Annotated in this window: 45 protein-coding genes and 1 pseudogene (1 of these 46 cut by a window edge); 27 read left to right on the top strand and 19 right to left on the bottom strand. The window is 70.6% G+C overall.

Going from position 1 to position 43,644, the window contains the following annotated elements; translation table 11 throughout:
* Positions 1 to 413: 413 nt before the first annotated feature.
* The 4 genes from trpS (at position 414) to ACFYOB_RS22915 (ending at position 3,734) form a co-directional block, all read left to right on the top strand.
* Positions 414 to 1,427, top strand: coding sequence for a tryptophan--tRNA ligase (gene trpS / locus ACFYOB_RS22930; protein ID WP_388562227.1), 1,014 nt, complete (start codon positions 414 to 416; stop codon positions 1,425 to 1,427).
* A 95-nt stretch (positions 1,428 to 1,522) separates the two neighbouring features.
* Positions 1,523 to 2,107 carry a 2'-5' RNA ligase family protein gene (locus tag ACFYOB_RS22925; protein ID WP_388562225.1) on the top strand — a complete coding sequence of 195 codons (585 nt, stop codon included), beginning with the start codon at positions 1,523 to 1,525 and terminating at the stop codon, positions 2,105 to 2,107.
* 166 nt (positions 2,108 to 2,273) lie between these two features.
* Positions 2,274 to 3,176, top strand: a complete 903-nt coding sequence (locus tag ACFYOB_RS22920; protein WP_388562223.1) for a YihY/virulence factor BrkB family protein — start codon at positions 2,274 to 2,276, stop codon at positions 3,174 to 3,176.
* A gap of 117 nt (positions 3,177 to 3,293) precedes the next feature.
* Positions 3,294 to 3,734, top strand: a complete 441-nt coding sequence (locus ACFYOB_RS22915) for a hypothetical protein (RefSeq protein ID WP_388562221.1) — start codon at positions 3,294 to 3,296, stop codon at positions 3,732 to 3,734.
* Positions 3,735 to 3,785: 51 nt separating this feature from the next.
* Here the strand turns inward: ACFYOB_RS22915 and ACFYOB_RS22910 are convergent, their stop codons facing one another.
* Positions 3,786 to 5,045 carry a D-alanyl-D-alanine carboxypeptidase family protein gene (locus ACFYOB_RS22910; RefSeq protein WP_388562219.1) on the bottom strand — a complete coding sequence of 420 codons (1,260 nt, stop codon included), beginning with the start codon at positions 5,043 to 5,045 and terminating at the stop codon, positions 3,786 to 3,788.
* Between the two features lie 121 nt (positions 5,046 to 5,166).
* Here ACFYOB_RS22910 and ACFYOB_RS22905 point away from each other — a divergent pair, with 121 nt between their 5' ends.
* The 3 genes from ACFYOB_RS22905 (at position 5,167) to ACFYOB_RS22895 (ending at position 8,438) form a co-directional block, all read left to right on the top strand.
* Entirely contained in the window at positions 5,167 to 5,427 is a 261-nt protein-coding gene (locus tag ACFYOB_RS22905) for an SCO4848 family membrane protein (protein ID WP_388562217.1), read from the top strand.
* Entirely contained in the window at positions 5,424 to 6,758 is a 1,335-nt protein-coding gene (locus ACFYOB_RS22900) for a metallophosphoesterase (RefSeq protein ID WP_388562215.1), read from the top strand. Before ACFYOB_RS22905 ends, ACFYOB_RS22900 begins: the two co-directional genes overlap by 4 nt.
* A gap of 123 nt (positions 6,759 to 6,881) precedes the next feature.
* Positions 6,882 to 8,438, top strand: coding sequence for an ABC transporter substrate-binding protein (locus ACFYOB_RS22895; RefSeq protein WP_388562213.1), 1,557 nt, complete (start codon positions 6,882 to 6,884; stop codon positions 8,436 to 8,438).
* Between the two features lie 45 nt (positions 8,439 to 8,483).
* Here ACFYOB_RS22895 and ACFYOB_RS22890 read toward each other — a convergent pair whose 3' ends face one another.
* The 4 genes from ACFYOB_RS22890 to ACFYOB_RS22875 all read right to left on the bottom strand — a co-directional run bounded on the left by ACFYOB_RS22890 (position 8,484) and on the right by ACFYOB_RS22875 (position 10,517).
* On the bottom strand, positions 8,484 to 9,209 hold the full coding sequence (locus ACFYOB_RS22890; RefSeq protein WP_388562211.1) for a TetR/AcrR family transcriptional regulator: 726 nt from the start codon (positions 9,207 to 9,209) through the stop codon (positions 8,484 to 8,486).
* An 11-nt stretch (positions 9,210 to 9,220) separates the two neighbouring features.
* A complete protein-coding gene (locus ACFYOB_RS22885; RefSeq protein WP_388562209.1) occupies positions 9,221 to 9,652 on the bottom strand; it encodes a thiol-disulfide oxidoreductase DCC family protein in 432 nt (143 codons plus the stop codon).
* A 3-nt stretch (positions 9,653 to 9,655) separates the two neighbouring features.
* Positions 9,656 to 10,060, bottom strand: a complete 405-nt coding sequence (locus tag ACFYOB_RS22880) for a hypothetical protein (protein WP_388562207.1) — start codon at positions 10,058 to 10,060, stop codon at positions 9,656 to 9,658.
* Positions 10,061 to 10,130: 70 nt separating this feature from the next.
* Complete coding sequence (locus tag ACFYOB_RS22875) at positions 10,131 to 10,517, bottom strand: hypothetical protein (RefSeq protein WP_388562205.1); 387 nt, start codon at positions 10,515 to 10,517, stop codon at positions 10,131 to 10,133.
* A gap of 84 nt (positions 10,518 to 10,601) precedes the next feature.
* Here ACFYOB_RS22875 and ACFYOB_RS22870 point away from each other — a divergent pair, with 84 nt between their 5' ends.
* Positions 10,602 to 11,426, top strand: a complete 825-nt coding sequence (locus tag ACFYOB_RS22870; RefSeq protein ID WP_388562203.1) for a helix-turn-helix domain-containing protein — start codon at positions 10,602 to 10,604, stop codon at positions 11,424 to 11,426.
* A complete protein-coding gene (locus ACFYOB_RS22865) occupies positions 11,426 to 11,665 on the top strand; it encodes a DUF397 domain-containing protein (RefSeq protein ID WP_388562201.1) in 240 nt (79 codons plus the stop codon). The genes ACFYOB_RS22870 and ACFYOB_RS22865 overlap by 1 nt, the downstream gene beginning before the upstream one ends.
* Here the strand turns inward: ACFYOB_RS22865 and ACFYOB_RS22860 are convergent.
* Positions 11,643 to 12,377 carry a hotdog fold domain-containing protein gene (locus ACFYOB_RS22860; RefSeq protein WP_388562199.1) on the bottom strand — a complete coding sequence of 245 codons (735 nt, stop codon included), beginning with the start codon at positions 12,375 to 12,377 and terminating at the stop codon, positions 11,643 to 11,645. The genes ACFYOB_RS22865 and ACFYOB_RS22860 overlap by 23 nt on opposite strands.
* A 76-nt stretch (positions 12,378 to 12,453) precedes the next feature.
* Between ACFYOB_RS22860 and ACFYOB_RS22855 the strand changes: the two genes are divergently transcribed.
* Positions 12,454 to 12,828: a VOC family protein gene (locus ACFYOB_RS22855; protein ID WP_388562197.1), complete on the top strand. Its 375-nt coding sequence runs from the start codon at positions 12,454 to 12,456 to the stop codon at positions 12,826 to 12,828.
* Between the two features lie 28 nt (positions 12,829 to 12,856).
* Here ACFYOB_RS22855 and ACFYOB_RS22850 read toward each other — a convergent pair whose 3' ends face one another.
* Positions 12,857 to 13,678, bottom strand: a complete 822-nt coding sequence (locus ACFYOB_RS22850; protein WP_388562461.1) for a helix-turn-helix transcriptional regulator — start codon at positions 13,676 to 13,678, stop codon at positions 12,857 to 12,859.
* A gap of 141 nt (positions 13,679 to 13,819) precedes the next feature.
* On the opposite strand from ACFYOB_RS22850, the gene ACFYOB_RS22845 reads away from it, so the two are divergent.
* The gene (locus ACFYOB_RS22845; protein ID WP_388562195.1) at positions 13,820 to 15,250 is read left to right on the top strand and encodes an MFS transporter; all 1,431 of its coding nucleotides are present in this window, start codon (positions 13,820 to 13,822) and stop codon (positions 15,248 to 15,250) included.
* Here ACFYOB_RS22845 and ACFYOB_RS22840 read toward each other — a convergent pair.
* From ACFYOB_RS22840 to ACFYOB_RS22800, 9 genes are all read right to left on the bottom strand, one after another.
* Entirely contained in the window at positions 15,247 to 15,900 is a 654-nt protein-coding gene (locus ACFYOB_RS22840; RefSeq protein ID WP_388562193.1) for a Uma2 family endonuclease, read from the bottom strand. The genes ACFYOB_RS22845 and ACFYOB_RS22840 overlap by 4 nt on opposite strands.
* 75 nt (positions 15,901 to 15,975) lie before the next feature.
* A complete protein-coding gene (locus ACFYOB_RS22835; protein ID WP_388562191.1) occupies positions 15,976 to 16,740 on the bottom strand; it encodes an alpha/beta fold hydrolase in 765 nt (254 codons plus the stop codon).
* Positions 16,741 to 16,817: 77 nt separating this feature from the next.
* A complete protein-coding gene (locus ACFYOB_RS22830) occupies positions 16,818 to 17,339 on the bottom strand; it encodes a hypothetical protein (RefSeq protein WP_388562189.1) in 522 nt (173 codons plus the stop codon).
* A 40-nt stretch (positions 17,340 to 17,379) separates the two neighbouring features.
* Complete coding sequence (locus tag ACFYOB_RS22825) at positions 17,380 to 18,489, bottom strand: serine hydrolase domain-containing protein (protein ID WP_388562187.1); 1,110 nt, start codon at positions 18,487 to 18,489, stop codon at positions 17,380 to 17,382.
* Between the two features lie 135 nt (positions 18,490 to 18,624).
* A complete protein-coding gene (locus ACFYOB_RS22820; protein WP_328927266.1) occupies positions 18,625 to 19,392 on the bottom strand; it encodes a succinate dehydrogenase iron-sulfur subunit in 768 nt (255 codons plus the stop codon).
* Complete coding sequence (sdhA, locus tag ACFYOB_RS22815; protein ID WP_388562184.1) at positions 19,392 to 21,146, bottom strand: succinate dehydrogenase flavoprotein subunit; 1,755 nt, start codon at positions 21,144 to 21,146, stop codon at positions 19,392 to 19,394. The genes ACFYOB_RS22820 and sdhA overlap by 1 nt, the downstream gene beginning before the upstream one ends.
* 23 nt (positions 21,147 to 21,169) lie before the next feature.
* Complete coding sequence (locus tag ACFYOB_RS22810; protein ID WP_388562182.1) at positions 21,170 to 21,652, bottom strand: succinate dehydrogenase hydrophobic membrane anchor subunit; 483 nt, start codon at positions 21,650 to 21,652, stop codon at positions 21,170 to 21,172.
* 5 nt (positions 21,653 to 21,657) lie between these two features.
* Positions 21,658 to 22,038 (bottom strand): succinate dehydrogenase, cytochrome b556 subunit, encoded by a 381-nt coding sequence (gene sdhC, locus ACFYOB_RS22805; protein WP_078892868.1) that lies wholly within the window; start codon positions 22,036 to 22,038, stop codon positions 21,658 to 21,660.
* A 152-nt stretch (positions 22,039 to 22,190) separates the two neighbouring features.
* Positions 22,191 to 22,850 (bottom strand): 2-oxo-4-hydroxy-4-carboxy-5-ureidoimidazoline decarboxylase, encoded by a 660-nt coding sequence (locus ACFYOB_RS22800; RefSeq protein WP_388562180.1) that lies wholly within the window; start codon positions 22,848 to 22,850, stop codon positions 22,191 to 22,193.
* A gap of 345 nt (positions 22,851 to 23,195) precedes the next feature.
* Between ACFYOB_RS22800 and ACFYOB_RS22795 the strand changes: the two genes are divergently transcribed.
* Positions 23,196 to 23,948: an RNA polymerase sigma factor gene (locus tag ACFYOB_RS22795; protein ID WP_388562459.1), complete on the top strand. Its 753-nt coding sequence runs from the start codon at positions 23,196 to 23,198 to the stop codon at positions 23,946 to 23,948.
* Positions 23,948 to 24,979 (top strand): hypothetical protein, encoded by a 1,032-nt coding sequence (locus ACFYOB_RS22790; RefSeq protein ID WP_388562178.1) that lies wholly within the window; start codon positions 23,948 to 23,950, stop codon positions 24,977 to 24,979. The genes ACFYOB_RS22795 and ACFYOB_RS22790 overlap by 1 nt, the downstream gene beginning before the upstream one ends.
* Positions 24,980 to 25,187: 208 nt before the next feature.
* Here ACFYOB_RS22790 and ACFYOB_RS22785 read toward each other — a convergent pair whose 3' ends face one another.
* Entirely contained in the window at positions 25,188 to 25,808 is a 621-nt protein-coding gene (locus ACFYOB_RS22785) for a peptidoglycan-binding protein (RefSeq protein WP_388562176.1), read from the bottom strand.
* Here ACFYOB_RS22785 and ACFYOB_RS22780 point away from each other — a divergent pair.
* From ACFYOB_RS22780 to leuE, 3 genes are all read left to right on the top strand, one after another.
* Entirely contained in the window at positions 25,807 to 26,112 is a 306-nt protein-coding gene (locus ACFYOB_RS22780; RefSeq protein ID WP_388562174.1) for a hypothetical protein, read from the top strand. The genes ACFYOB_RS22785 and ACFYOB_RS22780 overlap by 2 nt on opposite strands.
* A gap of 143 nt (positions 26,113 to 26,255) precedes the next feature.
* Positions 26,256 to 27,836, top strand: coding sequence for a methylmalonyl-CoA mutase (locus ACFYOB_RS22775; protein WP_388562172.1), 1,581 nt, complete (start codon positions 26,256 to 26,258; stop codon positions 27,834 to 27,836).
* A gap of 44 nt (positions 27,837 to 27,880) precedes the next feature.
* Complete coding sequence (gene leuE / locus ACFYOB_RS22770; RefSeq protein ID WP_388562170.1) at positions 27,881 to 28,531, top strand: leucine efflux protein LeuE; 651 nt, start codon at positions 27,881 to 27,883, stop codon at positions 28,529 to 28,531.
* Positions 28,532 to 28,551: 20 nt separating this feature from the next.
* Here leuE and ACFYOB_RS22765 read toward each other — a convergent pair whose 3' ends face one another.
* Together ACFYOB_RS22765 and ACFYOB_RS22760 are read right to left on the bottom strand one after the other, a co-directional pair.
* Complete coding sequence (locus ACFYOB_RS22765; RefSeq protein ID WP_388562168.1) at positions 28,552 to 29,886, bottom strand: polysialyltransferase family glycosyltransferase; 1,335 nt, start codon at positions 29,884 to 29,886, stop codon at positions 28,552 to 28,554.
* A complete protein-coding gene (locus ACFYOB_RS22760; protein WP_388562166.1) occupies positions 29,886 to 30,866 on the bottom strand; it encodes a glycosyltransferase family 2 protein in 981 nt (326 codons plus the stop codon). The genes ACFYOB_RS22765 and ACFYOB_RS22760 overlap by 1 nt, the downstream gene beginning before the upstream one ends.
* A gap of 176 nt (positions 30,867 to 31,042) precedes the next feature.
* On the opposite strand from ACFYOB_RS22760, the gene ACFYOB_RS22755 reads away from it, so the two are divergent.
* From ACFYOB_RS22755 to ACFYOB_RS22705, 11 genes and pseudogenes are all read left to right on the top strand, one after another.
* Positions 31,043 to 32,344 (top strand): DUF6716 putative glycosyltransferase, encoded by a 1,302-nt coding sequence (locus ACFYOB_RS22755; protein WP_388562164.1) that lies wholly within the window; start codon positions 31,043 to 31,045, stop codon positions 32,342 to 32,344.
* A pseudogene (locus ACFYOB_RS22750) lies at positions 32,341 to 32,718 on the top strand (cytidylyltransferase domain-containing protein); the annotation flags it as partial. The gene ACFYOB_RS22755 and the pseudogene ACFYOB_RS22750, both read left to right, overlap by 4 nt.
* Positions 32,719 to 33,126: 408 nt before the next feature.
* Positions 33,127 to 34,035: an N-acetylneuraminate synthase family protein gene (locus tag ACFYOB_RS22745; protein WP_388562457.1), complete on the top strand. Its 909-nt coding sequence runs from the start codon at positions 33,127 to 33,129 to the stop codon at positions 34,033 to 34,035.
* 54 nt (positions 34,036 to 34,089) lie between these two features.
* Positions 34,090 to 35,271: a hypothetical protein gene (locus tag ACFYOB_RS22740; protein ID WP_388562162.1), complete on the top strand. Its 1,182-nt coding sequence runs from the start codon at positions 34,090 to 34,092 to the stop codon at positions 35,269 to 35,271.
* A gap of 137 nt (positions 35,272 to 35,408) precedes the next feature.
* On the top strand, positions 35,409 to 36,653 hold the full coding sequence (locus ACFYOB_RS22735) for an amidohydrolase (protein ID WP_388562455.1): 1,245 nt from the start codon (positions 35,409 to 35,411) through the stop codon (positions 36,651 to 36,653).
* Positions 36,654 to 36,871: 218 nt separating this feature from the next.
* A complete protein-coding gene (locus ACFYOB_RS22730) occupies positions 36,872 to 37,930 on the top strand; it encodes a BMP family protein (RefSeq protein WP_388562160.1) in 1,059 nt (352 codons plus the stop codon).
* A 157-nt stretch (positions 37,931 to 38,087) separates the two neighbouring features.
* Entirely contained in the window at positions 38,088 to 39,830 is a 1,743-nt protein-coding gene (locus ACFYOB_RS22725; protein WP_388562158.1) for an ABC transporter ATP-binding protein, read from the top strand.
* Positions 39,827 to 40,942 (top strand): ABC transporter permease, encoded by a 1,116-nt coding sequence (locus ACFYOB_RS22720; protein WP_388562156.1) that lies wholly within the window; start codon positions 39,827 to 39,829, stop codon positions 40,940 to 40,942. The genes ACFYOB_RS22725 and ACFYOB_RS22720 overlap by 4 nt, the downstream gene beginning before the upstream one ends.
* The gene (locus ACFYOB_RS22715) at positions 40,939 to 42,204 is read left to right on the top strand and encodes an ABC transporter permease (protein ID WP_388562154.1); all 1,266 of its coding nucleotides are present in this window, start codon (positions 40,939 to 40,941) and stop codon (positions 42,202 to 42,204) included. The genes ACFYOB_RS22720 and ACFYOB_RS22715 overlap by 4 nt, the downstream gene beginning before the upstream one ends.
* Positions 42,201 to 42,599, top strand: a complete 399-nt coding sequence (locus tag ACFYOB_RS22710) for a cytidine deaminase (RefSeq protein WP_388562152.1) — start codon at positions 42,201 to 42,203, stop codon at positions 42,597 to 42,599. Before ACFYOB_RS22715 ends, ACFYOB_RS22710 begins: the two co-directional genes overlap by 4 nt.
* Before the next feature lie 88 nt (positions 42,600 to 42,687).
* Positions 42,688 to 43,644, top strand: partial view of a thymidine phosphorylase gene (locus tag ACFYOB_RS22705; RefSeq protein WP_388562150.1) — the 5' portion only. The gene runs 321 nt beyond the window's last position; the window shows 957 of its 1,278 coding nt (coding positions 1-957); it begins with the start codon at positions 42,688 to 42,690; the stop codon falls past the right edge of the window.

The following is a 43,644-nucleotide window of genomic DNA, read 5'->3' as shown; positions in this document are numbered from 1 at the left end:
CCCGGTGACGAGCGCCGTTGCCGGGGCTCGGGCCGGGACCCCGCGCCTCAAATGCCGGCGGGGCTGGACATGCCGGGCAGCGGCTTGGGATTGCTCGCAGGGCAGTTCCAGCCCGCTCGGCGTTTGAGGGCGTACCCGCGCCGGAGGCGCCGGGTCCGGGGCGGAGCCGAACCCAGCCCCGCCGGCGTTCGAGGCGCGGGTTCGGGCGGAGCCCGGAGAGCCCCGCGCAGCGGCACCGCCCGGGAGGTACGGCTGCCGGCGACGGCGGAAATCGGTCGCCCGGCCGGGGCGAGATCCGGCCGGGCCGCTACCGGCCGGTACCCGTACCCGGCACCGGCGCGACCGGTCGCGACCCGGAAGGTTCCGGCCAGCGGAGGGCCCGAGCCCGCCCCCGCACCTGAGAGAATGAAGCCATGGCTTCTGATCGTCCTCGCGCGCTCTCCGGCATCCAGCCCACCTCCGGTTCGTTCCACCTCGGGAACTACCTCGGAGCCATCCGCCAGTACGTCGCCCTGCAGGAGACGCACGACGCGTTCTACATGGTCGTCGACCTGCACGCGATCACCATGCCGCAGGATCCGAAGGACCTGCGCGCGAACACCCGCCTCTCCGCCGCGCAGCTGCTGGCCGCCGGCCTGGACCCCGAGCGCTGCACGCTCTTCATCCAGAGCCACGTGCCCGAGCACGCGCAGCTCGGCTGGGTCATGAACTGCATCACCGGCTTCGGCGAGGCCAGCCGGATGACCCAGTTCAAGGACAAGTCCGCCAAGGGCGGCGTCAACAACGCCACCGTCGGACTGTTCACGTACCCGATCCTCCAGGTCGCCGACATCCTGCTGTACCAGGCGAACGCGGTCCCCGTCGGCGAGGACCAGCGCCAGCACATCGAGCTGACCCGCGACCTGGCCGAGCGCTTCAACCAGCGCTTCGGACAGACCTTCACCCTCCCCGCCGCGCACATCGTCAAGGAGGTCGCGAAGATCTACGACCTCCAGGACCCGGCGATCAAGATGTCGAAGTCCGCGTCGTCCCCCAAGGGCCTGATCAACCTCCTCGACGAGCCCAAGGTCACCGCGAAGAAGATCAAGAGCGCGGTCACCGACACCGAGGCCGAGGTCCGCTTCGACTCCGAGAAGAAGCCCGGCGTCAGCAACCTGCTCACGATCTACTCCACCCTCACGGGCGAGACGATCGCCGCCCTGGAGGAGAAGTACGAGGGCAAGGGCTACGGCGCGCTGAAGACCGACCTGGCCGACGTGATGGTCGATTTCGTCACACCGTTCAAGCAGCGCACCCAGGAATACCTGGACGACCCGGAGACGCTGGACTCCATCCTGGCCAAGGGCGCGGAGAAGGCCCGCGCCGTCGCCGCCGAAACCCTGGCACAGGCATACGACCGCCTCGGTTTCCTGTCCGCGAAGCACTGACTCGGGATCGAACGAAAGACGGCCCTGGCGATACCGGGGGTGCTGCCCGCACACTGGGTCGGCAGCACCCATCCAGACAAGCGGAGGAGAGATACGTGGGGACCGTAACGCTCGGCGTTTCGATCGCGGTCCCGGAGCCGTACGGCAGCCAGCTCCAAGAGCTGCGCGCAGGCTTCGGGGACGTCGCCGCGCACGGCATCCCCACGCACGTCACCCTCCTCCCGCCCACCGAGGTGGAGGCGGACCGGCTGCCGGAGATCCGCGCCCACCTCTCCGAGGTGGCGGCCGCCTTCCGCGGCTTCACGATGCGGCTGGGCGGGACGGGAACCTTCCGCCCGCTCTCGCCGGTCGTCTTCGTCAAGATCGTCGAGGGCGTCGTGGGCTGCACCCGCCTCCAGGACGCGGTCCGCGCCCCCGACGGGCCGGTCAGCCGTGAGCTGGCCTTCCCGTACCACCCCCACGTCACGGTCGCCCACGGGATCTCCGAGGAGGCGATGGACCTGGCGTTCACGGCCCTCGCCGAGTACGCCGCGACCTGGGTCTGCGAGGGCTTCGCGCTCTACGAGCAGGGCTCGGACGGGGTCTGGCGCAAGCTGCGTGAATACCCTTTCGGGACGGGCCCGACCGGGGTCCCGGCGCAGCCCGGCTCGCCCACGGACGAGACCGTGCGCCGCTCTTGACGCAGCGGCCGCAGGGCCTGGCGGGTGCGGAACCTGAGCCTGCGCAGGACCAGGGTGTGGAACGGACGGTCCGCCCGGGGCACTTCGCGAAAAGTCACAATCGACGACCGTAGTGCCCAAAAGCGACAATCCCGGCTATTTCCGTCAGCTCAATTACGGTGACCTCATGGACTGGCTGACGAAACTCCCAGTGATCGGGCCGCTGGCGGCGCGTCTGATGCGGACGCACGCGTGGCGTTCGTACCAGCGCCTCGACCGCGTCCACTGGACCCGGCTCGCCGCGGCGATCACCTTCATCAGCTTCCTCGCGCTCTTCCCGCTGATCACCGTCGCCGCCGCCGTCGGCGCGTCCCTCCTCAGCCAGGAGCAGCTCGACCGGCTCCAGAAGAAGCTCGCCGAACAGGTCCCCGGGATCTCCGACCAGCTCGACATCAACGCGCTCGTCGCGAACGCGGCCACGGTCGGCCTCGTCGCCGGCATCCTGCTGCTCTTCACCGGCATCAGCTGGGTGGGCTCGATGCGGGACTGCCTGCGCGCGGTGTGGGAGAAGGACGACGAGGACGAGGGGAACCCGATCGTCCGCAAGGGCAAGGACGGGCTGGTGCTCCTCGGCCTCGGCGGCGCGGCCCTGGCCTCCGCCGCCGCCTCGATCATCGGCTCCAGCGCCGTCGGGAAATCCGCCGAGTGGCTGCACATCCCGCGCGAGGGCGCGGGCGGCGTGCTGCTGCGCGCGGGCGTCTTCCTCGTCGGCGTCGTGGCCGCGTTCCTGCTGCTGCTCTACCTCCTGACCCTGCTCCCGGGCGTCGAACCGCCGCGAGGCCGCCTGATCCAGGCGGCCCTCATCGGCGCGGCGGGCTTCGAGCTGCTGAAGCTCCTGCTCGGCGGCTACATGCGGGGGGTCGCGACGAAGAGCATGTACGGGGCCTTCGGCGTGCCGATCGCCCTGCTGCTCTGGATCAACTTCTCGGCGAAGCTGCTGCTCTTCGTGTCGTCCTGGACGGCGACCCGCGCCGACGAAGGCGACGGCGACGAGGGCGACGGCGACGCCGGCGACGAGGACGGCGTCTAGGGCGCTTCCCGTTCGAGTGAATTCCGGCCTCGGACACATGAGGGCCGGGTAGGCCTGCCGCGAGGTTCCGTGCACGATGCAACGGGATCGATCGTCCTGGCCGCCCCTGGAGGGCTCATGTCCGCTTCGCTCCGCCCGCGCAAGCTCCTCACCACGACCGCCGTCGCCCTGCTCCTGTCTCTCGCCGGGGCCGGTCTCGCCGCCCCCGCGAGCGGCGCCACCGTCACCGCCCCCAGTGCGGTGCGGGAGGTCCGGGCACCCGCGTTCAACGCAGCAGGGGTCTGGTACCTGTTCCAGACCAACGCCACCGTGCGCGTGGACCTGACACAGGACGCGAGCGGGCGCCTGTTCGGAACCGTCTCGTCCGGAAACACCGTCGGGACTCTCCGCGAGGGCTCCGTGGACGGCAACAACATCTACTTCACCGTCGGCTGGAACCACGGACCCGTCGGGCGCTACACCGGGGTCCGCGGCCCGGACGGACGGCTCTCCGGTACCACCGTCGACCTGAACAACCCCAGCAGCCAGGCGAGCTGGTTCACCGAGCGCAGGTTCTGACCGGACGGGCGGGCCGGGCCGGGCGGACAGCCGGGCCCGGCCCGCCCGGGCCTACACCCAGTCCTCGTCCCGCCCCCGGCGGCCACGCAGGGGCCACCGGCGGTTGACCACGAAGGCGCCGCCCGCCAGGACCGCCAGCGCACCGCCCGCGACACCGAGCGCGGTGCCGATGCCACCGCCCGAGCCGCCGCCGGCCGCCGCGTCGTTCTCGTGGGACTGGGCCGGCGACCCGTGCGGGCGGGTGTCCGCGCTCTTCGGCGGTACCAGCTCACCCACCGGCTTGACCTTCCCGGCCGCCGCGAACCCCCAGTCGAAGAGCGCTGCGGTCTCCTCGTACACCGAGTTGGCCCCGCCCGCGCCCGGGTTCATCACCGTGACCAGCAGCTTGCGCGACCCCTGCTGCGCGGCGCCGGTGAAGGTGGCGCCCGCCATCGTGGTGTTGCCGTTCTTCACCCCGGCGATGCCCTTGTACGGGGAGATTCCGCCGGCGCCCGTCATCAGCCGGTTGGTGTTCTGGATCTCGAAGTACTCGCGCGGCTTCCCGGCCTCCTGCTTGCCGGGGAACTTCGCCCCGACCGTGCCGCAGTACTCCCGGAAGTCCTGCTTCTGCAGCCCGGAGCGGGCGACGAGGGTGAGGTCGTACGCGCTCGACACCTGCTCCGGGGCGTCGTACCCGTCGGGGGAGACCACATGGGTGTCCAGGGCCTGCAGTTCCTCGGCGTGGGCCTGCATGTCCTTGACGGTCTTCTCGATGCCGCCGTTCATCGCCGACAGCACGTGCACGGCGTCGTTCCCCGACCTCAGGAACACCCCGAGCCACAGGTCGTGGACGGTGTACTCAAGGTCCTCCTTGACCCCGACCAGGCTGCTGCCCGGCCCGACGCCTTCCATGTCCTTGTCGGTGACCTTGTGGACCTGGTCCTTGGGCAGGCCCGGCAGCACCGTGTCCGCGAAGAGCATCTTCATGGTGGAGGCCGGGGGGAGCCGCCAGTGCGCGTTGTGCGAGGCCAGGACCTCGCCGGTCTCCGCGTCGGCCACGATCCACGACCGCCCCGTGAGGTTCGTGGGCAGGGCGGGCGCGCCGGGCAGCAGGTTCACCTGGGTCCCCGGCTGGCCGAGCAGGGCTCCGCCGACCGTGGACATCGCCGCGGGGGGCGCGGGTGCCGCCTTGGCGTCCGGGGTCGTCGGCGGCGCCTTCCCGTCGGCCGGCTGCGCGGGCGGGGTCGGCGCGGCGTGCGCGGGGGCCACGAACATCGCGGGGACCAGCAGCGCGGCGGAAAGGACCGTCAGCGCGGTCTTCTTTACAGACACGCAGGTGAAAGTACATCCCGATGGACTGGATACGGTCGCTGACCGGCCAATCCGGCGAAACGACCGCCGGGACAGCCCACCCCGGCGCGTCCGCCGCAGGGGCGAATCCGATACTGGGGGCATGAGACTCAGCCGTACCGCCTCCTGGTTCCTGCTCGCCTTCGGAGTGTGGAGCTGGTTCATCTGGGTGTCTTTCGTCCGGAACCTGTGGAAGGACAGCAGTGGCCAGGCGTTCGACGCGGCGGGTGAACCCACGCCCTTCTTCTGGGTGCACCTGACGCTCGCGGTGACGTCCTTTCTCCTGGGGACGGCCGTCGGAGTGATCGGGTTGCGTGGGGTCCGCGCCCTGCGGCGCGAATCACGTAACGGCCCGAACGCGTGAAAATCGCCCTCGTCGCGCTGGTCGTGCTCGCCGTCCTCGCGCTGCTCGTACTCGTCCACCGGTGGCTCTGGATCCGTCTGGTCCGCGACACCACCGCCCCCGGCGCCCTGTCCCGCCGCATCGGCACGGTCCTCGCCTTCACCCTGCCCCTCCTCTCCGTGGCCGCGCTGACCGCGGGCCGCGCCGGAGCTCCCTTCCGCCTCCAGCAGGCCGTGGCCTGGCCGGGGTTCCTCTGGCTCGCGGTGCTCCTGTACCTGACGTTGACGATGCTGGTCGCCGAGCCGGTCCGCGCGCTGCTGCTCCGCCGTCTGGCCCACCGGATCCCCTCTGGGGAGGACCGGGGCTCCGCCCCGAACCCCGCGCCTCGATCTCCGGCGGGGCTTCAGCCCGCCGGTCGTTCGACGGCGGCGCAGGGCCCCGGCCCCGGCCCCGACCCCGGGCCCGGCGACCCGGCACCCGCTGCGCAGGGCGCCGGCTCCGGACCGGCCGATTCCGGCGGACTCCTGCTGGACCGCCGCAGGTTCGTCGCACGGGCGATCGGCGGGGCGGCCGCCGCCGTGGCCGTCGGGACCGTGGCGAACGGCGCCCACGGAGTGCTGCGCGGCCCTCGCGTCAAGCGGGTCCAGGTGCCCCTGGCCAAGCTGCCGCGCGCCGCGCACGGCTTCCGGATCGCCGTCGTCAGCGACATCCACCTCGGCCCGGTCCTCGGCCGCGCCCACACCCAGCGCATCGTCGACACCGTCAACCGCACCCAGCCCGACCTCATCGCCATCGTCGGCGACCTCGTCGACGGCAACGTCCACGATCTCGGGCCCGCCGCCGAGCCGCTGCGCCGGCTCAGTGCCCGCCACGGCACGTACTTCGTGACCGGGAACCACGAGTACTTCTCGGGCGCCGCGCAGTGGGTGGACCACGTGCGCGAACTCGGCCTGATTCCGCTGGAGAACGCCCGCCGCCCGCTCCCGTACTTCGACCTCGCCGGTGTGAACGACATCGCGGGGGAGAGCGAGGGGCACGGCCCCGACTTCCGGGCGGCCCTCGGCGACCGCGACCGGAGCCGCAGCGCCGTGCTCCTCGCCCACCAGCCCGTCGTCATCCACGACGCGGTCCGGCACGGCGTCGACCTCCAGCTCTCCGGCCACACCCACGGCGGCCAGCTCTGGCCGGGCAACTACCTCGCCGAGCTCGCCAACCCCACCGTCGCCGGTCTGGAGCGCTACGGCGACACCCAGCTCTACGTGTCCCGGGGAGCGGGCGCCTGGGGGCCTCCGGTCAGGGTGGGCGCGCCGTCCGACATCACCGTCGTGGAACTCGCCTCATACCAGGCCTGACCGCCCCGAACCGGCAACGAACCGCAAAGAATCAGCCTTCCGGAGGCTGAAATTCCGTGATGGGATGTCCGGTAACCGGACAGTGCATCGCTGTCAGCGGTACAGGGGTGGGGTTCAGGGGCAATGCGGTCTGTCCGTTCGAAGATCATCGTGGTCGGGCTGGTCCTCGGCGTGGCCGGTGTGGGGACCTGGCAACTGCTGCCCGACTCCGGTGGCGGCGGCAAGGCCATCCGGGTCGGGACGAGCGACGTCGTCTCCGCCCTCGATCCCGCGGGGGCGTACGACGCGGGCTCCTGGGCCCTGTTCAGCAACGTCTACCAGTCGCTGCTGACCATCAAGTCCGGCTCCGACACCCCCGTGGCGGACGCCGCGTCCTCCTGCGGCTTCATCGGTCAGAAGCTCACCACGTACCAGTGCGAGCTCCGCCCCGACGCGAAGTTCGCGGGCGGCCGCGCGATCACCGCCGAGGACGTCAAGCACTCCTTCGACCGCATCAAGGCCATCAACTCCGACCAGGGCCCGGCCCCCCTCTTCAACACCCTGGAGTCGGTCAAGGCGGAGGGCCGCACCGTCACCTTCAACCTCTCCGCCGGCGACTCCACCTTCCCCTTCAAGATCGCGACGGGTGCCGCCTCGATCGTCGACAAGGACAAGTACCCGGCCAAGGCGCTGCGCGCGGACGGCAAGGTCGACGGCTCCGGCCCGTACACGCTCGGCGCCTACAAGGCCGGTACGAGCATCGACCTGAAGCCCAACGCCTCGTACAAGGGCCGGGCCAAGCCCGCCCTCGCGCCCGTCACCATCAGGTACTTCAAGGACTCCGCGGAGCTCGACAAGGCCTGGAACGACCGCCAGATCGACGTCGCCCACCGGGAGATGCCGCCGGCCGTGCTCGCCGCCCTCAACCCGGGCATGAAGGACACCCGCTACCAGGCCTCCGGCGGCTCCGAGATCCGCTCCGTGGTCTTCAACGTGCGCCCCGGCTCCACCGCCGCCCCGCTCGCCGTCCGCCAGGCCGTGGCCGCCGTACTCGACCGCGCCAAGGTGGCGACCGAGATCTACTCGGGGACCGTCACCCCGCTGTACTCCCTGGTCCCGGCGGGCATCGCAGCCCACAGCACGCCGTTCTTCGACACCTACCCGACGCCCAACGGCGCCGCGGCGAAGAAGCTGTTCAAGGACGCCGGGATCACCGCCCCCGTCTCCCTCACCGTCGGGGTCAACGCGCGCGGCGCGAACCTCGCGGAGGCCGACGAGATCAAGCGGCAGCTGGAGTCGACCGGCCTCTTCCAGCTGAAGATCAAGCCGGTGGAGAAGTGGACCGACTTCCAGAAGGGATACGCGGCAGGCGAGTTCGACGCCTACACCATCGGCTGGATCGCCGACTTCCCGGACGCGGACAACTTCCTCGCCCCGCTCGTCGGCGCGGACTCGTCGATGAACAACGGCTTCTCCGACAAGACCGTCGACGACCTGATCACCCGCACCCAGTCCCACTCGGAGCGGGGCGAGGCGGCCGCCGACTTCCGCGAGCTCCAGAAGCTGGTCTCCCAGAAGGTCCCCATGGTGCCGATCTGGCAGAAGAAGGACTACGTGATGTCCCGCGAGGCCGTCACAGGCGCCCAGTACCTGTCCGACGGGACGGGCGTCTGGCGCCTGTGGGAACTCAACTGGCTGTAGCCCCGGCCCCGGTAGCCCCGGCCCCGGCCACGGCCTCGGATCCGGCTACGACTTCGGGTCCGAGGCCTTCTTGCGGGCGCCCGCCGTGGCCGTCTGCGCCATGCCGGGCAGGAAGTCCGCGAACAGCTCGTGCACCTCGCGCACCAGCGGCCGCAGCACCTTGAACCGGGCCAGCACGATGCCCCGCGTCGTCAGCTGCGCGCCGCGCTCCGCGAGCCGCCGCGTCTTCTCGCTGTTCGGCGAACGGTCGAAGACCCAGTACAGCACCAGGCCCATCTGCGAGAGCCACATCAGCTCCGGCAGTACGTCGACCAGTTCGGCCGGCACCTTGGTCTTCGCGCCCGCCAGTACCTCGCGGTGGATGTCGATGGCCGCCTGCCGCGCGTCCTCCGACTCCGGCGAGAAGGGGCTGAGCGGACTTTCGGGGTCCGCCGCGTTCTTGAAGAACTGGGAGGCGAACTCGTGATACGGGGCCGCGATGTCCATCCAGCTCGTCAGCACGCCGGCGAGCCGCTTCTGCAGATCGGTCTCGCTGTCCAGGATGGGCCGGACCGCCGCCTGGTGGGCGGCGCCGATCCGGTCGTAGAACCCCTGGACCAGGTGTTCCTTCGATTCGAAGTAGTAATAGGCGTTGCCGACCGAGACACCGGCCTCCTTCGCGATACCCCGCATCGTCGTCTTGTCGAAGCCGCGCTCCTGGAAGAGACGGAGCGCGGTTTCGAGGATGAGCGTGCGGGTCTGCTCGCTCTTGGGAGCCTTCTGATCAGTCACGGTGTACGAGCCTATCGGGGTACGGAGCACTGGTCGTCACAGGCCGGTTCCTCCAGCCCCTGCGGATCCCCCTCGGTCCGCACCGCCTGCCGCCACTTGGAGGCCGTGTACATGGCGGCCCGGGCGAAGGGCCGTCCGGCGGGCGTGGCGAGCCAGTTGGCCTTCGGCCGGTGCTCTACCAGCGCCCACAGGCACACGATGAAGGCGTCCGTACCGGTCCACACCTGCCCGGAGTCTCCGACGACGGTGATCTCCTTCAGCGTCGACGCGTGGTCGAGCTGAGGGAACCGCCGCCGCGCCTCGTACGACGCGGCCGGGACCAGCGCGAGCCGGACCAGCCAGCGCTGCGCGAGCAGCCAGTGCCGGATGTGTACGCAGAGCGGGCAGTTCGCGTCGTACAGGACGGTCAGGTGGCGGACTGCCCCCGGGCTTGAGGCGGCCATGGTTCAGACCCCTGCCGGAGCGGTCCACCCCTGCGGGGCGACGGGCGGGGTCTGCTGGCGCTCCATGATCCCCCGGCGGCGCATCTTGTTGAGGACCCAGACGTTGCCGAGGTGCATGACGCCGAGGACCAGCAGCACGACGCCGAGCTTGACCGAGAGCGCCTCGAAGAGGTCGCGGGCCCGGACTATGTCCTCGGCCGACCGCAGGTAGAGGGTCACGAAGCCGATGTTCACGAGGTAGAACCCGACCACGAGGAGCTGGTTGACGGCGTCGGCCAGCTTCTCGTTCCCCTGGAGGACGTCGCCGATGAAGACGCGGCCGTTGCGGCTGAGCGTACGGGCGACCCAGACGGTGAGCCCGATGCTGATGAGCAGGTAGATGACGTACGCGACCACGGTGAGGTCCATTGCCCTCAGCCCCCTTGAACGTGTTCAATACTGCTGACGGGGATGACTGTAGGGCTTTTTTTGAACAGGTTCAAGCGAATGTCTTCTCCAGGATCCCCGGATCCACGAAGGGTGCCGTCCGCGTCGGCACCGACCGCCACGCGAGGGGCCAGGTGGTCCCGTACAGCGCGGGTACGCCGACGTAGGCGGTGGCGTAGCGGGTGCGCGAGGTGTACCGCTGCGTGTGCGAGGGCCAGCTGTGCTCCCGCGCGGTGCCGGGCGGGAGCAGGAAGTACATCCAGCGGTAGCCGTTGAGCTCGTAGACGATCGGCCCGGCGTCGTGGTCGGTGAGCCGGCACAGCTCCTTGGCGGTCTCCTCGCCGAGCTGGCCCTGGATGCGCAGCGCGTCGAAGTGCACGCCCGCGAGGCGGAGCTGGAAACCGGCGTCGGGGACCCAGTCGGGGATTTCGTCGTTCATGGGGCACAGGGTGGCGGCTCGGCCCTAGCCTGGAACAGTAGTCGCGCCGTCACGGACGGCGATCCGTGAAGGGCTGTGACGCCGGTGTCCGAGGCCGTGAACCCCAGTGAACCCCTCCCGTCACCGCTGCGGCGGGGACTCGGCGCGCAGATGCGGACGCTGCGCGAGAAGCGCGGGGTCTCGCGGCAGGAGCTGGGCGGCCGGACGAACTTCTCGTCGTCGGCGATCGGGGCGTTCGAGCGCGGCGACCGGGCGATGGAACCGGGGATGATCGAGCGGGTCGACGAACTGCTCGCCGGGGACGGGCTGCTGAAGGCGGTGCTGCCGTACCTGGAGGAGGAGCGGTACGCACCGCAGTTCCGGAACTTTGCACCGGTCGAGGCCAAGGCGGTGAGCCTGTGGGTCTATGACACCCACACCGTGAACGGCCTGCTCCAGACCGAGAAGTACGCACGAGCTGTCATCGGCTCGCACTGGCCTCCCGTATCGGAGGCCGAGTCTGAACGCCGAGTGGCGGGACGGATGGGACGGCAGGCCGTGCTGCTGCGAGATCCGCCGCCCGCGCTGTGCTTCGTGTTCGAGGCGTCGGTCCTCAGTCGGCGTGTCGGCGGGGAGGCCGTTTGGCGGGAGCAGCTTCACCACCTGCTGGAGATGGCTCGGCTGCCGCATGTGACCATCCAGGTTGTCCCGCCGGATTGCACGGTGCCGCTCAACTCGCTGGGTCCTATGAAGGTTGCGGAGACGCCAGAGCGGCGGATGCTCGGGTATGTCGAGGCGCAGGGGCACAGTTGGGTGATCTCGCAGCGAGAAGCCGTGAGTGAGATGATCCAACGCCATGCGAATATCCGGGGGTGGGCGTTGAGTCCGCAGGACTCGGCACGTTGGATCGAACAGCTTGCGGGAGAGTGATGAGCACCGGACTGGCGTGGTTCAAGAGCAGCTACAGCGGTAGCGACGGGGGCGACTGCGTCGAGGTCGCCCTGGCCTGGCACAAGAGCAGCTACAGCGGTGGTGACGGCGGCGACTGCGTCGAAGTCGCCGCCTGCCCCGCCGCCGTCCACGTCCGGGACTCCAAGGACACCACCCGCCCCGCGCTCACCATCACCCCCGCGGCCTGGGCCGCCTTCACGGCGCAGGCGTCGGCCTAGGTTCCACCCACAGGGCTTCGGCGAAGGCGCAGAGGTCGCCCGTCGCCGTGGCCAGGGCCGTACCCGCCCGGTACTTGCGGCCCTCGGACCCGAGCATCCAGGAGTACGAGACCAGGCCCGAGCCGACGGGTACCGGTCGCAGCAGCCGCGCGGACAGCGAGGCCGTGACGGCGCCGGCCGGGCGGCCGCCGAGGAAGCGTCCGGCCGCGTTCCCCGGGCAGTCCAGCGCGCCCCACACCAGCTCCGGCGGCAACAGGCCGTCCGGGCCGCCGAGTCCGGCGGCCGGGGTCCAGGCGGTGGCGACCATCGCGCCGCCCGGCACCGGGCCGCAGTGCAGGCGCAGACCGGTGGACGGCGTGCGGTGCAGGCCGCAGCCGAAGCAGTCCGTCGATCCGTCCGGCGGGACCGCTCGGTAGGCGTCCGCGGCCGCCGAGGCCACCGTCCAGGAAGGCGCGTCCGGTACGTCCGTGTCCAGCTCTGCGGGGGTCGCGGCGGCCAGCAGGAGCTCACCGGCGGTCAGTTCGGCGCCCCCGCCCGCCGTCTCGGTGAGCCGTACCGGCTCACCGGTCGGCACGGGCCGCCTGAAGTCCACCCGTACGGTCTTCGCGGTCGCCCGCCCGGCCAGCACGCCCGCCACGTAGCCGCCGAAAGCCACTCCCGGATAACCGCACAGGTGGTCCGGAACCGTGATCGTCTCGAAGTCGTCGGTCATGCCCCCACTCCATCACAGAGAGCCCCCGGTCCAAATCGTTGGACAGGTGTCGGGGGCCTGGCAGATAGTGCCGCCCATGGCCTCTCTCGTACGACACATCACCTTCGACTGCTCCGACGCCTACGCCCTGGGTCAGTTCTGGGCCGCCGTCCTGGACGGCAAGCTCTCCGACGAGGACTTCCCGGGTGACCCCGAGGCGCTCGTCACGGCGCCCGGCTCGGCCCTGCTGTTCGTCACGGTGCCCGACGCCAAGACCGTCAAGAACCGCGTCCACATGGACCTGCAGCCGCAGGACCGGACGCGCGACGAGGAGGTGGAACGCGTCCTCGCCCTCGGCGCCACCGTCGTCGGCGATCACCGCAACGCCGACGGCACCGGCTGGGTGACCATGGCGGACCCCGAGGGCAACGAGTTCTGCGTCGAGCGCAGCGCCGGCGAACGCACCAAGTGACCTCGGACTGACCGGCGTTCGGAGGGACTCAGCCGGCGATCGGGTACATCGACCCGCGCCGGCCCTCCGGCGACGTCAGCCATTCCAGCTTCTCCGCCGTCTCGGTGCCCGGCAGCGGGGTGTGGAGCACGATCGCCAGGTCGGGGCGGGCCGGCACGCGCAGCTGGGTCGACTCCACGTACAGCGTGCCGACGACCGGATGCTCCAGATGCTTCTGCAGCTGGCCGCCGGGCTCGACGTCGCGGCGCTCCCACAGCTCGACGAACTCCGGGCTGAGCTCCCGGGCCTCCTCGACCACCGCCCGGAACCCCTCGTCGTTCGGACGCTCCGAGCAGGCCGCCCGGAACTGGGCCACCACGTTGCGGGCGACCTCTTCCCAGCGCGGGGAGCGGGCCCGGTAGATGGGGTCGGTGAAGAAGGCGATCAGGCAGTTCTGCACGATCTCCGGACGCATCCCGAGGACCAGCGCGGCCGCGTCGTTGTACATCACCGTGTTCCAGTACGCGTCCATGATGTGCGCGGGGAACGGCATCCAGGCGTCGATCAGCCGCTTCAGCCCTTGGCACATGTCCCGGTCGGCCGGGGCGACCTCCAGGGCGGGCGGATTGAGCCCGGCGAGGACGTACAGGTGCCGGCGTTCGGCGCTGCTGAGCTTCAGTACGCGACCCACCGAGTCCAGGACCTGCGAGGACACCGTGATGTCGCGGCCCTGCTCCAGCCATTGGTACCAGGAGACCCCGACCCCGGCGAGCACGGCGACCTCCTCCCGGCGCAGGCCCGGCGTACGGCGGCGGGCCCCGCCGTCCGGCAGGCCGGCCTCGGTCGGAGTGATCCGGGCCCGTCTGCTCATGAGGAACTCGCGCAGTTCGGTCCGCCGGTGCTCTTCGATCCGCGTCGCCACGAAGTCCCCCTGTCAGGCTGCCTGGTGGTGCCGCCAACAGGATAAGTTCCCACTCTGCACCGGCATTCCCGGGCCGCGAGGGTAGTGGCCATGGCGATCGACACACAGACGACAACCACCGGGCCGCGCACGGCGGCCCCCGAGAAAGACCGGAACGACCGGCTCTCCGGCAGGGCCAAGCTGGTCCTCTTCGTGCTCTGCGCCGCCCAGTTCATGGTGGCGCTCGACTTCTCCGTACTGAACGTGGCCCTGCCGGTGCTCGGCAAGGACCTCGGGCTGAGCCAGTCCGCCCTCCAGTGGGCGGTCACCGCGTTCGCCCTGCCGTCCGGCGGCTTCCTGCTCCTCTTCGGCCGGATCGCCGACCTGTACGGCCGCAAGAAGCTGTTCCTGACCGGCCTCGTGCTGTTCGGCGCGGCCTCGCTGCTCGCGACCCTCGCCTGGGACCCGGCGTCCTTCCTGGCCGGGCGCGCCCTGCAAGGCCTGGGCGCGGCGGTCATCGTGCCGACCGGCATGTCCCTGCTGACCACGACCTTCCCCGAGGGGCCGCTGCGCGACAAGGCGCTCGGCATCTCCGGCACCCTGCTGTCCCTCGGCTTCACCATCGGCATGGTGCTCGGCGGAGTCATGACCGACACCCTGGGCTGGCGCTCCACGATGGGCCTGCTCGCGGTCGCCGCGGTGGTCGTACTGGTCCTCGCGCCCGGGCTGCTGCCGGAGTCCCGTACCCCCGAGCGGCCGCGGCTGGACGTGCCCGGGGCCGTCACCGTGACCGGCGGTCTGCTCGCGCTGATCTACGCCCTGTCGACGGCGGCCCAGCGCGGCTTCGGTGACGTGGACGTCTGGGGCACGCTGGTCGTCGGGGTCGGCCTGCTCGCCGCGTTCGTGGTGGTGGAGTCGAAGGCGGCGGCGCCGCTGGTGTCGCTGCCGATGCTGAAGCGGCGTACGGTCGCGTGGGGCAACATCGCCGGGCTGGTGACGTTCTCGATGATGTCGACGGTCATCTTCGTGCTGACCCTCTACCTCCAGGAAACGCTGGAGCTGTCGTCCTTCCGGACCGGCCTGGTGTTCGGCGTCCAGGGCGTCGCGTCCGTCTTCGCCGGCTCCTACGCCCCCCGGGTCATCGGCCGCTTCGGCGCGCGCCGCGTCCTGGTCGGAACGCTGCTGGGGCAGGGGGCGTTCGGCGCCGCGCTGCTGGCCGTGGGCACGGACTCCGGCGCACTGGTGGCGACCGTCGCGGTCTCGTTGGCCAGCATGTGCCACCTCGGCGCGATCATCTCGTACGGGCTGGTCGTGACGAGCGGCGTGCCCGACGAGGAGCAGGGTCTGGCGACCGGCCTGGTCACCACAACCCAGCAGGTCGGTCTCACGATCGGCATCCCGCTGCTCGGCGTCCTGGCCACCACCCAGGCCTCGCTCTTCGACGGGGTCCGCACGGTCCTGGCGGCCGACGCGGCGATCGTCCTCGCGGCGGCCCTCCTGGTGGCGGCGGGCCTGGGCCTGAGCCGCCGCAAGAAGTCCTAGGCTTCAGGGGCCGGCGGCGCGGCCTTCTTCCGGGGCTGCGGCCGGCCCGCCGCCAACAGCTCGTCCACGTCGAGGGTGACCTTGGCGCCGAGGGAGTCGGGGAGGGTGGCGAGCTCGCCGGGTGCGTAGACCCGGTGGGTGCCGTAATCGCCGTTCTCGGGATCGGTCAGCACGTGGAGCCGCTGGTGCTGGCGGTTCACGATGACGTAGACCGCGACCCCGGCGCTCGCGTAGGCCCCGACCTTGGAGCGCAGGTCGGTGTTGTAGTTGCTCGACGTCACTTCGAGGACGAGGCGGAACACGACCGGGTCGTAGCAGTTGTTCCTGACGAGGTGCTCATCGCTGTCCGCGTCGACCACGACGAGGTCTGGGATGGCGTAGTCCTCCGGTCCACCCGGCAGCCACAGCCCGATGCCCTGGTGCACCTCGGTTTCACCATCATCCAGGCCTGCGGCGACGAACGGACGGGTGATCTTGTTGAGCACCCTGGAATGGGGCAGATCCGCAGGCGGCGTCACGGTGAGCTGACCTCCGATGATCTCGACGCGGTAGCCAGGGGCCTGCTCCATGAGCCTGTTGGCCGCTTCGAGCAGGGGCAGCGGCCGGTCCTCGTTCGGGTAAGCGGAGTGCTCGACGGGTGCTGCGGACATCTCGGGCCTCCCGTGGGCTGGGTCGAGAGCATCATCGTAGGACGGCGTCGCGCCCGCGTCAGGGAGGCGCCCGCGTCACCGGATCGGGTGGAGGAACTCCAGGAGCAGGTCGGTGATCTCCGCGGGGCGCTCCAGCGAGGGCAGGTGGCCCGCCCACGGGAGCTCCAGGTGGCGGGCGCCCGGGACGAGGGACGGGAGCTCGGCGGCGATAGCACGGAAGTCGGGCAGGTCGTGGGCACCACCGACGGCGAGGACCGGGGCGGTGACGGAGGCGAAGTCGACGTCCGGCTCGGGGAGTTCGTGGTCCTCGGTGAGGTGCGCGGAACCCTGGAAGTTCCGCAGCTGCATGGCCCGTACGAGGGCGTGCGCGGCCTCGTCGGCGTCCGGGCCGAGCCAGGTACGGGCGTTCAGCGCGGCCGCCCCCTCCAGGTCGCCGGCCTCCAGCAGCTCGTCCTCGGCGGCGCCGAACTCCCGCACCTCCGGCGAGCCGGGCCGGTGCCCCGGGCGGCCCGCGCAGAGCAGGGCCAGGCGGGTCACGCGCTCCGAGTGCAGGGCGGCGATCCGCAGGGCGACCCGGCCGCCGTACGAGGAGCCGACGAGCGCGGCGCGCTCGATGCCGAGCCGGTCCAGCAGTGCCACGACGTCGCCGTCGTCGCTGTACGGGGTCCGGGCGGCGGGGGAGTCCCCGCAGGTCCGGAAGTCGGGCCGGACCACCCGGTACCCCGCTTCGGCCAGCGCCCCGTACTGGGCGTCCCACATGCGCCGGTCGCAGACGGAGGAGTGGAGCAGGACGGCGGCGGGGGCGGCGACGGGCCCGGCCACGTCAAAGGAAATGATCACGCGCTGATCCTGGTGGGTGGGGGCGGGGTCCGCCACCGCGTTTCACCCACGGTGTTCCGCCCCGCCCGGACGCCCCCTCAGAGGCTCAGCGACCGCGCGAAGTTGAGCTGCGACATCACCCACGGGTAGGTGTTCTGGTCCTGGGCCGGGATCATCGTGGAATGGTGGCGGCCGCCACTGGTCACCGAGATCTGGATGTAGCCCGTGGTCTTCTTCTCCTTCATCAGGAGGAACAGCAGGCCCAGCAGGCAGAACAGGAAGAAGATGACGGCGAGGATGATCGCGTGGGTCGGGATCTTCTCCTCGGTGCGCGAGAAGTCCGTCGCGTTCCAGACCGCGCCCCGCAGCGGCATGTTGCCCGACGGCGTGATGATCTGGTCCCCCACGACCGTGATGTCGCCGAGGGACACGCCGGCGCCGTTCATGGGGGCGGGAGCGGGGACGGGGGCCGGGAAGCCCGCGGCCATGGTCGGCTGGTAGGGCGGGGGCCCGGCCGCCGGGTAGGGCTGCGGGTAGCCGTAACTCGGCTCGCCCGGGCCCCACTTGTAGTCACCCTGGCCGGGGTTGCTCGAGTACGGATTCGGCTGCTGCTCGCTCATGCCACCGATCCTTCCACAGCGACCCTCCGGGCTGTACCCGTCAGAGCGCCGCAGTGATGAGGCGGCCGAGGTGAACGCGCATCTGCGTACGGTCCTTGGTGACGGGGACGAGCGAGTAGACGACGGTGCGGGCGCCCCGGTCGGTCGCGAACACCCCACTGGTGGAAGGGCCCATGGAGCCGGTCTTGCCCCAGACGACGGCGCCGTCGGCCTCGGCACGCATCATGCCGCTCATGCTGTACCGGTCCACGTTGCCCTCCGAGAGCGCCGGCATGGTGAACAACTGCCGCTGCTGGGAGGGCTTCAGCAGCCGGCCGCGCAGCAGCGCCGCCATGAACCGTTCCAGGTCCGGCGCGTTGGAAATCATGCCGCCCTCGGCCCAGGCCCACGGGTCGATGTCGCCCGCTTCGGCCAGCGCCGGGCCGGGGAGGGAACCGTCGCCCGCCTTCGGCGAGTACGTGTGGCGCAGGCCGAGCGGGCGGGCGATCCGGCGCTGTACCTCGTCGGCGTAGGGCCGGCCGGTGGCCTTCTCGATCACCATGCCGAGGAGGAAGTAGTTGGCGCCGTTGTACTGCTGCGTGAGGACCGGGTACTGGGGCGCGGCGCAGCCCGGGGCGGTCCAGTGGGCGATCACCTGCTCCGGGGCAGGGTGCTCGTCCTTCCCGAACTCGACGCAGGGCATCTGCAGACCGCTGGTGTGACTCAGCAGCTGGCCCACGGTGATCGGCTGCCAGTGTGCGGGCAGGGTCCCCGGGAGGACCTCCTGGACCGGGGTGTCCATGGTGAAGCGGCCCTCGCCGATCAGCTGAAGCGCCACGGTGGAGGTGAACAGCTTGGTGATGCTGCCGATGCGGAAGTTGGCCTCCGGGTCCTGTGAGAGCGGTCCGGTGGCCCCCGTCCACCGGACACCGCCGTGCCCGCCCACCCGGACCATGGTCCCGTTCGCGACCGCGCCCGGGGCCATCAGCGCGGCCAGGGCGGCGGTGTCGACCGGCTGGTGTCCACGTGCGGTGCCCGTCGCCGGGGCCGGGGTCCGCTCGTCCGCCGAGGCCGGCAGGGACCCGGCCGCCAGCGATACGACGGCCGCGCCGGCGGCGATCAGCGTGGTCCAACGGGCCCTGCGGGTGGCGGAGTTCACGGAGTTCGTCATGGCCGCAAGCCTGCCGTGAGGAAGATCCGCCGACCATGGGGGACCGCCCCCACCCGACCCTGACGCGCCCCCGAGTACGCACGAGGCCCGCACCCCGGGGAGGGGTGCGGGCCTCGGCGCGTCAAGGAGGGGGAATCAGAAGCGACGCGTGATCAGCGCGCGCTTCACTTCCTGGATCGCCTTCGTGACCTCGATGCCACGCGGGCACGCGTCGGTGCAGTTGAAGGTCGTGCGGCAGCGCCACACGCCGTCCTTGTCGTTGAGGATCTCCAGCCGCTGCTCGCCGGCCTCGTCACGCGAGTCGAAGATGAAGCGGTGCGCGTTGACGATCGCCGCCGGGCCGAAGTACTGGCCGTCGTTCCAGAACACCGGGCACGAGGACGTGCACGCGGCGCACAGGATGCACTTGGTGGTGTCGTCGAAGCGCTCGCGGTCCTCGGCGGACTGCAGACGCTCACGCGTCGGCTCGTTGCCCTTGGTGACCAGGAACGGCATGACGTCGCGGTACGCCTGGAAGAAGGGCTCCATGTCGACGACAAGGTCCTTCATCACGGTGAGGCCCTTTATGGCCTCGACCGTGATCGGCTTCTCCGGGTTGATGTCCTTGATCAGCGTCTTGCAGGCGAGCCTGTTCTTGCCGTTGATCCGCATCGCGTCGGAGCCGCAGATGCCGTGCGCGCACGAGCGGCGGAAGGTCAGCGTGCCGTCGAGGTCCCACTTGATCTTGTGGAGACCGTCGAGCACGCGCTCCTTCGGGTCGATCTCGATCTGGAAGTCCTGCCACTGCGCCTCGTCCGAGATCTCGGGGTTGTAGCGGCGGATCCGGAACGTGACCGTGATGAAGGGCGAAGCCGCGGCCGCGGCCTCCATCTGGTCCGTCTTGCTCAGGGTCGGGGTGCCCATCAGTACTTACGCTCCATCGGCTGGTAGCGGGTGACGACGACGGGCTTGTAGTCCAGCCGGACGGAGTCCTTGCCGTCGTCGCCGACCTCGCGGTACGCCATGGTGTGGCGCATGAAGTTGACGTCGTCGCGGTTCGGGTAGTCCTCGCGGTAGTGACCGCCGCGGGACTCCTTGCGCGCCAGCGCGGACACGGCCATGACCTCGGCCAGGTCGAGCAGGTTGCCCAGCTCGATGGCCTCCAGCAGGTCCGTGTTGAAGCGCTTGCCCTTGTCCTGGACGGACACGTTCTTGTAGCGCTCGCGCAGTTCCGCGATCTTCTCGACCGCGGTCTTGATGGTCTGCTCCGTACGGAACACCATCACGCACGCGTCCATCGTCTCCTGGAGCTCCAGGCGCAGGTCGGCGACCCGCTCCTTGCCCGTGGAGTTGCGCAGACGCTCGACGAGGTCGGCGACGTCCTGCGCCGGGTTCTCCGGCAGCTCGACGTAGTCGTTCTCGTGCGCGTACTTGGCCGCGGCGATGCCCGAACGCTTGCCGAAGACGTTGATGTCCAGCAGCGAGTTGGTGCCCAGGCGGTTCGCGCCGTGCACCGACACGCACGCGACCTCGCCGGCCGCGTACAGGCCCGGGACGACGGTGGTGTTGTCCGCCAGGACCTCACCCTCGACGTTGGTCGGGATGCCGCCCATGGCGTAGTGCGCGGTGGGCTGGATCGGGATCGGGTCCGTGTACGGCTCGATGCCCAGGTACGTACGCGCGAACTCGGTGATGTCCGGGAGCTTCGCGTCGAGCTGCTCCGGCGGCAGGTGCGTCAGGTCCAGGTACACGTGGTCACCGGCGGGACCGCAGCCGCGGCCCTCACGGATCTCGGTGTAGATGGAGCGCGAGACGACGTCACGGGACGCGAGGTCCTTCATGACCGGCGCGTACTTCTCCATGAAGCGCTCGCCGTCCTTGTTGCGGAGGATGCCGCCCTCACCGCGGGCGCCCTCCGTCAGCAGGATGCCCATGCGCCAGATGCCCGTCGGGTGGAACTGGAAGAACTCCATGTCCTCCAGCGGCAGGCCGCGGCGGTAGCAGGCCGCCTGGCCGTCACCCGTGAGGGTGTGCGCGTTGGAGGTCACCTTGAAGAACTTGCCGGTGCCGCCGGAGGCGTAGATGACGGCCTTGGCCTGGAACACGTGGATCTCGCCGGTGGCGAGCTCGTACGCGACCACACCGGCCGACTTCTTGACGCCGTCCTCCTCGACCAGGAGCTGGTCCAGGACGTAGAACTCGTTGAAGAACTCCACGCCCTCCTTGACGCAGTTCTGGTACAGCGTCTGGAGGATCATGTGGCCCGTGCGGTCCGCGGCGTAGCAGGACCGGCGGACCGGGGCCTCGCCGTGGTTGCGCGAGTGGCCGCCGAAGCGGCGCTGGTCGATGGTGCCGTCCGGGGTGCGGTTGAACGGCAGGCCCATCTTCTCCAGGTCGAGGACGGCGTCGATGGCCTCCTTCGCCAGGATCTCGGCGGCGTCCTGGTCGACCAGGTAGTCACCGCCCTTGACCGTGTCGAAGGTGTGCCACTCCCAGTTGTCCTCTTCCACGTTGGCCAGCGCGGCGGCCATGCCGCCCTGCGCGGCGCCCGTGTGGGAGCGGGTCGGGTAGAGCTTCGTCAGCACGGCGGTGCGGCTGCGCTTCGTCGACTCGATGGCGGCGCGCATGCCCGCGCCACCCGCGCCGACGATGACGGTGTCGTACTTGTGGATCTTCATTGGTTTCGCCTCAGCCCCGTTGCCTAGCGGATGTTCGGGTCGAAGGTGAAGATCACCAGCGTGCCCAGAAGGATGGTGAACACCGTGGCGGTGTAGAGCAGGCCCTTCAGCCACAGCCGCGTGTTGGCGCGCTCCGCGTAGTCGTTGATGACGGTACGCAGACCGTTGGCGCCGTGCAGCATGGCCAGCCACAGCATCAGCAGGTCCCAGACCTGCCAGAACGGGGAAGCCCACCGGCCCGCCACGAAGGCGAAGCCGATCTTGGAGACGCCGCCGTCGAGCACCAGCTGGATCAGCAGGTGGCCGATGACGAGGACGACGAGCACGATGCCCGAGAGGCGCATGAAGAGCCACGCGACCATCTCGAAGTTGCCGCGGGTCGAGCGCGGGGTCTTGCCGGTGCGCTTGCGCGGGGCCTCGATGTAAGGCGCCGGGTTCTCGGCGTCGTAGAGGGATGCGCCCTCGACGTCGCTGATGGCCTTGGCGGAAGAAGTGTCAGAAGACATGCGTGTCACTTCCCGAACAGTTCAAGGTAGGCGTGGCCCAGGACGGGGTACAGGGCCCCGACCATCAGCACGATCCAGATGCCCACGACGGTCCAGAGCATCTGCTTCTGGTAGCGGGGGCCCTTGGACCAGAAGTCCACAGCGATGACACGGAGACCGTTGAGCGCGTGGAAGAGGATTGCGGCGACGAGGCCGTACTCCAGCAGCGCGACGATCGGAGTCTTGTAGGTAGCCACCACATCGTCGTACGCCTCGGGGGAGACGCGGACGAGTGCGGTGTCGAGGACGTGTACGAACAGGAAGAAGAAGATGAGGACGCCGGTGACTCGATGAGCCACCCAGGACCACATTCCTTCCCGGCCGCGGTACAACGTTCCAGCCGGCACGGAAAACCCTCCGGAAGCGGGGCGGGGGCCAGCCGGCTTCTTTGTCGGTCGGGCCCGGCCGGGTACGGTCCACCGGCCCCGGACATCGTAGCGACGCTTTGTCGGTTCCTTCGCGCGGGGGCCATCGGTGTGATCAAACAGGCTCGGACGGGCTATCCCACAGGGGCGAATAGCCCCGTTTCCGCCCCGGACAGACCATCCGCCGACGTCAGCCAATGTGTCAGGTCGCACAATCGGGCCTGCGCCACGCGGCGCAGCTCGTCGGCGGAGATCGAGCGTTCCTCGTCCTCCTCGTGCCCCATCCGGCGGCGGATCGCGGCCAGCAGATGGGCCGCCTGCTCCTCCGGCGGGTGCCCGTCGAGGCAGATCACGAAGGCGTGGCCGAACTTCCGTTCGTACTCGGCGTGGGCCGCGCCGAGGGCCAGCAGCGCCGCGTACGAGGCCCCGTGGCCCAGCTCCTCCGAGCACTCGGCGGCCAGCGCTTCCGTCAGGTCGGCCTGCGAGAGGTCGTACGAGGCTTCGTCCGCGGCGGCGATCAGGGTGCTGAGATCGGGGTAGGGGCGGTGCGCGCAGACCCGGTGCGCCCAGCGGCGGCTTCCGCAGCACTGCATCAGGACCACCTGGGCGGCCTCGGGGGACAGGGCGTTGAACCGGGCCAGTCCGGAGCCGTGGGGAAGACCGGGGCTTCCTCCGGTCTTCTCTCCCGGACTCTGTCCGGAAGGGGCCCCCGGAGGGTTGCGCCCATGGGACTGTGCCGGAAGGTGGCTGGACAGCGGGGGGCTCCTCGGGGCGTCGCGCGGGTGTACGGCCACGCTATAGATGGAGGGCAGGGTGTGTCGTACCCATTCGGGGATTTCACCCGGAAGTGAGCCGAAAGGATGACGTGGGTACCGTGGACCTCGACGGGGCAGCGCCCGGGAACGGGATAAGGAGGGCGGCCGAGGCCGCCACCCCCCACAGGAGAGGCCCCAGCCGCCATCCGTCACGGGCTCGTGCGACAAGCCCGTATCCCTGTCAGCGTCCTGAGTGCGTTTTGTGTCACACCTCGCTGTGCGCAGGATTGGTTGCTCGTTGTACAACTCGTGGACGAAGGTGCGGGAAAGCCGTAACGTGCTGATTTGCGCCAGACGTACAGGACAGTGAACGGGTTGGGGACTTTGCTGGGGGACGACGCGGAGCTGACCGCCGCGGTGCTCGCGGCACAGGACGGCGACGAGAACGCGTTCCGTGCTGTGTACCGCGCTGTGCACCCACGCCTGCTCGGATACGTACGCACGCTCGTCGGGGACGGCGACGCGGAAGACGTGACCTCCGAGGCCTGGCTGCAGATCGCCCGCGACCTCGACTCCTTCGCCGGTGACGCCGACCGCTTCCGGGGCTGGGCCGCTCGCATCGCCCGCAACCGGGCCCTCGACCACATCCGCATGCGCGGCCGACGCCCCGCCATCGGCGGCGACGACACCGAACTCACCGGCTGGGCCGCCGACAGCGACACCGCGGTCGCGGCGATGGAGTCCCTGTCCACCGGCACGACGATGGCGCTCATCGCGCAGCTCCCGCAGGACCAGGCCGAGGCCGTCGTCCTGCGGGTCGTGGTCGGCCTGGACGCGAAGAGCGCGGCCGAGACGCTCGGCAAGCGGCCCGGCGCCGTGCGCACCGCGGCTCACCGCGGCCTGAAGAAGCTCGCGGAGCTGCTCGGAGCCCAGGACGCGGAGGGCGGGTTCACGCCGGACTCGGTACCGGACTCGGTTCGGGGGCCGCGCGTCGGCCATAATGCCGGTGGCCAGGCACGGGGCGGCGGGGGCGGGAGGGATCTCGACGCCGTACCCGCGCAGCGCGGCCACGGCGGGGGCCTCGTAGAAAAAACCGGTGTGACGCATTCACGTTGGCGGACGCAGAAGGACATGTGATGGCCGACGAGCGCGACAGGTGGCTGGACAGGGCCGCCGCGGACAAACTGCTGCGCGGTGAACCGGCGGAACCTGTGGGACCGGCCGCCGACCCGCAGGCCCGGCGCGAAGCCGCCCGGCTGCGCGCTGCCCTCGACGCCCTGGCCGGGCCGCCGCCGGCGACCGGGGAACTGCCCGGCGAGGCCGCGGCGGTGGCCGCCTTCCTCGCGGCGCGCGGCGGCACCGCAGCCACGCCCGCAAGCCCCGAACGCTCTGAACGCCGCGAGTCCGCGGCCTTCTCCGGCGAACCCCTCGTCGACATCGGCCGCGCCTCCGCCGCCTTCCGCGTTCCCGCGCCCCGGCGCGCCCGGACGGTGCGGTTCGGTCTGGCGGCGGCCCTCGCGAGCGTCGCGGTCGGCGGACTGGCCGCCGCGGCGGGCGCCGGGCTGCTGGACCAGTCGCGGCACGACAGCGCCGGGCCCGGCCCCGCGATGTCGGTGAGCGCCGACGGGGTGCCCACCCCGGGCGACGGCAGCGGGGCCTCGACGCTCAGCCCACAGCTGCGCCCCACCCCGCTGCGGGACGGCGCGAGTCCGTCGGCCTCCGCGGGCACGACCCAGCCGCCGGGCACGTCCGCGGGCGGTACGGCATCCGCCGGCGGGCTCTCGTCCGGTACGCCCGCCACCGGCGGCCCGGGCAAGGACGGCAAGGACGGCAAGTCCCGGACGGACGGAACCCCGGACCTCTTCGGCAACGAGAGCAAGGACCGCGACCAGGACCGGGAGAACATGCGTCGGGCGGTGGACCTCTGCAAGGACTACCGGTCCGGCCGGCTCAACGACGACCGGCGCGAGCGGCTCTCGCACCTGGCCCGCGGCCTCGCCCGTATTCCGTCCTACTGCGGGGCGCTGCTGGACGGCGTCGTCGACGACGGCAAGCGCATGGACTCCCCGGGCGTGTCCGCGGGTGGTACGGGTGCCGGGGCGGTCAGGACTCCGACCCTGACACCGCCGCTCCCGGGGGCCTCGGCGGCCCTGCCCGACCGGCTCTGACCGGCTCGGACGAACTGCGTCGAGCGGCCTGTAACACTTTTCGAATCGGCGGCGCAGTACATAACGAGCCGACTGGTCATCGGCCGCGCATGAGCCGGGGTTCCCCCCGTACCCCTGGGCTCTGCGCAACCGGCGCGGGCGGGGCACGTTCCCCCGGCCCTGCCCGCGCCACTAACTTCCGACCACCGGCCTTCGGCCGCCGCCCGGCTCACCAGTAGACGACGACCTTGTCGCCGACCTGCACCTGGTCGAAGAGGGCCGACAGCTTCTTCTTGTCCCGGACGTTCACACAGCCGTGCGAGGCGCCGGCGTAGCCGCGGGCCGCGAAGTCGGCCGAGTAGTGCACCGCCTGGCCGCCGCTGAAGAACATCGCGTACGGCATCGGCGTGTGGTAGATCGTCGACGTCCAGTCCTTGGCCTTCCAGCCCACGTTGAACACGCCCTCGCGGGTCGGGGTGTTCTCCGAGCCGAAGCGCACGTCCATCGTGGAGACGACCTTGCCGTCGATCATCCAGGCGAGGGTGCGGCTCTCCTTGCTGATGCACATGACCCGGCCCTCCATGCAGCGCGGGTCGGGCGCGTCCGCCTCGTTTTCCGTCGGCGGGCGCAGCTCGTCGGCGGTGGGCTTCTTCGAGGAGCTCTGGATCTTCTTCCAGGTGGCCTCGTCGACCGAACCGGTCGCGTTCAGAGAGTTCTTCGACTGGAAGGACTTGACCGCCGCGGTGGTCTTCGTGCCGTAGAAGCCGGTCGGTGCGACCGACATGAACTTGAGCTGCTTCAGGCGTGCCTGGAGCTCGCGCACCTGCTCGGTGTCGTCTCCGTTGGCCATGATCTGCTTCACCGTCGGCGAAGGCGAGGCGGACGCCGACGCGGACGCCGACGCGGACGCCGAGGCGGACGGCGAGGCCGAGGGCGACGCGTCGCCCGGCTTGCCGTCGGTGCTCGGAGAGGCTTCGGGGGTGGCGCCCGCCGTGGGCGAAGAGGAGGCCGAGGAAGCGGAGCCGGCGGACTCCGACTTCTGCGGCCCGCAGGCGGTCGCGGCGAGCGCGACGGCGGTTGCCACCCCGATCGTGCGGATTATGAGTCTCTGGCGCTGCATTGCAGTCCCCCCGGTTTCTACGTCGTGTATGTAGGTGATGCCTCGCGTGCGTGGAGAGTTGCGCTCGGACCCGGGATGTTGCGCCATTGTGACCAGGGGTCGTCCGCAGCCTTACGCGAAGGAGCGGGACGGTTGTACCAGTCCCGGGGCCGGTCGCTCTATGGAGGTTTTCGTCACATGGCACGCACCGAGAGCGGCATCCCGATCGAACCCGTCTACGGCCCCGGCGACCTGACGGGGTGGGACCCGGAGACCGAACTGGGCGTTCCGGGCGATTTCCCCTACACCAGGGGGATTTATCCGACGATGTACACCGGCCGGCCGTGGACGATGCGGCAGTACGCCGGCTTCGGTACGGCGGCCGAGTCCAACGCGCGCTACCGGCAGCTCATCGCGGGCGGCGGGACCGGCCTGTCCGTCGCCTTCGACCTGCCGACCCAGATGGGCCACGACTCCGACGCCCCCCTCGCGCACGGCGAGGTCGGCAAGGTCGGGGTCGCGATCGACTCGATCGACGACATGCGGACCCTGTTCGACGGGATCCCCCTCGACCGGGTCTCCACCTCCATGACCATCAACGCGCCCGCCGCGCTGCTCCTGCTGCTCTACCAGCTGGTCGCCGAGGAGCAGGGGATCGAGGGTGCGCAGCTGACCGGTACGGTGCAAAATGACGTCCTAAAGGAGTACATCGCCCGCGGGACCTACATCTTCCCGCCCGAGCCCTCGCTCCGGCTCACGGCCGACACCTTCCGCTACTGCCGGGCCGAGATCCCGAAGTGGAACACCATCTCCATCTCCGGTTACCACATGGCCGAAGCGGGGGCCTCGCCCGCGCAGGAGGTGGCCTTCACCCTCGCCGACGGCATCGCGTACGTCCGTACGGCCCTGGCCGCCGGGATGGCGGTCGACGAGTTCGCGCCCAGGCTCTCCTTCTTCTTCGTCGCCCGCACCACCCTGCTGGAAGAGGTCGCGAAGTTCCGCGCCGCCCGGCGGATCTGGGCCCGCGTCATGCGCGAGGAGTTCGGGGCCCGGGACCCGAAGTCGCTGATGCTGCGTTTCCACACCCAGACGGCCGGGGTCCAGCTGACGGCGCAGCAGCCCGAACTGAATCTCGTACGGGTGGCCGTGCAGGCACTGGCCGCCGTACTGGGCGGCACGCAGTCGCTGCACACCAACTCCTTCGACGAGGCCATCGCGCTGCCCACGGAGAAGTCCGCCCGCCTCGCGCTGCGCACCCAGCAGGTCCTCGCGTACGAGACGGACGTGCCGCAGACGGCGGACCCCTTCGCCGGCTCGTACGCGGTGGAGCGGATGACGGACGACCTGGAGGCGGCCGCACTGCACCTGATGCAGCGGGTCGAGGCGCAGGGCGGTGCGGTGGCCGCTATCGAGGCCGGCTTCCAGAAGGGCGAGATCGAGCGGAACGCCTACCGCATCGCGCAGGAGACCGAGAGCGGGGAGCGGGTGGTGGTCGGGGTGAACCGTTTCGCGCTGGAGCTGGAGGAGCCGTACGAGCCGCTGCGCGTGGACCCCGAGATCGAGGCGCGGCAGTGCGCGGCGCTGGCCCGGCTGCGGGCGGAGCGGGACGGGGCGGCGGTGACGGCAGCGCTCGCGGCGGTTCGGGAGGCGGCCGCGGGGACGGAGAACGTGCTGTACCCGATGAAGGAGGCGCTGCGGGCCCGGGCCACGGTGGGGGAGGTGTGCGGGGCGCTGCGGGAGGTGTGGGGTGCGTACGAACCGGCGGATTCCAACTGGTGAAATCGATGGCGTGACAGGTGTAACCCTGTGGGACACTCCTGCCCATGCTGGGTGTGACAGATCTTCCGACTTATCTCGCCGGCCTGGTACTGATCATTCTGCTGCCGGGGCCGAACTCGCTCTACGTGCTGTCCGTCGCCGCTCGCCGCGGGGTGCGTACCGGGTACAAGGCCGCCGCCGGGGTGTTCACCGGCGACGCCGTGCTGATGCTGCTGACCGCCGTGGGCGCCGGGGCGCTGCTCAAGGCGAGCCCGCTGGTCTTCACGGTGGTCAAGATCCTCGGTGCCGGGTACCTGGCGTGGCTGGCCGTGGGCATGATGCGGGGCGCCTGGGCGCTGTGGCGCACGCGCCAGGCGCGGGCCGAGGAGGAGGCCGACGCCCCCGCCGACCCGGGTGAGACCGAGCGGCCCTACCGGCGGGCGCTGCTGATCAGCCTCTTCAACCCGAAGGCCATCCTCTTCCTGATGTCCTTCTTCGTGCAGTTCGTGGACCCGTCCTACGCCTACCCGGCCCTGTCGTTCCTGGTCCTGGGCGGACTGCTGCAGACGGGCAGCTTCCTGTACCTGACGCTGCTGATATTCGGCGGCACCCGCCTCTCGGCGGCCTTCCGCCGCCGCAAGAGGCTGTCGGCCGGGGCCACCTCGGCCGCGGGCGTGCTCTTCCTGGGCTTCGCCGCCAAACTCGCCGTCAGCTGAGGCCCGTCAGCGCAGGCCCCTCAGCTGAGGACGCGCCGCAGCCTCCGCGCCACGCGCCGCACCGCCCGGCTCCGCGGCAGGAACGACAGCTGGGCGGGGATGCCGCCCGGCAGGCCGAGCGCGGTCAGCCGGCGGCGGGTGAAGTAGCGCCAGGTGCGCGTGGTCAGATGCCGGGCCAGGTAGGCCTCGGCCACCGGGCGGCGCGCCGCGAGGATCTGCGGCTGCATGGTGAACCCGACCGCGGTCAGCAGCCCGGCCGACTCCGCCCGGACCCGCTCGGGCGTCGGGGGAGTCCAGGAGCGCACCGCCTGCGCGTCCCCGAGATCGGGGAGCAGCGCGTCCACCAGGACCAGCGGGACGCGGTTGCTGTTCGGGTACGGGGTCAGGCGGGCCAGTACGGCGTCCGTACCCGTCCGGGCCACCGGCAGCCCGTACAGCGTGGCGGCGGTCAGCAGGCCGGTGGAGAAGCAGCCGGCCACCAGCGCCGGGCGCAGCCGTTGGTAGAGGACCTCGGCCAGCACCGGGGAGTCGATCACGGTGAGGCGGGCGCCGAGCCGCTCGGCCGCCTCCTCCGCGCGGCGCGAGTAGGCGGCCGGGGCGCTGGGGTGCGGCTTGAAGACCAGCTCGGTGTGGCCCAGGGCGTGCGCGCCGCGGACCATCGAGACGTGCAGCTCCTCCTCCTGGTCCGGGGTCATGAGGTCGAGCGCCGAGAGGTACTGGCCCAGCAGCAGCGCGGGTGACTCCCCGATCCCGTCCAGGTCCGCGTCGTGGGAGGGCAGTTCCGCCAGCACCTTCAGGAACGGCTCCGTAGGCACCAGCTCGACCCGTACCCCGAACTCCGTCAGCAGCAGCGGCTCCAGCCCGGGCACCAGGTCCAGGTGGAGCACGCGCCGCACCCGCATCCCGAGCTGCGGGTCGAGGCGGAAGCGCGTGGGCCCGTAACTCATCAGGCCGTCCGCGTAGACGTCGACCGCCGCGCCCGGGAAGAGCCGGCACAGGGTCTGGGCGGGCGGTACCTGGAGGGACTCCACGATCAGCTCGACGCGGTCCTCGCCCAGACCCCACAGGATGCGCAGCTGCCGTTCCCACAGCGGGACGTCCTCCGCGCGCGGGGCCCAGGTGCTCGGGTGCTGCGGCTCGATGACGCGGTTCCAGTCGAGCACCTCGTCGAAGCGGGTGCGCAGGGCGGCGAAGCCCGGCATGTCCGCGATGCCGGGGCTGACCTCGGCGGTGACGGAGTGGTTGCTGGTGAGCAGGATGCGGCGGTCGGCGGGCGGGAAGGAGCCCGCGTCGATGCCGGCCGCCAGGGTGGCGGCCCCGTACAGGGTGGAGGCCAGGAAGATCTGCGTGGGCATCAGGCGGCCGCTCCCGACGTGCTGCGACGGCGGCCGCGCACGCGGCGCAGCTTGGTGGAGCGTTCCGTGTCCATCGAGTCCAGGACGTGGTCGAGTACGTCCTGGGGCATGCGCCCGAGCGCCGCCGTGCTCATCGATCGGAGTTTTCTGGCCACGGCCGGTTCGTACCTCTCGACCGCACCGAAATGGTGCGCGATGATCGCGCAATATGTTCGGACGGCTTTCGGAAGGAGGAGATCGGATTCCCGGTCCGCAATGACGTCCGAGATCACTTGATCGAATGCGCGGATAAAATCGAGCTGCCGTTCGTCACCGATTTGCGTCAACGAGGTGGCGACCCCGCGACGGTAGAAGATTCCGGGCAGTCCGACCGCGGCGAAGGACCGGGCCTCCCGGTGCAGCCGCCAGATCCACGGCCGGTCCTCCGCCGTCCGCAGCCCGTCGGTGAAGTGCAGCACCCCGCGGTCCAGCAGCCGCCGGTGGTACATGCCGGCCCAGGCGTACGGGTAGTCCACCGAGGTGGCCCGGTCGGCGGGCAGGATCGCGGTGCGCGGATCGGCGACGACCGACTGCGGCCCGTACGGGACCCGCTGCACGCTGCGGGACCTGCCCGTGCACTTCACATGGTCGGTACGGACGAAATCGCAGTCCAGGGCCTCGATGGCGGCCAGGGTCCGGGCCAGGTGGCCGGGGGCCAGCCAGTCGTCCCCGTCCAGGAAGGCCACGTACTCGCCGCGGGCCGCGTCCAGGCCGGTGTTCCGGGCGGTGGCCAGTCCGCCGTTGTGCTCGTGTCTGAGGTGCACCGCCCCGGGCAGCTCGCGCGCGGCCCGCTCCAGCAGGCCGGGGGTCCCGTCCGTCGAGCAGTCGTCGACGAGCAGGAACTCGAAATCGTCCCGGGCATTGAGTTCGAGACTCTTCAGGGCATCCGGTGCATATGTCTGCACGTTGTAGAACGGCACGACAACAGAGAGCTTGGGCACCCGCGAGACATTAGGGCGCCGTCCGGCATTCACCATGGCCCGGATGCGGATTCCACATGAACGAAGCGGGGCGGACGCGTTAACCCGGGCGCTTTCGCATTCAGTCGACGCGTTGTTAACCCGCTGTTGTGCGTTCGTTGGGCCGATCACCAAAATTGCGGAATAGCTTCTGCCGCGTGCCAGAACGCAAACGCGTCGCCGTACTAGCCGATTCCGACACGCGATGGAAATGGGGCGCACTCACCGCCCGCCGTCTCGTGCCCGACCACCAACTCGCCGGATACCTGCTGCGCGGCCGAGCCACACCCACCGCGCGCCAGCTCGGCGAAGTGGGCGTCCAGGGTGACCGGCCGGCCGAGGTGACCTGCGCCGAATTCCTCGCCGAGATCGGGCGGGAGCAGTACGACGTGGTCGTCCTCGCCCTCGTCGGCGGGGCCGTCCAGGCGGTCCTGCACGGGGCCCGCGCCCTGTGGCCCGAACCGGCGGCCCGCCCCGTCCTCGTCACCGGCTACGTCGGCGTCGTGTACGAGAAGCTCGCCGACGGGCTGCTGCTGCGGCACGGCGCCGACCTCGTACTCGCCAACTCCCGGCACGACGCCGAGCGGTTCCGCGCCGTGTACGAAGGCGTCGGTGCGGACACCGGCGCCGTCACCGAGACCGCGCTGCCCTTCCTCGGCGGGGCGCCGTACGAGCCCGCCGGGAGCCGGACCCACACGGTGGTCTTCGCCGTCCAGCCCTCCGTACCCGAGAGCCGCGCCGACCGCGCTTACCTGCTGGAACGGGCCACCCGACACGCGCGGCAGCACCCGGAGCGCGAGGTGCTGATCAAACTGCGCAGCCGGCCCGGGGAGCACACCACGCACCTGGAGGAGCAGCCGTACCAGCGGCTCGCCGCCAAGCTCCCCGGCGGACTCGCGCCCAACTGCCGTCTGGTGTACGGGAACATGGGCGAGGTCCTGGACGGTACCGACCTGCTCGTCACCGTCTCCTCCACCGCCGCCCTGGAGTCCCTGAACCGGTCCATCCCGACGGCCGTCCTCACCGACCTCGGCATCCGCGAATCCCTCGGCAACCACCACTTCCTGGGCTCCGGCTGCCTGGCCTCCTGGGACCAGCTCGACGCCGGTCTGCTGCCGCAGGCCGACCCGGAGTGGCTGGCGGCGCAGGGCGTCACCGCAGGCGGCGACTCCTACGCCGTGGCCCGGGCGAGGGTCGCCGGGCTGCTGGCCGAAGCCGAGCTCCCGCCCGTCGCCCCGTACTACACGCTCACCACCGCCCCCGGGTACCTGCCCGGGATCCTCGCGCGGCAGCACCTCGCGCCCGACGGCACCGCACTGCCCGGCGCGGTGCGGCAGACGGCCGGGCAGTCCCGGCTGCGCCGCCGGCTCCGCGCCCACCTGCGCGAGGCCGCCCGCGGGGCGTACCGGCACGGCGTGCAGCGCGTGGCCCCCGTGATCCGCCGGATGGGGGAGCTGTGAGCCCCCGCGTCCTGGCCGTCATCCCCGCGCGCGGCGGCTCCAAGGGAGTACCCGGCAAGAACCTCGCCGAGGTCGCCGGCACCCCGCTGGTCGCCCGCGCCGTCCAGGCCTGCCTCGCCGCGCCGACCGTCACCGACGTGGTGGTGTCCACCGACTCCACCCAGATCGCCGCCGTCGCCCGCGCCGCGGGCGCCGACGTGATCGCCCGCCCCACCGCGATCTCCGGCGACACCGCGAGCAGCGAGGCAGCCCTGCTGCACTCCCTCACCACCTTCGAGGAACTGCACTCCCTCACCGTGGACGTGGTCCTCCTCGTCCAGTGCACCAGCCCCTTCCTGGCGGCCTCCGACGTCGAGTCCGTCGCCGCGGCCGTCGCCTCCGGCGCCGCCGACTCCGCCCTGACCGTGGCCCCCTTCCACGGCTTCCTCTGGCGGGAGGACCCCGACGGAGCCGGGACCGGCGTCAACCACGAGACGACGTACCGCCCCCGGCGCCAGGACCGACCCCAGGACCTGCTGGAGACCGGCGCCGCCTACGCCATGGACGCCCCCGGCTTCCGCACCGCCCGCCACCGCTTCTTCGGGCGGATCCTGCCCGTCGCCACCGACCCCGCACGGGTCCTGGAGATCGACGACCCGCACGACCTGGAGCGAGCCCGCCTCCTCGCCCCCCTGCTCGACGTACGACCCGACCCGCAGCCCACACCCCGTGGCCCGGGAACACCCCGTCACCCGGGAACACCCCGCACCCCCGCACCCCCGCACCGAAGGACGTCACCTGCCATGACCGCCTCCCCCAACACCCGCCTGCGCACCTTCGGATCGCGCACCGCGGGCCCCGGCCGGCCCGTCTACGTGGTCGGCGAGATCGGCATCAACCACAACGGCGACCTCGGCAACGCCTTCGCCCTGATCGACGCCGCCGCCGAAGCCGGCTGCGACGCGGTCAAGTTCCAGAAGCGCACCCCGGAGATCTGCACCCCGCGCGAGCAGTGGGACATCGAGCGCGACACCCCCTGGGGCCGGATGACCTACATCGACTACCGCCACAAGGTCGAGTTCGGCGAGAGCGAGTACCGCGCCATCGACGAGCACTGCGCCAAGCGCGGCATCGACTGGTTCGCCTCCCCGTGGGACACCGAGGCCGTCGCCTTCCTGGAGAAGTTCGACCTCCCCGCCCACAAGGTCGCCTCCGCCTCGCTCACCGACGACGAGCTGCTGCGTGCCCTGCGCGCCACCGGCCGCACCGTCGTCCTGTCCACCGGCATGTCCACCCCGAAGCAGATCCGCCACGCGGTGGAGGTGCTCGGCAGCGACAACATCCTTCTCTGCCACGCCACTTCGACGTACCCGGCCAAGGCCGAGGAGCTCAACCTGCGGGTGATCAACACCCTCCAGGAGGAGTACCCCAACGTCCCGATCGGCTACTCCGGCCACGAGACGGGTCTGCAGACCACCCTCGCCGCCGTCGCCCTCGGCGCCGCCTTCGTCGAGCGCCACATCACCCTCGACCGCGCGATGTGGGGCTCCGACCAGGCCGCCTCCGTCGAGCCCGGCGGCCTCACCCGCCTCGTCCGCGACATCCGCACCATCGAGACCGCCCTCGGCGACGGCGTCAAGCGGGTCTACGAGTCCGAGCTGGGCCCCATGAAGAAGCTCCGCCGCGTCCAGGGCGAGCTCGCCGCCGTCTGACCCGGCCCGCGGTCCGGCGCGTACGAGGTCCCGTCCCCTGCCGAGGAGTACGTGATGCCCACTTCAGCCACCACCCTGGCTTTCGTCGAGAGCCCGGTCCAGCTCCTGAACGTGCTGGAGTGGGCGTACGCGCACGGCCCCGCACCCCGCGGCCCCCTGCTGGACGGGGTCCCGCGCCAGTCGGCCGGGGGCTCGGACCGGCCGGGCGGGGGCTCGGACCGGCCGGCCGGGGCCGCCGCCGCACCCGCCCTGCGGATCGTCGTCCTGCCGCCCACCGACCCGATGTCCCGCGGCCAGCTGCGCCGGATGGCGGCGCTCGCCCGGGACGAAGGCCACGAGGTCCGCTGGCAGGAGGCCCGCGGGGGCCGGCTCGCACCGCTGAAGGCGCTCGCCGCGCTGTCCCACGACGTACGCGCGGCGCGCACGGTCGTCGTCGGCGACCCCTTCTCCCGTTACGTGCAGTTGCTGCTGACCCTCGTACGGGCCGAGGAGCTCGTCGTGGTCGACGACGGCACCGCCACCATGGAATTCATCGCCCAGACCGCCCGCGGCGAACGGCTCGTCCGCTGGCACCGGGTCGGCGGCGGAGGACTGCCCGGCCGGGTGCGCGAGCTCGCGTACGCGCCGGTCTCGGCGACCGCCCGGCGCCGCTTCAAACCGGGCAAGGCCACCGGCACAGGCACAGCCCGGCGCGTCGAGGTGTTCAGCTCGATGCCCGTGACGGCCCACGGCGCGATGACGCTCCGGGTCAACGACTTCGCCTGGACCCGCGCCCGCTTCGGCCCGCCGCGCCTGACCAGGGGCACCGACCTGGTCGGCACCTCGCTCGTGGAGACCGGAGTGGTCGACCCGGCGTGCTACCTCGACGCCGTGCGCGCCCTGACCCGGGAGCACGGCGCCACCCGCTACTTCGCGCACCGCCGGGAGTCCCCGGAGAAGCTGCGCGCGCTGAGCGAGGCGACCGGGCTGGAGATCGTCCGCCCGGACCTGCCGCTGGAGCTGATCGCGCGGCGCGGCCCGGTCGGCCGTACGATCGTCAGCTTTCCGTCCACGGTCGTCCACACCCTGCCGTACGCACTGACCGGTACGGGTGTCACGGTCGCCGTATGCGATATCGACCCCGCCTGGCTGACCGGGTCCGCGTCGCCGCGCGCCCGCGGGTTCCTCGCCGGGGTCACCGACACCGCCCGTGATGTGCGCAGACTGCCCGCTCAGGCGGCTCCGGCGGCCGGGTGAGCGCGCGAGTTTACCCCCGGGCGCATCCGGTCATGCGTCCAGAGGCCGGGTTTCTTTCCCCTAACGGCATGAACTTTTCGTGATCCCCGGCCAGTTGACCCACGGGTGCGCCTACCCTTCAACAGGTGACCCAGTTGATGTCCCGCGAGTCCCAGACCGACCAGCCCTCCGTGTCCGAGCGGCCTGAGCTGCCAGGCAAGCTTCCGGACCACCTGCGTGCCGAACTGATCGCCTTCCGCCGGGACTTGCACATGCACCCGGAGCTCGGACACCAGGAATTCCGCACCACGGCGGCGATCAAGGCCCGGCTCGAAAAAGCCGGCCTCCGACCACGCGTGCTGGCGTGCGGCACGGGCCTGGTCTGTGACATCGGGACCTGGGACCGGGGGCGGCCGATGCTGGCCATGCGCGCGGACATCGACGCCCTGCCCATTCCGGATGCCAAGACGCACGTCTCGTACCGCTCGATCTACCCCGACCGCGCCCACGCCTGCGGCCACGACGTGCACACCACCGTCGTCCTCGGCGCCGGACTGGTGCTCGCCGAGCTCGACCGCCAGGGTCTGCTGCCCCGCCCCGTGCGGCTGCTCTTCCAGCCCGCCGAGGAAGTGCTCCCGGGAGGCGCCACCGAGGCCATCGACGCAGGCGTCCTGGACGGCGTGGGCAAGATGATCGCCGTGCACTGCGATCCGCGGGTGGACGCCGGGCGGATCGGGCTGCGGCCCGGGCCCATCACATCGGCCTGCGACCGGCTGGAGATCAGCCTGTCCGGCTCCGGCGGGCACACCGCGCGCCCGCACCTGACCACCGACCTGGTGACGGCCGCGGCCCGGGTGGCCGTGGACGTCCCGGCCCTGCTGACCCGCCGGATGGACGCCCGCTCGGGCATGTCGGTGACCTGGGGCCGGATCGAGGCCGGGCACGCCTGCAACGTCATCCCCATGCACGCCGAGCTGTCCGGAACCGTACGGTGCCTGGACCTGAACGCCTGGCACGACGCCCCGGACATGATCCACTCGGCGATCGACGAGGTCGCGACCATGCACGGTGCCAAGTTCGACATCAACCACGTCCGCGGGGTGCCGCCGGTGGTCAACGACCCGGTGGTCACCGAACTGCTCCGCGAGGCGATGTCGGTCCGGCGCGGCGCCGGGTCGGTCGAGGACACCGAGCAGAGCCTGGGCGGCGAGGACTTCTCCTGGTACCTGGAGCACGTCCCTGGCGCCATGGCCCGCCTCGGAGTGCGCACGCCCGGTGACACCGCGAAGCACGATCTGCACCGGGGCGACTTCGACGTGGACGAGTCCGCGATCGCCGTCGGCGTGGAGTTCTTCACGGCCGCGGCGCTGCTCGACGGGCGCCGGGCGAGGCCGATCGGCTGAAGATCGGTACAACATTCGCGCGTCGCCCGTCGGAGGTGTCCAGCCCTTGGTACACAAGGGCTGGGTGCAGGACCAGTTACTGATCGGTCACTGTCCGGTTCGCGACGATCCGATAACGACTCATGAACGGGCCTTTAACTGACATCTACGCGCGTTACGATCGCCGCGAAACCAGCGCCGGTCGTGGCGCTTCGGTCAGGTTTTGAAGGAGCCTCCCCTTGCGCCGGATCACCAGGATCGCCACCGTGGGCATCGCGTCCGCGGCGCTGGCCCTCTCGGCCACCGCCTGTGGCGGAAAGAAGTCGTCGGACACCAGCTCTTCCCCGTCGGCGGGCGCCGCTGCCAGTGCCGCCATCGCGTACGACATCGGTGGCCGCGGCGACCAGTCGTTCAACGACGCCGCCTTCGCGGGTCTCGAGAAGGCCAAGAACGACCTCAAGATCAAGACCGCCGAGGCGGAGCCGACCGACGGCGAGGGTGAGGCCGACAAGGTCCAGCGCCTCACCGAGCTCGCCCGCAAGGGCAACAACCCGGTCATCGGCGTCGGCTTCTCGTACGCCCCGGCCATAAAGAAGGTCGCGCCGAAGTTCCCGAAGACCACGTTCGGCATCATCGACGACACCTCGGTCACCGGCGAGAACATCGCCAACCTGGTCTTCAACGAGGAGCAGGGCTCCTACCTGGCCGGCGTCGCCGCCGCCAAGGCGTCCAAGACCGGCACGGTCGGCTTCATCGGCGGTGTCGAGGTTCCGCTGATCAAGAAGTTCGAGGCGGGCTTCACCCAGGGCGTCAAGGACACCAACCCGAACGCCAAGGTGCTCAGCCAGTACCTGACCCAGCCGCCGAACTTCGACGGCTTCTCCAAGCCCGACCTCGGTAAGGCCGCCGCGCAGGGCCAGCTCGACGCCGGCGCCGACGTGATCTACGCCGCCGCCGGTCTCGCCGGCTCGGGTGCCATCGAGGCCACCGCCGGCAAGGGCAAGTGGGCCATCGGCGTCGACTCCGACCAGTACAACCAGGCCGGTCTGGCGAAGTACAAGGAGCACATCCTGACCTCGGTCACCAAGGACGTGTCGGACTCGGTCTTCAACGTGATCAAGTCGGTCCAGGACGGCAAGCCGCAGACCGGTGAGATCCGTTACGGCCTCGACAAGGACGGCGTCGGCCTGGCCGACTCCAACCCCGAGTACAAGAAGATGACTGACGTCACCGCCGCGGTGGAGAAGGCCAAGGCCGATATCATCGCCAAGAAGATCACCGTCAAGACCGCGCCGTAAGGCCGTTCCTGACATGTAGTCGTGGTCTCGGGGTCCGGGGAGCGGTGTTTGCCGCTCCCGGGCCCCGAGCTACGTTCTGCACAACAGAGTTCGTGTTGCTTGTGGCCAGTTGGTCTCAAGTTTTCACATCCGACAGTGCTACGCGCGTAGAAGCATCGTGGACGCGATACTTTCTCTCCCCGCCCTGTCCCCCTGCCTGCCTCCGCTCCTTCCGCGCCAAGGAGAGTGCGTCATCAACGCGTCCAGCCCGCCCCCCGCCGTAGAACTGCACGGCATCACCAAGCGCTTCCCCGGCGTCGTCGCCAACAAGGACATCGCGATCACCGTCCGCAAGGGCACGGTCCATGCCTTGATCGGCGAGAACGGCGCCGGCAAGTCGACCCTGATGAAGATCCTCTACGGCATGCAGAAGCCGGACGAGGGCACCATCGCCGTCGACGGGGAGCAGGTCTCCTTCCACAGCCCCGGCGACGCCATCGCCCGCGGTATCGGCATGGTGCACCAGCACTTCATGCTCGCCGACAACCTCACGGTCCTGGAGAACGTGGTTCTCGGCGGCGAGAAGCTCTACGGCATCGGTGCCAAGGCCCGCAGGAAGATCAAGGAGATCTCGGACGCGTACGGCCTCGGCGTGCGTCCCGACGCCCTGGTCGAGGACCTCGGTGTCGCCGACCGCCAGCGCGTGGAGATCCTCAAGGTCCTCTACCGCGGTGCCAAGATCCTCATCCTCGACGAGCCGACCGCCGTGCTCGTGCCGCAGGAAGTGGACGCGCTCTTCGACAACCTGCGCGAGCTCAAGGCCGAAGGCCTGACCGTCATCTTCATCTCGCACAAGCTGGGCGAGGTGCTGAAGGTCGCCGACGACATCACCGTCATCCGCCGCGGCACCACGGTCGGCACCGCCGACCCGAAGACCGCCACCACCAAGCAGCTCGCCGAGCTGATGGTCGGCGCGGAGCTGCCCTCGCCGGAGACCCGCGAGTCGACGGTGACGGACGTTCCGATGCTGAAGGTGGCGGGCCTGACGCTCGCCGCGGGCGACGCCGTCGTCGCCGAGCCGGAGATCCTGGTGCGCCAGGAACCGGCGGACTCGGCCCTCTACGAGCACGTCGAGGCCGGCCGCCTCCTGCTGGACGACGTCAGCTTCACCATCCACAAGGGCGAGATCCTCGGCATCGCCGGTGTCGAGGGCAACGGCCAGACCGAGCTGATCGAAGCCCTCATGGGCATGAACTCCGCGGACGCGGGCGTGATCACGCTGGACGGCCGGGACATCACCAAGGCCCCGGTGCGCGAGCGCCGCACGGGCGGCATCGGCTACATCCCCGAGGACCGCCACCGGCACGGCCTGCTGCTGGAGTCCCCGCTGTGGGAGAACCGCATCCTCGGCCACGTCACCGAGGCGCCCAACTCCAAGCGCGGCATCCTCGACCTGAAGGCGGCCCGCAAGGACACCGAGCGGATCGTGCGCGAGTACGACGTGCGCACCCCCGGCATCGAGGTCACCGCGGCCTCGCTCTCCGGCGGCAACCAGCAGAAGCTGATCGTCGGCCGCGAGATGAGCCACAACCCCAAGTTCCTCATCGCCGCCCACCCCACCCGTGGCGTGGACGTCGGTGCGCAGGCGCAGATCTGGGACGCGATCCGCGACGCCCGCCGCGAGGGCCTGGCCGTCCTCCTGATCTCCGCCGACCTCGACGAGCTCATCGGCCTGTCCGACACGCTGCGCGTCATGTACCGCGGCCGCCTGGTGGCGGACGCCGACCCCGCGACCATCACCCCGGAGGAGCTCGGCACCGCCATGACGGGCGCCGCTTCCGGGCACCTGGAAGCAACCGACAACCACTCCGCCACCGGTACCGAGGCCGGTACCGATGCCCCGGAGGACGAGGCCCGATGAAGAAATTCGACAAGGACCGGCTGATCCTCGGCATCGCCGGGCCGGTGCTGGCGCTGGTCAGCGCCTTCCTGCTGACCATGATCGTGCTGGCCGCGACGGGCATCGACCCGATCGAGCCGCTGCGTCTGATGGTGGAGAACGCCGGCTACGAGGACGTCCAGGTCCTCATCGTGAACCAGGCCGGTACGTACTACCTGGCGGCCATGGCCGTGGCCATCGGTTTCCGGATGAATCTCTTCAACATCGGCGTCGACGGTCAGTACCGCCTCGCGGCGATGCTCTCCGCCGTGGTCGGTGCGGCCGTGACCCTGCCGGGCCCGCTGCACCTGCTGCTGATCATCCTCGTGGCGATGCTCGTCGGTGCCTTCTGGTCGGGCATCGCCGGTGTCCTCAAGGCCAAGCGCGGCGTCAGCGAGGTCGTCTCCACGATCATGCTGAACGCCATCGCGACCAGCCTGATCGCCTGGCTGATGCTGACGAAGAACCTCGGTGTCCAGCTGGAGGGCTCCAACGACCTGACGACCGGCGACATCGCCGAGTCCGGCTGGTTCCCGGCCCTGTCGATCGGTGACGGCCTGGAGATCTACGGCTTCACCTTCGTGGCCTTCGCCCTCGGCATCGTCTACTGGTTCGCGCTCAACCGGACCCGCTTCGGCTTCGACCTGCGCGCCACCGGCGCCAGCGAGACCGCCGCCCAGGCCTCCGGCGTGGACGCCAAGAAGATGATCATCACCGCGATGCTCATCTCCGGCGCGGTCGCCGGTCTGGCCGGCATGCCGCAGCTGCTCGGCGAGACGCACACCTACAACCTGGCCTTCCCGACCGGTGTCGGCTTCACCGGCATCACCATCGCGCTGCTCGGCCGCAACAACCCGGTCGGCATCTTCTTCGCCGCGTTCCTGATGGCCTTCATCGACAAGGCCTCCGCCTCGCTCGACCAGGCCGGGTACGCGAAGGAGATCGGCACGATCATGAAGGGCCTGATCGTGCTCGCGGTCGTGGTCTCGTACGAGCTCATCCGCCGTTACGGCATCCGCCGCCAGCAGCAGAAGGTCGGCGAGGAACTGGCCGCGGGCCACGCCATCAAGACCGATAAGGAGGTCGCGGCGTGAGCACCAGCACTGTCTCCGCGACGGCCGCCGCACCGAAGAAGTCGGGCGGCCGCAAGAAGCTCACCCTGCCCTGGATCATGCTGATCATCGCGGGCGGTCTCGCGCTGCTCTCGCTGGTCCGCGTGATCAGCGGGGCCAACGACCTGACCTCCGCCGGCCAGGTCTCCGGCGCCCTCTCCCTCGCGGTGCCGATCGGCCTCGCCGGCCTCGGTGGCCTGTGGGCCGAGCGCTCGGGCGTCGTCAACATCGGCCTCGAAGGCATGATGATCCTCGGCACCTGGTTCGGTGCCTGGGCCGGCTTCCAGTGGGGCCCGTGGACCGGTGTCCTCGCCGGTGTCATCGGCGGCGCCATCGGCGGTCTGCTGCACGCGATCATCACGGTCACCTTCAACGTCAACCACATCGTTTCCGGTGTGGCCATCAACATCCTGGCGCTGGGCTTCACCCAGTACCTGTCGAACTTCACCTTCGCCGACGCCCCGGGCGGCTCCTCCAAGCAGTCCCCGCAGGTCGAGCCGATCTACAAGATCACCGTGCCAGGGCTTTCGGACTGGATGGCCGATCTGCAGGGCAAGCACTGGTTCTTCGTCTCGGACCTCGCCGGCGTCATCGGCGGCCTGGTCACCGAGCTGTCGCTGCTGACCGTCGTCGCGCTGCTGATGATCCCGGGCACCTGGTGGGTCCTGTGGCGCACGACCTTCGGCCTGCGGCTGCGCTCCTGCGGTGAGAACCCGGTCGCCGCCGAGTCCCTCGGCGTCAACGTCTACAAGTACAAGTACATCGCCGTGATCGTCTCCGGCGGGCTCGCGGGCCTCGGCGGCGCGTTCCTGTCGATCGTCGCCAGCCCCATCTACCAGGAGGGCCAGACCGGCGGCCGCGGTTACATCGGTCTCGCCGCGATGATCTTCGGTAACTGGATGCCGGGCGGCATGGCGCTCGGTGCGGGCCTGTTCGGCTTCATCGACAGCCTCAAGCTGCGCGGTGGCGCCGAGAACGTCCACGCGATGCTGCTGCTGATCGCGATCCTGCTGCTGCTCGTCGGTGCCTGGCAGCTGTACAAGAAGAAGTACGTCCAGGCCGGTGTCTCGGCGGTCTGCGCCGCGCTGCTGTTCCTCTGGTACGCGACGACCGACTCGGTGCCGAGCCAGTTCGTGGACGCGGCCCCGTACCTGACGACGCTGCTCGTGCTCGCGCTCTCCGCGCAGCGCCTGCGCATGCCGAAGGCGGACGGCCTGCCGTACCGCAAGGGCCAGGGCAAGTGACGGCGGTGCCCGCCGTCGACTGGGAAGCCCTGCGCGAGGCGGCCCGGGACGCGATGTCCCGGGCGTACGCCCCGTACTCGGGCTTCCCGGTCGGTGTCGCCGCGCTCGTCGACGACGGCCGCACGATCGTCGGCTGCAACGTGGAGAACGCGAGCTACGGGCTCGGCCTGTGCGCCGAGTGCGGCCTGGTCTCCTCCCTGCAGGCCACGGGCGGAGGCCGGCTGACGCACTTCACCTGCGTCGACGGCCGGGGTGAGATCCTCGTCCCGTGCGGCCGCTGCCGCCAGCTACTGTTCGAATTCGGCGGACCGGAACTGCTGGTGGAGACCCCGAAGGGGGTCGTCCCGCTCGCGGAGATGCTGCCCCAGGCCTTCGGGCCCGACCACTTGAGATAGCCGTGTCGACGGCCCTTCGCCCCGCGGGGCGAAGGGCCGTCGTACTTCCCCGAACCCCTCTCTCTATGCGCGTAGAAGGAAGCACCTCATGGACGTCATCTCCGTCATCCGGACCAAGCGGGACCGCGGTGAGCTGAGCCCCGAGCAGATCGACTGGGTCATCGACGCGTACACGCGCGGTGTCGTCGCCGACGAGCAGATGTCGGCGCTGGCGATGGCCATCCTCCTGAACGGGATGAACCGGGCCGAGATCGCCCGCTGGACCGCCGCGATGATCGCGTCCGGTGAGCGCATGAACTTCGACTCCCTCTCCCGCCCGACCGCCGACAAGCACTCCACGGGCGGCGTCGGCGACAAGATCACGCTTCCGCTGGCCCCGCTCGTCGCCGCCTGCGGCGCGGCCGTTCCGCAGCTGTCGGGCCGCGGGCTCGGCCACACCGGCGGCACCCTCGACAAGCTGGAGTCCATCCCCGGCTGGCGCGCGCTGCTCTCCAACGAGGAGATGCTGCACGTCCTGGACACCACCGGTGCGGTCATCTGCGCGGCGGGCGACGGCCTGGCCCCGGCGGACAAGAAGCTCTACGCCCTGCGCGACGTGACGGGCACGGTCGAGGCCATCCCGCTGATCGCCTCCTCGATCATGTCGAAGAAGATCGCCGAGGGTACGGGCTCGCTCGTCCTGGACGTCAAGGTCGGCAGCGGCGCCTTCATGAAGAACATCGAGGACGCGCGCGAGCTGGCGCGGACCATGGTGGGCCTCGGCACCGACTCGGGCGTCAAGACCGTCGCCCTCCTGACGGACATGTCCACGCCGCTGGGCCTGACCGCCGGAAACGCGCTGGAGGTCCGCGAGTCGGTGGAGGTCCTGGCGGGCGGCGGCCCCGCCGACGTGGTCGAGCTGACCATCGCGCTGGCCAAGGAGATGCTGGACGCGGCGGGCATCAAGGACGCCGACCCGGCGAAGGCCCTGGCCGACGGCTCCGCGATGGACCACTGGCGCCGGATGATCGCGGCCCAGGGCGGCGACCCGGACGCGGCGCTGCCG

This window comes from Streptomyces sp. NPDC006463 (genome assembly GCF_042870715.1).
In the GTDB taxonomy this organism is placed as follows: Bacteria; Actinomycetota; Actinomycetes; order Streptomycetales; family Streptomycetaceae; genus Streptomyces.
The sequence above is the reverse complement of the archived record's forward strand: the minus strand, read 5'-3'. Positions and strand labels throughout refer to the sequence as shown.

Bases quoted from the DNA above. Each gene is read 5' to 3' on its own strand.
- ACFYOB_RS22845 (WP_388562195.1), top strand. From the start codon at position 13,820: ATGGCGATCGACACACAGACGACAACCACCGGGCCGCGCACGGCGGCC.
- ACFYOB_RS22820 (WP_328927266.1), bottom strand. From the start codon at position 19,392: ATGGGCACCCCGACCCTGAGCAAGACGGACCAGATGGAGGCCGCGGCC.
- ACFYOB_RS22895 (WP_388562213.1), top strand. From the start codon at position 6,882: ATGCGGTCTGTCCGTTCGAAGATCATCGTGGTCGGGCTGGTCCTCGGC.
- ACFYOB_RS22865 (WP_388562201.1), top strand. From the start codon at position 11,426: ATGAGCACCGGACTGGCGTGGTTCAAGAGCAGCTACAGCGGTAGCGAC.
- ACFYOB_RS22850 (WP_388562461.1), bottom strand. From the start codon at position 13,678: ATGAGCAGACGGGCCCGGATCACTCCGACCGAGGCCGGCCTGCCGGAC.
- ACFYOB_RS22810 (WP_388562182.1), bottom strand. From the start codon at position 21,652: ATGTCTTCTGACACTTCTTCCGCCAAGGCCATCAGCGACGTCGAGGGC.
- ACFYOB_RS22905 (WP_388562217.1), top strand. From the start codon at position 5,167: ATGAGACTCAGCCGTACCGCCTCCTGGTTCCTGCTCGCCTTCGGAGTG.
- ACFYOB_RS22740 (WP_388562162.1), top strand. From the start codon at position 34,090: ATGCCCACTTCAGCCACCACCCTGGCTTTCGTCGAGAGCCCGGTCCAG.
- ACFYOB_RS22875 (WP_388562205.1), bottom strand. From the start codon at position 10,517: ATGAACGACGAAATCCCCGACTGGGTCCCCGACGCCGGTTTCCAGCTC.
- ACFYOB_RS22735 (WP_388562455.1), top strand. From the start codon at position 35,409: ATGTCCCGCGAGTCCCAGACCGACCAGCCCTCCGTGTCCGAGCGGCCT.
- ACFYOB_RS22720 (WP_388562156.1), top strand. From the start codon at position 39,827: ATGAAGAAATTCGACAAGGACCGGCTGATCCTCGGCATCGCCGGGCCG.
- ACFYOB_RS22825 (WP_388562187.1), bottom strand. From the start codon at position 18,489: ATGACGAACTCCGTGAACTCCGCCACCCGCAGGGCCCGTTGGACCACG.
- ACFYOB_RS22785 (WP_388562176.1), bottom strand. From the start codon at position 25,808: ATGGCCAACGGAGACGACACCGAGCAGGTGCGCGAGCTCCAGGCACGC.
- leuE (WP_388562170.1), top strand. From the start codon at position 27,881: ATGCTGGGTGTGACAGATCTTCCGACTTATCTCGCCGGCCTGGTACTG.
- ACFYOB_RS22790 (WP_388562178.1), top strand. From the start codon at position 23,948: ATGGCCGACGAGCGCGACAGGTGGCTGGACAGGGCCGCCGCGGACAAA.
- ACFYOB_RS22915 (WP_388562221.1), top strand. From the start codon at position 3,294: ATGTCCGCTTCGCTCCGCCCGCGCAAGCTCCTCACCACGACCGCCGTC.
- ACFYOB_RS22745 (WP_388562457.1), top strand. From the start codon at position 33,127: ATGACCGCCTCCCCCAACACCCGCCTGCGCACCTTCGGATCGCGCACC.
- ACFYOB_RS22775 (WP_388562172.1), top strand. From the start codon at position 26,256: ATGGCACGCACCGAGAGCGGCATCCCGATCGAACCCGTCTACGGCCCC.
- ACFYOB_RS22885 (WP_388562209.1), bottom strand. From the start codon at position 9,652: ATGGCCGCCTCAAGCCCGGGGGCAGTCCGCCACCTGACCGTCCTGTAC.
- ACFYOB_RS22920 (WP_388562223.1), top strand. From the start codon at position 2,274: ATGGACTGGCTGACGAAACTCCCAGTGATCGGGCCGCTGGCGGCGCGT.
- ACFYOB_RS22780 (WP_388562174.1), top strand. From the start codon at position 25,807: ATGATCTGCTTCACCGTCGGCGAAGGCGAGGCGGACGCCGACGCGGAC.
- ACFYOB_RS22860 (WP_388562199.1), bottom strand. From the start codon at position 12,377: ATGACCGACGACTTCGAGACGATCACGGTTCCGGACCACCTGTGCGGT.
- ACFYOB_RS22765 (WP_388562168.1), bottom strand. From the start codon at position 29,886: ATGCCCACGCAGATCTTCCTGGCCTCCACCCTGTACGGGGCCGCCACC.
- ACFYOB_RS22855 (WP_388562197.1), top strand. From the start codon at position 12,454: ATGGCCTCTCTCGTACGACACATCACCTTCGACTGCTCCGACGCCTAC.
- ACFYOB_RS22830 (WP_388562189.1), bottom strand. From the start codon at position 17,339: ATGAGCGAGCAGCAGCCGAATCCGTACTCGAGCAACCCCGGCCAGGGT.
- ACFYOB_RS22840 (WP_388562193.1), bottom strand. From the start codon at position 15,900: ATGTCCGCAGCACCCGTCGAGCACTCCGCTTACCCGAACGAGGACCGG.
- sdhA (WP_388562184.1), bottom strand. From the start codon at position 21,146: ATGAAGATCCACAAGTACGACACCGTCATCGTCGGCGCGGGTGGCGCG.
- ACFYOB_RS22880 (WP_388562207.1), bottom strand. From the start codon at position 10,060: ATGGACCTCACCGTGGTCGCGTACGTCATCTACCTGCTCATCAGCATC.
- trpS (WP_388562227.1), top strand. From the start codon at position 414: ATGGCTTCTGATCGTCCTCGCGCGCTCTCCGGCATCCAGCCCACCTCC.